This window comes from Rhizobium binxianense, assembly GCF_028994275.1.
GTDB lineage: Bacteria > Pseudomonadota > Alphaproteobacteria > Rhizobiales > Rhizobiaceae > Rhizobium > Rhizobium binxianense.
Genome location: NZ_CP118713.1, coordinates 680,642 through 734,088 on the forward strand (window position 1 = coordinate 680,642; position 53,447 = coordinate 734,088).

The following is a 53,447-nucleotide window of genomic DNA, read 5'->3' on the forward strand; positions in this document are numbered from 1 at the left end:
TGCCGCCTTTCCGCTTGGCCTCGGCGCCCTTGCCGCCGAGCGTTACATGACGCTGCCTGACATTCACGACGTCTCCACCGATCCGGCCTCGGCTCCGGACTGGCTGTCGCCGCCGCACGCCGATCAGATCTGGCTGAAGCGCAACATTGAGGTGACGCCCGAGGATCGCGAAAAACAGATATCAGCCTATCCCGAACTCACCGGCCGGCGTTATGAGGGCGCGCTCGACCGCGTGCTGGAAGCGGTGCGCAAGGTCGCCAAGCAGAGCGGCTTCACGATCGTCAAGACAACAGGCACCACCGAACCGGACCGCGACCCCGAGGACAAACCGGCAAAACCTCAGCCCGGCGATGACGCTGTTGCCGATGCGCCCGGCATCATCCCCGTGCCGACGCCGCGCCCCTATGACGACGATGTCGCCAAGCTGATCCGCGGCGCCAATGGCGTGACGCTGCAGGCGACCAACCGCACGCTGATCCTCGGCCTGCGCTTCGATATATTGATCCGCCTGCGCGAAGAGGCCGAAACCACCTTCGTCGACATCCGCGTCGCCTCCCGCTACGGCCAACACGACCTCGGCTTCAGCGCCGAAATCGCCGGCGATTATCTGAAGGCGCTGGATGCCGAGCTGTTGGGAATTGCGGGTGGGTGAGCAACGGTGGCGCAAAGCGCCAGCAATCGATCCGGCGAATCGATTGCAGTTGCGAACGCCCTGAGCCCAAGCGAAGGGCCGGGATACGGTGCGGCAAACTCGGCGCACTTACACCGCATCAAGAGGAGAGGGGCTACTGTGGGAAGCGATGTCGATTTTCTGAGTGTGTCTGACCAGGAGACCCTTGATGAATTCGGTTTCGTCCAAACTCTTTCAGATGAGACTTATCTAAAATTTGTCGCCGGCTGCCACTTTTTGGATTTTTCTCCGATGGGAAAGATCTTTTCTCTCCATGTTCCGGATGACTTTTTAAAGTTTGATCGGGTTGTGAAATGCGCACTGCAGATTCAGCCCGATGTTAAAAATTCAGTCATTCATACGTTCGCCGTTAGAAAGCGCGGCGGCATAAGTGTAGCTGCCGATAAAAGGCCGGATGATATTTATATCTACGTTCCTGAGAGATGTGAGGTTGATGTTCAGCTATTGCGCAGTTTGACAATCTCAATTCTCTCGATGGAATACACGACCGAGCCCCATCCCTTGAATAAGCTTTATGTTAGTTGACCAGCAGATGTGGCCTCTCACCTCTGATGCCCGGCAGGGCAGAGGGGGTATTACGGCGCGCCGACCCGCCCCTCATCCGCCTGCCGGCACCGACCGGGGTCGAGCCACGGGTCTCGACCCGTCCTTCGGACCCCCGTAAACGGGGCGAAGGGGAATCGCCGCAACCTCTCCGTTCCTCGCTACCTATCGCAGGGCACGTCCCCTCGCCCCGCGAGCGGGGAGAGGGTTAGGGTGAGGGGCAGCCATCCGCGAAGGCAGAGATCCACTCACCCCTCCACCACCAACCACCCCGTATACCGCACCACCAACCCCGTCAGCCGCCCACCGATCTCCACGTGAAAGTGGAACCGCCCATCACGCTCCTCCTCATAGGTATCGCCACCCGGCGCCAGAAACATCGGCAGCGGAATCCCGCAAAACCGCCAGCCGCGCACGACCAGCCGCAATTTCTCCCCATCCGGCACCAGCGCCATCAGCACCCGGAACGGCCCGAAGACCTCGGTGAGCAGATGCCGGTCGCGGCCCTTGCCCTCGACCTGGAAGCTGCGGAAGACCGTGCCGCCGAAATCCCGGGTCCAGATCTCCCTGTCGCCATCGGTTACGAAGCGCACCGTGACCGGCACATCCTCGCCCGCCTTGGGAAAGCCGATCACCCCGGCGACGATCCTGGCCAGCAGCCCGCCGCCGCGCTCGATCCGCGCCCGGCCGGAGGCGACGCGCGCGCCGCCGGCGTGCAGGGCTGATATGGCGGGCGGCAGCCGCTCCCAGGCGCTGCCGAGAATCCCCCGGTAGAGCGGCAGGGGCGCCGCCTCGTGTTCCATCCGGATGCCGGATGTGATCTGAAAACGCCGGAAGGCCGCTTCGAAATCCGCAAGCTGCAATTCCCCCGCCGCCGGCCGCGCGCCATTCTCCGGCCGCGTGCCGATGAGCAGCCGGCGCACCAGCGCGTCGACGCCGATGATGGGAATGAACGGCCCGTCATCCCCTTCGGCAATCAGATGCCAGCCGCAGGACAGCCGCTTTCCCGCGTGATCGACGCCACTGATGCGGACGAACATGCCGCCGCGATGTTCGCCGATCGCGAAAGCATGGCTGGCGCGCTGCAGCGGCCGCGCAAACGGCAGCAGCGATGGCAGCAGCCGGAGGTGGACGAGCCTGGCCACAAGGCTGAGCAAATGCTGCAACGGCTGCGGCTCCGTTCCGACCCCGGTGAAACTGGATTTGAGATCGGCAAAACGGGCCGGCAGCAGCGCCAGATCCGGCGCATCCACCAGCAGGAATTTCCGGCTGCGCAGCGGCTTAACCCCCGGTGGCGCCACCGTCACCCGCATCGAATCGATCAGCCCGCGCCCGGCGGCCGGCTGCCCATCGCGCCGAACGGTGATCTTCTTGCCGGCATAGGTCGCGATCGCTCTCACGACATTCAGCCCGATCCGCACATGCGCCGACGGGGCAATGCCGGCCGCGACCGTTTCGATCCGGGAGAAATGCGGCGCCATCGCATTAAGTGCTGCAAAGGAGAGGGCGGGCAGGCTGCTGAGCCCCGAAAGCGCGAAGGTGCCCTTGGCCTTGGCTGCCGCATCGAGCCCACCGATGCCGGCGACAAAACCGGTGCTGTCGGCAATATCGGCATAATCGATGCTCAGATCGATGCAGGCCTCGGCGACCTTATAGGCATCCTCTCCGAAGGTCTGAAACGGCCCCGAGGCATCGACGACGAGATGAGGCCTCAGCCGCGTCAGCTGTTCGGTGAGATCGCCGTCTCGGTCGAAGCTGACGGCCTGCACCATCGCGCCGAGATTGTTGCTTCCCAGGCCCTCGGCTCCATCTTTCGGCGTCCGCAGATCGGCAACGAAATCGTCAGCCTTTTCAAGCGAGCGCCCGGCAACCAGCAGCCTGAGCCTGGGTTGATCGCCAAGCAGCCGGGCAAGCCGCCCGCCAAACGTGCCGTAACCGCCGATGATGAGCAGGCAAAACCGGTCCTCGCTCATGTGATGAAGCGGCTTCGCTGCTCGGGCGTCGGCACCATGCAGCTTTGCCGCCCGGCAATCTTCAGCCGGTTGCGGGCGATGAATTCATAGAGCGCATCGGCCGCCCGCCGCGGCAGCAGCCGGAAGAGCTTGACCAGCGAATAGGGAAAGCCGAGACCCGCCACCATGCGGATCGAGCCGTCGGACTTGAAGAAGGCGCGGCCGTTTTCGATCAGGATATTGGTCTCGTAGTCGCGCGCGTGCAGCCCGTAATGCCGATAGAGCGCTTCGCCGAGCGGCGTCTGCGCCGCGAGGAAGCGGTATCGCTGCCGCTTGTCATGTTTCAGTGCGAATTTCACCCAGCCGGAGCAGAATACGCATTCGCCATCGAAGACGATCAGCGGCCGGTCATCGGCAAATTCGGGCACATCGGCATCGCTGCGATAGCTGTAATCGGCTTGCGGATTCATCGTCATGTCCCCATCCTCATGACCCCACCCTCATATTCATGCCGCCGGCCGGTAGAGGGCGGCAAGCGAAGGCGGCCCGTCCGCCGCGATCTCGCCGCGCTCCATGAGATGCTCGATATGGGCGAGCACGGAAAGGGCGGCCGCCCCATGCAGCTTCGGATCGGTATCGCGATAGATCACCTTCACCATCTCGGCAATCCGCTGGTCGCCCGCCTGGACGCACGCCAGCACCGCCTGCTCGCGCTTCAGCCGGTGCGCCTTCAGCGCCCTGAGGAAAGTCGAGGGTTCCGTCACCGGCCCGCCGTGGCCGGGCAGCAGCAGCCGATCCTGGCGCTCCATCAGCCGCTCGAGCGAGGCCATGTAATCCGCCATCGAGCCATCCGGCGGCGCGACGATCGAGGTCGACCAGGCCATGACGTGATCGCCTGAGAAGAGGATGTCGCGGCCCGCGAGCGCGAAGGCGGCATGATTGGCCGTATGCCCCGGCGTCAGCACCGCCGTCAGCGACCAGCCGTCGCCCGATAGGGTCTGGCCGTCACTGAGCGCGATATCGGGCACGAAGGATAGATCCGAGCTTTCGGAAAAGGGATTGATCTCGCCCTCGCGCAGCGGCCGCGCCGGCCGGTGCGGCCCTTGCCCCACCGTCACCGCCCCCGTTGCCGCCTGCAGCCGCCTGGCCAGCGGCGAGTGATCGCGATGCGTGTGGCTGACGAAGATATGCGTCACCGCGCGACCGCCAAGCGCTGCCATCAGCGCTTGATAATGCGCCTCGTCCTCCGGGCCGGGATCGATGACCGCGACGGAGGAAGCGCCGACGATATAGCTGTTGGTGCCGAAAAAGGTGAAAGGCCCGGGATTGTTCACTGTAACCCGCTCGACCCCTGAAACAACCGGCACGGCCTGCCCATAGGCCGGCTCGAAAGCGAGGTCGAATGCGGGACTGTCCATGAAGGAATGATCTCGGGCCGATGACGTCGCCACTTCCTAGCACGACTGCCGGCACGGCGCAGCGCATAAATCTGCGCCGGGTTAAACTTAGTCATTGTGACAGGCGAAGAGCTTTGCTAATCAGGCGTCGATTTGAGCAAGCGGTTTCCGCTCAAGCTCTGGTGGGGCGTCGCCAAGCGGTAAGGCAACGGTTTTTGGTACCGTCATCCCTGGTTCGAATCCAGGCGCCCCAGCCACGCTAATTTTTACGCTTTTATTCCTGATCTTTGCGCTCTCATGACCGCATCGTATAATTCGAAGACTACAGTTCCGCCAGACTTGGAGCAGGAGGCCGTGCAGACGGTGCTTGCTCAGGCCGAGCTGCTGCTAAGGGAAATTGCTTTTCATTGAAGTCCGCGGCTACGAGCAACCTAAAACGGCGGCCGCCAATATCTGATGGTGTCCACGCCAAACCAGACTGGTGCCCCATACTGAGGTCGAGGCGCACAAATTGTTATGCAGCTTCAGTTGTTTGACATTCCGCCAATGGCTCCCGCTGTAATAGTTTGCAGTAGCACTTGCTAGCCCGGTCGACACAAGAGCCATGCCGTCATAGCGCTACCCTCATCAATGATGAAGGGCGTAATTTGTCCTAATATCCGTAACGAGAGGCTGTAAATCGGCCATCGTGTAGAAGTGGACTTTGTGCTGCTCCATTTGAGAACTAAGGAGCGATATAAAACTCTCCTCATGGACCTCGGCATCGTCGGCCACTACTACGAGACGTTTCTCTTGCAGCGTCTGACTGAATAGCAAACTCCCCTCAATCATTGCTGGGCTTGCTTTGCTAAGCGCCTTGTCTGGCTCGTCACCCAGCGATAGACCTTGAAGGAGATTGAATGACCCGTTCTGGTAACCGAACGGCGCTTCAATTTTGATCCCTCCTTCTAGGAATACAGGTTCTGGCCTTTCAAGCAGGGCATCGACACCAAACTCTTTCAGTTTGCTAGCGAGCTTGGCGTTAGCGCGCTGCTTGCGAGGCTTAGAAGATATATCGCCTACAAGTTCGGAAAATATCCTGTTCAAGTCAACTCTGGCATCGCTGACGAGAACCGAGCGCAACGGAAAGAGTCTTATTTTGCCAGACCGTTGCGAGATGAACCTCTCGATATCTTCTCTTCTCCAGCCATTTCCAAATTCAGAAAAAAGCCTGCTATACAGCGAGTTCTGAAGAAGCTCGAAATGAACACCGGGGTTTACGTTGAACGCCGATTTGATCCGCTTTGGACGCTCACCGAACTTGCAAAAAACACTCGGTGCCTCTGCCGCGAACAAGACCACACCAATGTTGATGTATTCTGCGCGTTCAGGATGCTCCGAATACTGGATAATTGAGAAGTATCCTTGCTTTTCTTTCATCGCTCAAAATCCCGGCAACGGCGGTTCGTCTATCAGTTTTGGCGCCAAGGTGTCTACAACGAACGTGGCGCGGGCGCAGATGAAGTCGATCAATCCCACACGAGCTAACGGCCCCAACTCCCAAGCTAGTGGCACAGAGTTAACAACTTCAGTCACGAAGTTTCGATCCAACGTCTTCAGCTTGTCGAGCGTTCCCGTAATGCCATCGGCGGTGATAAAGTCATCAAACTCGGGAAACTTGCCATAGACGCCGGCGTCTTCAATCCAATGGTTTGGCGCGGGACCATCGGGAAATGTTGGATCGCCGCCGATAAAGCAGTTCGAATGGTCGATCGGCACCAGATCATACTTATGCACGGAGGCCTGCGAGTACAACAGGTTATCCGAATTTGCATCCTCGCCGTAGTAACGGTCCCAGTTTCTAATCCAAGTATCGAAAACGACGAGTCTTGATACGCTGTCCTTATCTCGAAGACGTCGCAGGAACACGTCAGTTCCATCCCTTGGTGTCCCCTCAACTGCTGAGGAGAAAAACAGCGGGGCGACCATCGGCCTCCCGTTCTTGCGCATAATGATCTCGATATCGCATTGATGAACAACCGCGAATGGAGGTACGGCTAGTCCAAACCAAACTGCCAACTCTGCCGCGACCAACTCCGAGATCAGAGCAGCATTTCCCATAGGGTTTCCCAGCGATTTGATGAACCCATCGCCTACGTCTGTGGCAACACGCGCAGGGCTGGTACTTGAAGTGAAATGTTGTATTTCTCGCGTGATCTCTGTTGGGCAGACTAGATTGCCGCAGGCTAGCACTTAGTACCCCGATTTTCGATCTTTGATTTCGATCACTTTACCGTTGCAAGCGGCGAGTGCAACCGCATGCTGAAGAGAATTGAAAGCTGCCTTCTGCTTGAGCCGCTTCTCGTCCTCGGGACGCCCTTATAGCGGTCATCGGCCTTGGCCACGTAGTTTGTGTTCACTCAGTTGCCAAACATCGAGCGGTTACGCGGCAGCGCCCTCTAATCGCCCGGTCCTACCCGCGCTCATCAAACAGCCGAACGCCAGTCAACCCGGCAAGCTTCCCCCCCAGCGCATCCTGAAACCCAAGATCGCTAACCTCCGCCGCCGCCTCCCGCCGCTGCCGATGATACCAATAACCACCGCTGACCTTCGCCGCTTCTGCATCGCTTGCCGCAAGCCATGTCTGCGTAAGATGCCCCATTTCGAGGTCATCGGGGGCCCCGGCGCCGCCCATCTTGGTCGGCACCCAGCCGGGATCCACCGCGTTGCTGAGAACATCCGGCCAATGGCGGGCGATGGCGGCGGCGAGGGTGGCGATATAGAGCTTGCTTTCCGAATAGGCCTGGCTTGCGTTCCACGGCCGCTTCTTCCAGTCGATATCGTCAAGGGCGCTGCTGCCGCTGCGGTGCATGCCGCTGCTGAGATAGACCAGGCGATCGGGGCGCGTGATCCAGGCGGTGAGAAGGTAGGGGGCAAGCACATTGACCGCCAGCGTCTTGGCGTGACCATCAGGCGTTTCGCCGCGGCTCCGCTCGAGGTAGATGCCGGCATTGTGGATGACGGCGTCCATGCGGCCGATGGCGTTGACCTGCTCGGCGATCGAGCGCGTTTCCGTGGCGCTGGCGAGATCGCCGATGACGATGCCGAGTGCCGCAGCCGAAATCTCGGCGAGGGCGGAGGCGCGCTCGCGGGAGCGGGCATGCAGCACGACGTCGTGGCCCTCCTTCATCAGCGTGCGGGCGGCGGCAAGGCCGAGGCCATCGGTGGAACCGGTGATGAAAATGCGGCTCATGGGGTGTCCTTTCACGGTGGCGTGGAGGGCACAGAGTGCTTGGGTAGGGATGGTCGGGTCAAGGTGGGATCGTGGACAAGTCGGCCAGCGAGTGGGTGCGGTTTTGCAGATTGGTTCCCACCTACTCCGTCATCCTCGGGCTTGACCCGAGGATCCATACGCAGCACTCGACGTACATGAGTTCACGCATAGGATGCCCCCTGCCGCTCCGTCTGTCGACGGCGAGCACAATGCTCGGGGCATGGATCCTCGGGTCAAGCCCGAGGATGACGGAGGAGGTGGTGGGGCTCGGCGAAAAACGGCGGCGCCATGGATCCCAGGCTCAAGGCCTGGGATGACGGAGTGTGTGGTGATGCGGCGGCCAAACCACGGTTTGTTGCCTCCGCCCCTCACTCCACCCAACGCCGCCCCCCATCACCCCCTCCGCCGCTCTGCCCCCGCCGCAATCGTCTGCACCAGCTCATCCACCTCTCGCGCCAGCCGCTCCAGCGGCAAGCCGACGAAGCGGCCTTCGAGGCTGATGCTGACGACGCCGTGCACTGCGCCGAACAGCGTGCGGGCGCGGATGGCGCGGTCTTCGGGGGGCATGTCGGGCTGCAGTTCGGCCAGCGGTTCGGCGATCACGTCCATCAGGAAGAGGTGCTCGTCAAGATGCCATTGCGGCGTCGGGCTCGATTCCGGCGGGAAGTGCTCAAACAGCGCCTTCCAGAGGTTCCGGTGCTCGACGGCGAAGCTTAAGTAACCCTGCGCCAGGTTGCGCAGCCGGTCGGTCGGCGGGCGGTCCTTGGTTTCGGGCAAGGTGAGCCTCGCCTCCAGCGCCTTCAGCGTGGCGGAGTTGACGTGGATGACGAGCTCGGCGAGGTCTGAAAAGACCGTATAGAGGCCGCCAAGCGCGCAGCCGGCATCCTGGGTGATGTCGCGGGCTCTGAGATTGGTGAGCCCGTCCCTGGCGATCCGCTCGCGCGCCGCCTCGATCAGCCGCGCCTTCAGGTCTTCGCGTTTTTCTTCTCGCCTACCGGCCATTAACCATTCCACTTCGATTTTTTGAACGTCGTTCAAAATTTATCTTGAACGACGTTCATGATTCTGGCATAAGTCATCTCGTGAACAACGTTCATAAACCGGAGGAAGGAAATGTTCAAACTGATTTCCATTTTGTTGCGGGGCAGGGCGCATGATGCCGAGCAGGCTTTTGCCGACTGCCACGCGGTGCCGCTGCTTTCCCAGCAGATCCGCGATGCCGCCCAGTCGATCCAGTCGGCGCGCCGCAGTGTCGCGGTCGCCATCGCCCAGAACGAACAGGAGAGGGTGCAGCACGGGGCGATCGTTGCCCGCATCGCCGATCTCGAGAACCGCGCTTCGGCGGCGCTGACCAAGGGCAATGAGGGCCTGGCCCGCGAGGCGGCCGAGGCGATCGCCTATCTCGAAGCCGAGCGCGATGCATCGGAAAAGGCGCAAGCCCAGTTCACCCAGGCGATCGACAAGCTGAAGGGCATCGTCCGCGCCTCCGAAGCGCGGCTGCAGGAGCTGCAGCGCGGCGAGCGGCTGGCGCGTGCCACGCAAGAGGCGCAGAAGCTCGATGTCGCAGTCAGCAGCCCAGGCTTTGCCACGCTCGACGATGCCGAGGAGACCCTGGCGCGCCTTCGCCTGCGCCAGAGCCAGAATGAACTGACGGCCGCCGCCCTGAAGGACATGGAAGGCGCCATCCGCCCGGCCGGCATCATCGAAAAGCTTGCCAATGCCGGCTTCGGCGCGCCGCTGCGCTCATCCGCCGATGATGTGCTGGCGCGGCTGAAGAGCCGCATCACGCCTGCCGCCTGAAATCGCATCCACCCAACCATTCATCCATCGAACATCAAGGATTACTGATATGAACGACAGTTTCCAGAAACATTCCTCAAGCTGGGTCAGCTTCTCCTACATCTCCTTCGGCTCGGCCGCCTTCATGCTGGCGCTTGGCCTCTACATGATGCCGCTCGATCTCTGGGGCAAAGGCTATCTCGCCATGGGCATTCTGATGCTGGTGCAGACCACGGTGAATATCACCAAGACGCTGCGCGACAATGCCGAATCCGAGAAGCTGATCCGCAAGGTCGAGGATGCCCGCACCGAGAAACTCCTGGTCAAGTTCAATCGTAACGATGAAGATTGATCTTGGTTAACCACAGCGCAGAGTTGTTACCGCATTCAACTTTTGCGTAACAACTCTGTGGCCTTCTCTGCCAGTCGAAAGAAGGACGAGCCCGTGCAACACAATCTGATGACCTCCAGGAAATTCGCGCCGCTGTTCTGGACCCAGTTCCTGACGGCCTTCAACGACAATTTCCTCAAGAACACCCTGGTGTTCCTCATTCTCTTCAAGATGTCGGCCAGTGAAGGTGCCGCCCTGGTGACGCTCGCCGGCGTCATCCTCATCGTGCCCTTCCTGCTGCTCTCGGCCCTTGGCGGCGAACTCGCCGACAAGCACGACAAGGCGAAAATTGCCGAGCTGTTGAAACGCTGCGAGATCGCGGTCGCTGCCCTGGCAGTCGTCGGTCTTGCCTTTTCGTCCATCTTTGTGCTGATGGCGGCCCTTTTCGGCTTCGGCGTCGTCTCGGCGCTGTTCGGGCCGATCAAATACGGCATCCTGCCCGATCATCTCGAACGCCGCGATCTGCCGAAGGCCAATGCCTGGATCGAAGGCGGCACCTTCATCGCCATTCTCGGCGGCACGATCATCGCGGCATTCGCCTTTTCCGGCGGGGACAATGTGCTGATCTTCGGCACGATGATGATGGGGCTTTCGGTGCTCTGCTGGCTTTCAGCCCGCATGATCCCGGCCACCGGCTCCAAGGCGCCCGATCTCGAAATCGACCGGAACGTCATCCGCTCCAGCTACAACCTCGTCATGGAAATCCGCGAGGATAAGCGGCTGTGGCGTTCGGCGCTGATGAACTGCTGGTTCTGGCTGGTCGGCGCCTTCGTGCTCTCCATCCTGCCGACCATGGTGACCGAGCTGCTCGGCGGCTCCGAGCTCGTCGTGCCGGCCTATCTCACTGTCTTTGCCATCGCCGTTGCCGTCGGTTCGGCGATTGCCGCCTGGATGTCCTCCGGCCGCATCGTGCTGCTGCCGGCCCCTGTCGGCACGGCGCTGCTTGGCCTCTTCAGCCTCGATCTCGCCTGGAACCTCTGGGGCTTGGCTTCGGTGGGCCATGCAACGACGATCGCCACCTTCTTTGCCGGAGAGAATACCATCCGCGTCGCCATCGATCTCGCCGGCATGGCGATCTCGGGCGCCTTCATCGCCGTGCCCACTTTCGCCGCCCTGCAGACCTGGTCGCATGAGGATCGCCGTGCCCGCGTCATCGGCGCCGCCAATGTGCTGTCGGCGCTGTTCATCACCCTCGGCCTCGGCCTGGTTGCCGCCGTCCAGAAGCTCGGCGCTTCCATTCCTGAGATTCTGATCGGCCTCGGCGTCCTCAATTTTGCCGTCGCCTGGCTGATGCTGAAGACGCTGCCGACCAATCCCTTCCGCGATTTCATCTCGATCCTGTTCCGCGCCTTCATGCGCCTCGAGGTCGAAGGGCTTGAGAATATCAAGAAGGCCGGCCGCGCGCCGATCATTGCGCTCAACCATGTCAGCCTGCTCGATGGCGCCCTGGCGCTTGCCATCACCGAGGAAGAGCCCACCTTTGCCGTCGATTACAAGATCGCCCAGGCCTGGTGGGTGCGACCCTTCCTGAAGATGTGCAAATTCCTGCCGCTCGACCCGACAAAGCCGATGGCGACGCGCTCGCTGATCAAGGTGGTGCAGGACGGCAACCCGATCGGCATCTTCCCCGAGGGCCGCCTGACGGTGACCGGCACGCTGATGAAGGTCTATGATGGTGCCGCCATGGTCGCCGACAAAACAGGCTCGATGGTCGTGCCGGTGAAGATCGACGGGCTGGAGAAGAGCTATCTCTCCTATCTCGACAACGGCAAGATCCGCCGCCGGCTGTTCCCCAAGGTCAAGGTCACCATTCTCGAGCCGGTGAAGCTCGAAGTGCCGCCGGAACTGAAAGGCCGCAAGCGCCGCACCGCGGCGGGTGCCGCCCTTTATCAGGTGATGTCGAACCTGCTGTTCCAGACCGCCGATACCTCGTCCACCGTGCTCGACCGTGTCATTCAGGCAGGTGGCGAATTCGGCATGAGCAAGCTCGCCGTCGAAGATCCGGTCACCGGCCGGCTGACCTATGGCAAGCTGCTCACCGGGGCTGCCGTGCTCGGCGCCAAATTCCGCGCCCGCTTCCCGGAACAGAACCTCGGTGTCATGCTGCCGAATGCCAATGGCGCCGCCGCCACCCTTCTCGGCGTGATGAGCGCGGGCAAGGTGCCGGCGATGCTGAACTTCACCGCCGGTGCCGCCAATATCCTCTCCGCCTGCAAGGCCGCCGAAGTCAAGCATGTGCTGACCTCGCGCGCCTTCGTCACCCAGGCCAAGCTCGGCGCCGTGATCGAGGAGATGGAAAAGCAGGTGACGATCGTCTGGCTCGATGATCTCCGGGCCGAAATCTCACTCAAGGACAAGATTTTCGGGTTTCTCCGCAAGGCGCGGCCGCTGGTCAAGCGTAAGCCGGATGATCCGGCGGTCATCCTCTTCACCTCGGGCTCCGAGGGCACGCCGAAGGGCGTGGTGCTGACCCACCGCAATATCCTGTCGAACGCCGCCCAGGCCGCTGCCCGCATCGATTTCCACAGCGGCGACAAGGTGTTCAACATCCTGCCGGTGTTCCATTCCTTCGGGCTGACGGCCGGCACGGTGCTGCCGCTGATCTCGGGCGTGCCGGTCTATTTCTATCCTTCGCCGCTGCATTACCGCATCGTGCCGGAGCTGATCTATGTCTCCAACGCCACGATCATCTTCGGCACCGACACCTTCCTCAACGGCTATGCGAGGACGGCGCATCCTTACGATTTCCGCTCGATCCGCTATATCTTCTCCGGCGCGGAGCCGGTGAAGGCCTCGACCCGCCAGACCTATATGGAAAAATTCGGCCTGCGCATCCTGGAAGGTTACGGCGTCACCGAGACGGCACCGGTCATTTCCATCAACACGCCGATGTACAACAAGTCGGGCACGGTCGGCAAAATCCTGCCGGGCATGGAATGGAAGCTCGAACCGGTGCCCGGCATCGATGAGGGCGGCAGGCTGCATGTGCGCGGCGCCAATGTCATGGCCGGGTATCTCCGCGCCGAAAAGCCCGGCGTGCTCGAGCCGCTCGTCGACGGCTGGCACGATACCGGCGACATCGTCACCATCGACGAGGACGGCTTCGTCAAGATCCGCGGCCGCGCCAAGCGCTTCGCCAAGATCGGCGGCGAAATGATCTCGCTCGCCGCCGTCGAGACGCTCGCCGCCGAACTCTGGCCGGGCGCGCTGTCGGTCGTCTCCTCGCTGCCCGACGCCAAGAAGGGCGAGCGGCTGGTGCTCCTCACCGACGCCCCCACCGCCACCCGCGCCGAATTCCTCGCCTTCGCCAAATCCAAGGGCGCCATGGACATGATGGTCCCGGCCGAGGTCAATATCGGCAAGGTGCCGGTGCTCGGCTCCGGCAAGGTGGATTTCGTCGCGGCGCGCAAGCTGGCGGAGGGTGCGGTGCAGGCCGGGGAGGCGGCGTAGGCGTGGCTTGGCGGGCGTCAGGCGCAACCGGGGAATTGTTGCCGGCGCGTTGCAAGACGCCGGTGATAGTTCCGAGAGGAAACCGACATGGCCGAAATCGATGTCTTCGACGGGCACAATGACGCGGTGCAATTCATTGCGGAATACACATCCTCCGGCCGGGACTTTCTCTCGCGGTCGGAAAGCGGGCATCTCGATCTGCCGAGGGCGCGCGAGGGCGGCCTGGCCGGCGGGTTGTTTGCGCTGCATGCGGGGCCGGAGCGCCAGCCGGAAAATGATCTGATCATCACCGAGAACGGCTACGAGGTTATCTATGCCGAGACCGTCGATCCGGCCTATGCCCGCCGGCAGATCGAGGCACAGCGCCTGGCGTTGGAAATCTTGATCCGCCGCTCCGACGGTCGGATGCGCATGGCGGTTGATGTCGAGGAGATCGCCGCCGCCAGAGCCGAGGGGGCCTTTGCCGTCGTGCTGCATATGGAAGGGGCCGAAGCGGTGGATGGCGAATTCGACTATCTCCATGGGCTGCATGCGGCGGGCTTGCGGTCGCTGGGGCCGGTCTGGAGCCGCCCGAATATATTCGGCTCCGGTGTTCCCTTCGCCTATCCGCGGTCGCCGGATACCGGTCCCGGACTGACCGAGATCGGCAAGGAGCTGGTCAGGACCTGCAATCGGCTGGGAATCATGATCGATCTCTCGCATCTGAACGAAAAGGGATTCTGGGATGTGGCGGCATTGAGCCACGCCCCGCTCGTCGTCACCCATGGCTGCGCCCATGCCATCTGCCCGTCGACGCGAAATCTCACCGACAGGCAGCTCGACGCCATCCGCGATAGCGACGGCGTCATCGGCTTCAACCTCTCGGTCAACGACGTCAGAGCCGATGGCCACCTGAAGGACGATACCCCGCTCGAGGCCGTCGCCCGCCATATCGACTATCTCGTCAACCGCGTCGGCGAAGACAGGGTCGCCCTCGGATCGGATTTCGACGGCGCGGTCATCCCCCGCGCGATCAAGGACGCCAGCGGCCTGCCGCATCTGTTCGACGCGATGCGCAACCTCGGCTTCGACAAACAGGGCTTGGCGAAATTCGCTTTCGACAACTGGCTGCGCGTGTTCGGCCTGACCTGGAAGAACAGCCCGTCATCGTGAACCAGTGCGGCGCTCCGGATCGGACGTCTTCAGCCTGAGATCGAGCACCAGCGGCACGGCGAGTGCGTAGACGGCAACGACCGAGAGCCAGATGGCGCCCGGCCATTGCTGGCGGACGAGGAAATAGACGCTGGAAAAGCCAAGCGGCGCGACGATGGAGGCGAGGCTGACAGCCGAGGCCAGCACGCCCTGGAACTGGCCTTGGCCTCTCTCGTCGACCTGCCGGGTCGCCAGCGACTGCAGCGCCGGCACGCCGATGCCGCCGAGCGTGAAGACCGGCATGATCGCAAAGATCATCCAGCTCTGGCCGGCAAAGGCCATGACGGTGAGGGCGATGGAGACGCCGGCGACGCCGGTCAGGATCGCTCCGCGTTCGCCGAAGAGCTTGACGGCCGGGCCTGGAAGGAAGGCCTGGGCCAGCGTCTGGCAGATGCCGAAGGCGCCGAGCGAGAGGCCGATCGACAGCCCGCTCCAGTGGAAGGCATCGCTTCCCCAGAGCGCCCAGCAGGTGCCGTAGGCCTCGCCGGTGGCGCTGAAGATGAAGAAGAGGATGATGACGGGCAGCAGGCTTTTGACCTCCAGCACCGCGCGCAGCGGCTTCAGCGGATTGAGCGTCGACAGCGCGATCCTTTCGCGGCTGCCGGGGCGCGATTCCGGCAGGATGAAGACGGCGAGCAGCAGGTTGGCGCCATTCAGCGCCGCGGCGGCGATGAAAGGCAGCCGCAGCCAGTGATCGCCGAGCACGCCGCCGAGAACCGGGCCGATGATGAAGCCGAGGCCGAACATGGCGTTGAAGAGGCCGAAGCGGCGGGCGCGCGTCTCCTCCGGCGAAATGTCGGTGATATAGGCGGTCGCGACCGAGATGTTGGCGCTGGTCAGCCCGGCGATCGCCCGGCCGACGAACAGCAGCAGCAGATTGGGCGCAAAGGCCAGCAACAGGTAGTTGACGGCAGCACCCGCAAGCGAGATCAGCAGCACCGGCCGCCGGCCGAGCCGGTCGGAGAGCGCCCCGAGCACCGGCGCGAAGATGAACTGCATCACCGCGTAAAGGGCGGTCAGCGTGCCGATAGTGGGCGCGACGTTTTCGGCATGGGTGATGTCCTGCAAGAGCTGCGGCAGGATCGGGAAGATGAGGCCGATGCCGACGGCATCGAGGACAATGGCGGTGAAGATGACGATAAGGGATCTGGTCATGGCGCGTTCCGGGTCGACGCGAGCGCGACAGCGCCGTTGACGCGCGCCGATGGCTCACGATGAGGCCTGAGCAGGGTCAGGCGTTTGGTTTCTGGGAGTGCTGGCCGAACCATGGCGGAAAGCGCATGGATGGCGTGTGCTCGACCACCTGGACGACCATTCGTCCACCTGTTTACTCCGCCACTGAGCGGATCAAGGAAGGCAGTCGCTTTTCGCGACGGGCAAGACATACGCCGGCCGGCGGTTTGCGGCAAGCCTGTTTTTGTGGGTGAGCGGCTAGCCAATGGGCCTCGGACCCAAAGGCTGCCCCTCACCCTAACCTTACCGGGGTCGAGCCACTCGTCTCGACCCGTCCTTCGGACCCCCGTAAGAACGGGGAGAGGGGACGTGCCCTGCGAGGGGCTGGTGGGGGACGGCGAGGGTGCGGCACATCCCCTTCGCCCCGTTTACGGGGAGAAGGTGCCGGCAGGCGGATGAGGGGCCGGCTTGGGCGCGTCTCGCCTGCTGCCAAACGCGCGAACATCACCGCAGCCATAGCAATGACGCGTTTCGCCTGTCGTTCGGCGCATATGAGCTTGTCGACGCGGGCCAGTCGCTTCACCATGACGGTAACTTCAGCTCCGGAAACAGACAGGCAGGCAATGACCGATATCGCACAAATGCAGGAACAGCGATTGACCGCCCTTCGGCAGACCGCCTCGGGTGCGCCGAAACTGCCGTCCAACCCGTTCTTCGGCGTCGGGCCGATCACCGATGCCACGACCGACGAGGTGGACAGCCGCCTGCGGCGCATCGCCTTCGACGCCTGGATCGAAAAGACCTATCGCAAGTTCGACGACCGGGGCAACGATATCGGCGGCTTCACCACGGCCGAGATTTCCCGCAGCATGCATCGCGGCTATCCGGCCGATAAGATCCTGACCGACATGATGCGGGCGATCCATCGTTATTTCGGCTTTCCCAAGGTGAACCGCATGGCGGTGGGGCTCGGCGGCGGCCACAGCGGTTTCACCGTCTGCATTCAGCACCTGATGAATGCCAACGACGCCGGCCAGCACGTCTATGTCGATACGCCGCGGCCGGAGAGCGATCCGTCCAAGGCCGCCGGCTTCTTCCGCCAGTCCTGGGCCACACAGCTGATCGAGATGCAGCGCTTTGCCGAAAAGGGTTGCGAGAGCCGCATTCATTTCGCCGCCTCCGAGGGCGTGATCCCGACGGCGGCCGAGCTTGCCGCCCTCGGCGTTTCGATCTTCGTCGGCGTCGGCCACGAGACGACCGGGGCCAATGCCTATACCAGCGGCGAGGTCCGCGAACTCCTGACCTGGCTCGACGGCGATCCGGTCAATCGCCATGCGGTGTTCGACGCCACCTCGATGCTCGGCGCCATGCCCTGGGAGCCTGAACTCGTCAGCGCCGTGATGGCGAAATGCTGCCTGTTCATGCCGTTCCAGAAGGCGATCGGCGGGGTTTCCGGCTATTTCGTCGCCTCCTTCACGCCGCATGCTTTGGCGCTGATCGAAAAGAACCAGCAGGATCCGGCCTGGGCGATCCCGCGCCAGCTGAAGATCGCGCCGCCGATCGATCCCAGGCAGCCGTTTTCGGCCAAGCGCTCCGTCGATGCCGGGCCGTTCTACGATCCGGCCGAAGACCGCATGCTCGGCGGCGTCATCAACACCTACAGCGCACTCGCCTTTGCCGAGACCACCTTCGGCCTGCTGCAGTCGGAGGCGAGGGTCGGCTCCGTCGTCGAGCTCAACCGCCGCTCCGCCGCCAATCGCGCCGTGATCGACGAATGGGTCAAGGCGCATCCGCTGCTGTCGCTTGTAGTCGCCGATGCCGAACGCCGCGGCGCGGCGGTGACGCTTCTGAAGGTCGAGGACGCTGATATCACCGATGCCGGCATCCACGCCCGCATCATCGCCCGCTCGAAGCAGCTGCTCGGCTATGAGGGCATCACCCATCCGAACGGCGAATACAAGCCCGGCCTCGACGCGGCCCGCTACGTCAACGCCTTCCCGGGCACACCCGGCGACTACCGCGCCTGGGTCGGCGGCATCCGCGAGCCCGAAGATGTCGTCGCGCTCTTGGAAAATCTGCAATATGCCTATCTCAGCGCCAAGATCGTCGTTCTCGAAGAGGAACTCGCCAAGCACGGCGTGACCTTCGAGGCGCCTGATAAGGCCGATGGCGCCGTGCGCAAGGACGATCCGAACCACGCCTATACGGTGCTGATCGCCGACCTCGTCGGCCTGCGCTTCGGCGCCGACGGCCAGCCTGACCACAGCGAGGTCAGGGCCTATATCGAGGAAAAAGGCGGCAGCTTCCATCTCGGCCCGCTCAGTGACCGCGCGAGGCTCGAAAAGGGCCGCATCCATTTCTTCTATCAGCCGAACCTCAGCACCGAGGCGGAGATCCTGCCGCAGACCGACAAGGGCCAGTACGACGCGCTGATCGCCGCGGCGACCTTCATCCCGAAGGCCTCGGTCTTCCCGCGCGGCGGCGTGCGCATCGGCGCCGGCACCGGCAATATGGGCTCGGCCTCCTGGGGCGGCGGCAACGGCGAGGGCGGCGACGCGCCGCTGATGAACACGCCCGGGATCAACAGCCGGGCGACCGCCCAGATGGTGCTGAAGGCGATCCTGAAGGTCGTTCCCGACCTGCCGGTCGATAGATTGCACCGGCTGGTCGCCGGCGGCGATTTCGACACCGGCCGTCAGCTCAAGGATTTCCCGACGGCCAAGCTCGAGGGCCGCAAACTTGCCGTTCTCGGCTACGGCAATATCGGCCGTGAAGTCGCCAAGCTCGCCAAGGCCTTCGGCATGACGGTGGCGATCTACGCCCGCGAGCACCACCGGCGCTGGATCGAGGCCGAGGGCTTCGGCTATGCCGCCAGCCCGGTCGAAGCGGCAAGCGGCGCCGACGTGCTCTCCGTCCATATCGGCCTCGGCCGCCTGGACGCATCGACCGGCCTCTATTCCAATGCCGGCACCGTCGATGCGAAAGTGCTCTCCGCCATGAAGGACGGCGCCGTGCTGGTCAATTACGACCGCGGCGAAGTCGTCGATCCCTATGCGCTCGACGCAGCGCTTTCCTCCGGCAAGATCGCCCACGCGGCAATCGACGCCGATCTGTTCAAGGATGCCGCGACCGGCACGCTCAGCGGACCGATGCTGCCCTACCTGCCGCTCGAACAGCGCCACAAGGGCAGACTGGAGCTGCTGCCGCACGCCGCCGCCGACACCGACCACCCCTCGCGGGTGACCGGCGCCAAGCAGGCGGTCGACCAGATCTTCGACGTCATCCGCTTCAAATCCGTCGTCAATCTCAAGGGCGACCTGCCGGAGGGCTATATCTCGGCCGGCAGCCGCACGCCGGCCGGCATCGGCAAGGTGACGAAGCAGGTCGTCACGGAGGCCGCCGGCAAGACAGAGCTTCTGGAAGAATTGCGCCAGGCCTCGGAAAAGATCGCCGCCATATCAGGCGCGCTTTCCGCCGTGTCCGACCCGGCTCATCGCGGCCGGATCGTCGAACGCTACACCGGCCTTCTCGTCGAAAACGCCGACAGGCAGCGCGCGCTTCTCGATCAGCTCGGCCTCTACGGGCCGGCGGGGGGCTGAGCTGCACCGGCAGTGACCCGGTAAAACAAAACAGGCGGCACATCGGCCGCCTGTCTTCGCTTCCTTGGGCAAACCGCCCGTTACTTCTGTTCCGGCGCCAGGAACTCGGCGCAATAGGACGGGCCGTCCACGCCGGGAATGTCGGCGACGGTGCGGATGTCGCGGATCGTGTAATCGGAGCTGGTGGTGATTTCGGCCTGGCAGCGCAGATAGGCGGTGCGGGCGGACGCGATCTGCTTGCCGCGCTTGCCGTCGGCGCCTTCGGCATATTTCGCCGGAATGCGCACGGTCTTATAGCCGCCGCGCCAGGTATAGACGGTGGTCGAGCCTTGCTCGCTGTCGCTGATCGGCGGCCCGTAGGCGGCAAAGAAGATGCCGGCCGATTTGCCGACCCAGCGGGCCTCGATCGGATTGCCGGCGGAAGGAATGGTCGTGCATCCGGCAAGCGCAATTGCAAGCCCGGCCGCGGTCATGGTGCGGAAATTCATCGTGTCGTCCCTGATCTCAAGCGCATTGGCCGCGAAGCCGCCGTCGCAGCGGTTTCGCCTGTCCCGTCTGCCCTTTAGCGCGGAACCCGGCAAAAGAAAATTGCCCCTGTGGTACTTCCCGACGATTTGCTCCGGGTGTGTCTTTTTGCTGCAGCAGCGCACCGCCGGCCCTGTCATCCACCCGTCAAAAATTCCGCCGGATTTTTGGAATTTGGTGCTTGTGCAACCAGATAGGCTGTTCTATAGAAGCGCCGCTGGTCACGGAGTGTAGCGCAGTCTGGTAGCGCACCACGTTCGGGACGTGGGGGTCGAGTGTTCGAATCACTCCACTCCGACCAGCTAGAAACCCCGCTCCGGCGGGGTTTTTCGTGTTCGGGCGCTGTTGGCTCGAAAAGCACGGCAATGCTTGCGGCAATGAATGGTTACGTCTTCCTCCCGGCGCGGCCGGCTGTGGATCCACACCGGCATTTGGCTGATGACCCGGGCGATGCCGGCCATAGGCTTTTCCAACTCTCAAGTGTCATGGCCAGGGGCCGGATGCTTCCCACTCGTCGGTTGCGGCTGGCATCAGCGAGGTGGCCGAGGCGACGTCAGCGGCGTATGTGAGTGAGGAGGTGCCCCTTGTGAGAGGGAAAGCCAAAGGCCGGGCCGATTCGTATCGAGGGAAACGCAAAAGCCCCGCCAACGTGGCGAGGCTTCAGTGCTGCTTCTTGGCAGACAGTTCTTAGAACTTTACGCCGACGCCGAACTTGAGTTCGTGCTGATCCAGGTCAACATCCACACCAAGGATGTCCTTCTCGCCGAAGTCGTTGTACCGGTACTCGCCGCGGGCGAAGATGTTGTTGGTGACGGCAAAGTCGACGCCAGCCCCGACGGTGTAACCGTTGAAGGTCTCCGTTTCCTTGTCGAACCCCGGCACGTCGACGTAACCGCGCGTGGCGGTCCAGCCAGCTGCGCCATAGATCAGCGCCTTGTCAAAGGCGTAGCCGACCCGACCACGAACAGCGCCGGCCCAATCCGTCCCAATTTCGGCCCCCAGCGTGTCCTTCTCATTCCAGTTGTGTTCCAGATTGCCTTCGATACCGACGACAATGCTATCGAACTGGAAGTTATAACCAGCAAATCCGCCGAAGACGCCGCCGTTGAAATCCTCAGAAGCGCTGCCGCCGCCGAAGTCGAAATCACCGTTAAGCCATCCGGCGCCGCCATCAATACCGAAATACGGGCCCGACCAAGTGAACACAGGCGCCGCCGCAACGGGAGCGGCCGGTACGTCCTGAACGACATCGGCTGCCAAAGCAGTGGTTGCGACAAGTGCTAGGAAAGTGGTGGCAATAGTCAACTTCATCTCTGTACCCCATGCGTTACAATGCAACCAAGGGATACAGGGCAACTCAACAAAAAGCTGTAGCAAAAAGAGCACACGCGCGCAATTGTACAGTATTATAAAGGTTGTGCCGGAGGACGTCAGGCCTTCCGCCTGACAAAAAATGATAACCGGGACGCGATTGAACAATTCGTCGGGCGTTGCATGCGCCATGTTCGATTCGCCGCGCTTCAGAATCAACCGGAACGAGTCGCCAAGTGATTCGTTGAGTCGCGTGGCCAGCGTGGGGGCTGTATCATGAGCAAGCGACGAAGGTTCAAGCCGGTGAAGATCACCATCAATGGCAAGGTGAGGACGGTCTATAATGTCGTTCAGGCCGGCAACACTTTGCTGAACGATTGGCCGGAGCAGACGCCGGCGGCCGAGGCGGCCGAACGGCTTGTGCTTGATGTTTTCAACGATGCCGCCGAGCCCGAGCAGGTGCGCCGCGCATTCATCACCGCGGCGAAGGCCAGCGACATCAAGTACAGCTCCTGAGCTGAAGGATCCGGCAAAGCCCTGGCTCACTTCCACGACACCCGCTCCTGGTAGCTGAGATCCTGGTTCTTGAGCTGCGTCTCCATCCAGGCGGCCGTAACGATCGCGACGAGGAAGCCGAAGGTAAGTCAGGCGATCGCCTGGGTCCGCCACGAGACGAAGGTGACCGGCGCCGGGGTGAGGGGCTTTTCCAGGCATTCGCCGGGCGGGCAGGCGCAGCCGGCAAAGGCTTTGATCAGGCAATCGCTCATGCTGCACAGCCCTTCACCGTGTGGATGGCGGCAAGGATCTTCTGGTGAAGCGCGCAGCCGCGATCGTTGCTGCCGTCGAAAAAACGTTCGGCCTCCACCAGCGCGGTCAGGAGATCGGGTGTCCCGGCGGTGAGGCGGGCCTTGGCATGGGTCTCTTCGCTTGTCCCGGCCCATCGGGCGGCAGGACGGCTCTCGGTCGAGGGTTCGGATGTGGGATTGGCCGCAGGCATCTCAGCTCCCCTCAGGCGTAAAGCTGATCGGTATCGGTGATGCCCATGATCTCGCGGGCATAGCGGTAGTGCGCCTCGACGCTGGCGGCAGCGCCGCGCAGCCAGGACGGGCCGCGGATCGAATGTTCGGGACGGCGGAGAAAGGCAAAGCCGAGGGCGCCCATGCGCTGGGCCTCGTTGGCCATATAGGCGCGGCAGTCATGGGCCGTGCGCGCCGCATTCCAGCGGGCATCCCGCCTGCTCTCCTCGGTTTCGATATTGCGGATGTGCTGCATCGCCTGTCCTCTCGCGCCTCTGATCGGCCTGTGAGAAAAAGGTATATATTATACCTGATTGCGTCAATCCTAAAAGGTATTAAAAATACCCTTATGATTGACGAGGTACGAATCGTAGGTGTATCTCTGGATCCAGTGATTGGGCGACCGGGTGCAACTCCCGAGCTGACGAAGCCCAGCGGCGCGGGAAGCGAAAGTCCTTAAGTGCGCTGTCAGAAAATCAGGACGAGGGCGAAGCGAATGGCCCCTCTGGCACGTGTCCCATCCCGGCTCCGGCCTTCAGGACCTGGCCAATGCTCTCCCGGCTTCATGGGCTTTGCTCATGGGGTAGGGGGAAGCTTTGGCCGGAACCCTCCCTCACCAGCCTTCAGGAACCTTCTCCTCCTAAGCCTAAGAGAGAGGATAGAGAACTGAAGTTGGAGTAGATGATGAAAGCAAAAAAAGGAGGTCGGCCATGCGCAGCGAAATCGAAATCGCCGGCAAGTGATCGAAGCGGCCTGGGATCGCCGAATTCTACGATCCGAGGGCGCTGCCGAAGGACGGTGACGAGGGTGTGCGAACGGCAGCCGGACCTTCCGCAATTTGTGGTTTCAGAGGGTGGGCCGCCCGATATGCGTCATGATTCCGGCGGGGGCCGGCGAGCTTCAGAGCGAAATCCTATAGGCCGTACATCTGCCGCGCGGCGCTGAAGGCGAGAAGCAGCACCGCTGTCGTGACGATATAGAACCAGATTTTGCCGGCACGCGCGGAAGGGCGGATCATATTGGTTTCATTGATCATTGCTTCCGAGATTTGAGCTCCATCCCTACATCTCGATGATCGATCGGCGGACGCGGCCGACGATGGTGACGGCGCCCTGGAATTCCGGCGGCGGCACGTCCTCGTAGGAGGCGGGCTGGAAGGGCGGATTGTCGTTCGGGCGGTAGCGCTTGTAGGTGGCGGCGCCCGTCTCGTCGGCGACGACATAGAGCGCGTTCGGCGCCAGGCGCTTGTCGCGCAGATTGACGAAAATGATCGAGCCGGGCGGCGAGATCTTGTTCATCGAGTTGCCTTCGACCTCGAGCGCGATCCATTCGCCATCGGGAAGATCGAGGGCGGCGACGGTCGGGAATTCCGAAAAGTCGGTGATCGGCGCCTGCTCGCTCAACTGGCCGGCGCTGACCCAGGAGATCTTCGGCACGTCGGCGACGGAAACCGGCAGCTCATCCGGATCGAGCGCGTTGCCGGTGCCGAACTGCAGCCAGTTGAGATTGACCTTGAACGCGCGGGCATACTTCTTCGCATCGGCAATGCCGAAGCCGTTGCGGCCGGATTCGTGCGCCTTGTAGACATTGGCGTTCCAGCCGAGCCGATCGACGATCGCCTTCGGCCCGGCAAAGCCGGCATTCTTCCTGGCCATGACAAGCCGCTTTGCGCGTTCTTCGCGCTCAAATTGTTCCTGATCTTTCAACATGATATACATTATACCCTAGAAAAAGGTATATGTAATGCCCTATTGCGCTTGACATAACGGGTATTAATTGTACCCTAATGAGCATGACATACAGCGACATCATCCATGACGGGCCCAGACTTCCCCGCTACAGCGGTTGCCCCCGCTACACCGGGTGCGCGATGTGCGGCAAGGCGCTGTCGATCGCCGAGGTGATCGAGCGCCACTGCGAAAATTGCGGCCGGCCGACGAGCCCGAAAGAGATGCGGGAGATCCTGCCCGGCGCTCCTTTGATCACCCATCCCGACGGCGTCACTCCTCCCTGACGGCGATCGGCGGCCGGCGTCGTCGCCCTCCCTCGGCGACGCCGGCCTCTCAATCCCCGGCGGCAGCCCATGCAGACGAGTGGAGCTTTTTCTCCCGCAACAACGGCGAGCCGCTCTCGAAATCGAAAACAAGGATGAAACGATGAGCATCCAAGCCAAGGCCGCGCCAGCGCAGCACCGAGACGCCGGCATGAGCGCGCTCGAGCTCTTCCGCACCGGCCGGGACTATATCGAAATCGCAGCCATCCTCGGGATGTCGGTGCCTTCGGTCGAAATCGAGATCCACCGGCTGCGAAGCGCCGAGAAGGGCGACACCGCCCAGCAGGATCACGCCGGCGCGGAAACCCGCCGGTTTGCCCGCCGGCCCCTCAAGCCGGGCACGCCGGTCAATTTTGCCGGCGGCCGGATTTGAGGGGGGCGGCGGGTTTGAGGTCGGCCATCTCGGCCGGGAAAGGCAAACAATGGCGAGGGAAACAATGGCGAAGGCAACAATCGACAAGGACATCATGGAGATCCTCAGCCCGGTGCTGGGGCAGGAGCTGGCGGCAGCGATCATCGAATATCGCAAGCGCACGCTGAAGCGGCCGCTGACGGCTTACGCGGCCCGGATCCAGGCCAGGGAATATCTGCTGACCGGCGATCCGGCGGGCGCCGCCGAGATGCAGATCTTCCGCGGCTGGCAGGCGATCAAATGCGACTGGTACCTCAAGGAGAAGGCGAGGGAAGCCCAGTCGATCAACAGCAGCACGAGAAGGACGACAGTCGATGCCGCAAGAGATTTCCTCTCCGGTGAAGATCATAGCGGGCATGCTTTCGGGTTTCCCGGCATCAACAGGCACTGATCCCGACATGCAGATCCGCGCCTATCTCGTCGCCATCGACGGCATCCCGCTGGAGGCTGTCTGGCAGGCCGCCAAACTCTTCATCTCCGGAAAGGTGAAAAACCATAACCGCGCCTTCGCCCCGAGCTGCGCCAGTTTCGCCGAGCAATGCCGCCGTCAGCAGGCGGCGATCGAAGCGCAGAGCCGCCCGCGCCTTAAGCCGCAACCGGAGACGCCGCAGCCGAAAGTCGCCGCCTACAAGATGCAGCTGCTGCGCGACGCGGCGAACGGCAGCCGCAACGCCAGGCGGGAACTGGCGAAGATGTTTCCCGACAACCCGATCATTGCAGGAGCCGCACGGCCCGAGGAGGCATTGAGGTGAGAGGCCTATTCTGGACGGAAGACAAGATCGTCAGGGCGCAGACGCTCTGGCAGGAGGGGCTCTCGGCAAGAGAGATCGCCAACCTGTTCGGGTCGAAGAAAAACACCGTCATCAACATGGCGCGCCGCAACCGCGACAGGTTCCCGGCACGGCAGGACTTCAGGCCTCCGCTGGCCGAAACCCGCCCGGCGCCGGCGCCGATCCGCCATCCCGACCGGGTCACGCGGGTGACGCTGTCGGGTGCGCATGTGACGATGCCGCGCGTGCCCTCTATCGATGGGTATCCAGAGCCATGAGCCCAGTGACCCCACGCGAAACCGAAATCATCGGCTGGATGGCGGCGGGCAAGACCGCCGCCGAGATCGGCACCATTCTCGGCATCTCCCACATCACGGTGAACACGCACATCGCCAACGCCAAGGTGAGACTCGGCGTCTTCAAGGATACGGCGCTGGTCGCCGCCGCACTTCGTAACGGCATCATTCGATAGAAGGACAATCAGCATGGGTGGCAAAGCAGCCAAGGCAAAGACGGGGCGGGCAAACAAGGGCGCCGGCCGGCCGCGCAAGGCAAATGTCGAGCGGTTTCCCTGCGGCAAGATCAAGCCCTTCGAAACCGAGAAGGACAATATCAGCGTGGCGATATCAGCCCGCCGCCGCATCCACGGTTTCGGCCGGACGGTTGATGACGAGACGGTCAAAAGCCCGTTCGCCGGCTATACCCTCGGCCGCATGTTCCTCGACGGCCTGATCACCGCCGAGCAGCGCCAGGCCGGCGACGACTATGCCGAGGCAATCGCCCGCTACCACAAGACCACCGGCATCCCGGCCCCGAGCCCGCGGGCGCAATCGCTTTTCGCCGTCAAAGGCCACGAAGGCGAGGTGACCGAGACCATCGCCGACCGCGCCCGCAAAGCCAGCAACCGCATGATGGCGCTGCAGGGCATCCTGCTGCGCTGCCCTGATGGACCGCAGGTCAGGAGCATGGTCTATAACGTCACGGTGATGGATTATGAACACTTGCGCCAGATGCCGCCGCAGCAGCTGCTGTGGCTGCGCCGGGGGTTGACGGCGTTGCGGGGGGCGAGGGCTGGGTGATGGGGTAGGCAACGGACGCGAAATTCGCCCACATCCCATCCGCCATCGCTGTCCTTGCCGCAGAGTTCACCCCACCCTCCGTCGTCCTCGGGCTTGACCCGAGGATCCACGCTGGCCTCCATCAGCAGCGGCCTGGAGACACGGGCGGGAGCGGGGCGAGGGGGGAATGCGACATCTGTGATTACAGCCGTCTGCCTTCATAGCAAGGCTTCACGAGGCTGAGAATTTCACCATGACACCGCGCTGCCGAAAGTAGGCCTCCATCCGCTTCCTGCCAGAACGGTTATTCTGCACGAGCCTGGCCGGGTCGAATACGGCCTCTTTCAAACCCGCCCGCGTCAACGCTGCCTTGAGGGCCGCGATATGCACGTCGATGTCGGCGTTGTCCGCCTGGAGCGACTCATAAATGCGGTTTGTTGCATCTGCTACGGTCGGTTCGCTCACGATTACACTCCTGTTGTCGTCTGCCTGGCCTGACCGTATTGGGGTGAAACCTGTTCACGTCAATGGGTAACAATGGATTGGAACATTTCCTCCGCTTTCGAAGATGAACCACCAGAAGCAGCCCTGCCGCCCGGTTTGCGTGGAAACATCACGGCCATCCGGAAGCTTCTCGACGACGGGTCATCCGGCAGAGGGGGCATACGGACTAAACCTTGAATCTACTCCGTCGAGATCTCATCTTCAGGAGAGCATTCCTAATCGCTTTCAAGCGAGGCACACTGCAACAGTCGGTACTGATTCCGTCCTGCGTGCGACCGATGCAAATCGCTTCTCGAACCCTACGAGGTGAGTGTTGACGCAGTTCTTCGAAACAACTCAGGGCATCATGCTAGTCGGAGCGATGATTGGGGCTGGCTGTTTCGCCGCCGGCACGATCATACCGAGCGCACTGCGGTGGACGAGTGCTGAACGCGCGCGGAACCCAAAGGCCAAAGCGCGCAGCGCGGCGATGCTGACAGCTCTGGCATTGGACGATTTTGTCGGCGCCGCATACGCTGCCGTTCACGATACGCCTGAGTTCAACCCAGCCAACGAAGGCGAATTCGTCTTCCACACGGCGGATCCGGTTCTTGTCCTTCCACGGGCTGAAGATTTGAGCCTCCTGGGCGACGAGCTCTTCCATGAGGCTTTATGGTTATCGAACCGGGTGACGAACCTTGGGAACGCGTTGGATAACCTTGATCTCTCCAGCCCAGGCTTCGACAGTTTTTTCGAGCGTCGCCAGGAGGGCTATGCGGTGATCGCGGCGAAGGCGATGGACCTCATCGAGCGACTGCTTGCCGATTTTGATCTCAGTCTTCCGGAAAAACCTGACTACTACAGGCAGCGCGATGGATTTGCCTCGGTCGTACAAGCTGCTGGCGAACGCAGCAATGACAGCAAGAAGACCGCAGCGAGGGTTCAGACCCCTGGTTCCAATGTCACTCATCTCTTTCCGAAGACAGGTGAAGAGTAAACGGTGTTCCTTGGCCACGTCTTCGAAGCCTGAGGGCACGCAGGGCGATGTGCCATTGCAGGCTCTCCACCCTCCCTCGGCACGGACCGGTTTCGGCTTGGCTTCCGCGAACCGGGAAGACCGCAAGTGAGGTAGAGCGTGGGGGTGGCTTTGCGATTTGCCCTGTGTGCTTCTTCCTCCGGCTGCCGATCAGGCCGATAACTGAATTCAAAACAAACGATCGACAAATTGCTGGGTCTCCCAGGTCTTGAGGAAATGCGCTTCCCGCGCGATCCAGCCGACGGTCTCGCTTCCCCATTCCTGGGCCCGGCTTGCATACTCGCCCATCAGCCAGATGTGGCGGACAATCACAAAGCGATGGGCGGCTTCGAAGTCGTCTGGGGTTATCGGCCGGACGGCTCGATAACCGTCGACGAAGGCGTCCCACATGGCGGTCGAACTTCGGCCGAAGGAGACTTGCGCCCACAGGAAGACCGACAGGTCGTAGGCAAGGTACCCCGGACCGCCGTCGTCAAAATCGAAAAATACGGCTTCGCCGGCGTCGTTGATGCGCGCATTGAAGCCGTGGCAATCGCCATGGCAATAGGTCCTGGTCAGATCGCCGAAGGCTTCGATCGCCTTTGCGGTTCGTGCCGCGATGGTTTCGAGATCGCTGCGGACCTCCGCGTCCTCCACAATGCCGCTATCGCGTATTCGGGCGAGGGGCCGATGCAGCAGGTGTTCGAGGTCAAGCCGATAACGCGCGCCGTCCGGCGAGAATGTCTCGGCCGCATTGTGCAGCAGAGCAAGAGTCTTGCCGTTGGCCCGGGCATCGCCGGCATCCGTCGTAGACGGCTGGCGGCCGTCGAGCGCCCGGAAGAGCACGCCCTCGCGCCCGCCTTCCGGCGCATTTCCCTGAACGAACAGGCTGCCATCACGTGTCGGGACGGGGGCTGCGACCGGAACGCCCGATTGCGAAAGATGTGTCAGGAATGCCGTTTCGGTCCTGACGTCGGCTGGACCGCGTGCGCGGCGGTGGGAAAGCCGGAAGACATAACGCTCGCTGTGGCTGCCAACGACGAGATACACATCATTCAGGCCACGTTGAAGCAATCGGCAGGAAAGCGGTCCTGCAAGCGGATAGTGATGATTGATGAACTGTTCGACAGCCTCAACCTGAGGCGTTGAATAGAGCGGATCAAAGTCGAGCATAGGGCTGTCCGTAGGGGCTTTGCGAGAGGGTTGTTTCCGGGGTTGCGGGGCCGTGTTTTTGCAACCATATCGGCGCCGTGCTGACCAGGCCAGCGTTTCTCAGCGGCGCGGAGATCGAATTTCCTCATCGAGAGTCTGCATTCGTCTTGGCGCGCGGTCGCCGATCATGCCCGAATGCGTCGCTGTCCTTGCTCCAGACGTCACCCCACGCTCCGTCCTCCCAGGGCTTGACCCGAGGGTCCACTCTCGCCGCCGTCAGCCTGCCAAGGATCATCCGGCGCGGCACGCAGTGGGTCGCTGTCGTCATCGAAGGCTCGCTGGTTGTCGGTTTCGATCGCGGGAAGGGAGGCGTCCACGGCGTGCCGCACGACGCTGGTAGCGCGGGATTCTCACGCGCACTTTGCCGGGATCATACCAATCCGTAAGAAATGCAGCCTCGGCCGTTCGACCGCTGCACTTTACCAAAATGTATAGTCCGGGCGAGGTCCCCGTGAGATTTCGAGCGCAGGCTTGGCGCCGTCATTGTCAAGTCGAGGCCAGCTCTCATGAATATGCGCGCCACACCTGCCGCCCTTATGCCGGCGATCCATCCGGTCAGCCTGCGGGTTAACACTTACCTGATCAATCTCGACCGGGCGCCGTTGCGGCGGTTTCGCATGGAGCGGCTGCTGGCAGATTTCGGCCTTGCCTTCGAACGCGTGGCGGCGGTCGATGGCGCGGTCATCAGCCTGCCGCATCCGGGTTTTGACGAAGCAGCCTATCTCAGCCGGCACGGCCGCCGGCCGAACCCTTTCGAGATCGGCTGCTATCTCAGCCACGTCGAATGCGCCAAACGGTTCCTTGCCGGCAATGCCGAATTCGCGCTCATTCTGGAAGACGATCTCGATTTCGATGACGATCTGGCCGAGCTGCTCGATGCCGCCCTTGAGCACCAAGAGCGCTGGGACATCCTGCGCCTGTCCACAGTCAGTTCCGGGAAAAAGCACAGGGTGGAGGCGCTGACGGCGTCGCGCTCGCTCGCCATCGCGCTCACCCGCGAGAAGGGCTCCGGCGCCTATCTCATCAACCGCCAGGCGGCCGAGTGGATCGCCGGTGCGCTTTTGCCGATGCGCCTGCCTTATGATCTCGCCTTCGATCTGGAGTTCGATGAGGGGCTGAAGGCCTGCTTCGTCGATCCGGCGCCGGTCAGCCAAGGGGCCGATCCCTGCTCGCAGATCCAGGCCGGGCTGTCGGCATACCGGCTCGGCCGCCGCCGGCCGTGGAGTGTCCTGCCCTATCGCACGGCGGCTGAGGTGCGCCGGTTTGCTCGCCGCTTCCGCCGTCTCGCCGCCTGGAGGGTGAGCGGTTAGGGCCGCTCCCCCTGGGGTGAGCGGTTAGGGCCGCTCCCCCGGGGTGAGCGGCTAGGACCGCTCCTCTGGGGTGAGCGGTTAAGACCGTTCACCCGGGATGAGCGGAAAGGCGATCGAGATGGTGAGGCCGGGATGATTGTCGGCCATGGTGATCTCAGCCGCATGCAGGTCGGCGATCGCCTTGACGAGGCTGAGCCCAAGCCCGCTTCCCGGCGTCGTGCGGCTCTTGTCGAGCCGGTAGAGACGCCGGAAGACCCTGTCCCTTTCTCCGGCGGGAATGCCGGGGCCGGTATCGGCGACCGAGACGATGGCCCGGCCGTTCCGGCAGCGGAGCGAAACCGTGATGCCAGTTCCGGCCGGGCAGTGGTTGATCGCGTTTTCCACCAGGTTGGCGATCATCTGCGTCAGCAGATCACGGTCGCCCCGAATGAGCGCCGGACAGCGCTCCGCGATCGTCAACGACATCAACGCGTCTTCCGCGACATCGACATAGACCTCGGAAATCACCGCAAGCACGGCGTCGAGATCGGTCGCCTGGAAACGCTCCTTGCGGGCGCCGGCCTCGATCTGGGAAATGCGCAGCAGCGCCTCGAAGGTGGCGTTGATCCGGTCGCTCTCGTGTCTCGCTTCGTCGAGAAGGGCCGACACATCGGCCTGCCGGTCATTTCCGGCCACCGCGGCATCGAGCGTCAGCCGCAGCCGGTTGAGAGGTGTTTTCAGATCGTGGGCGATATCGGCGCTCACCTGCCGCATGCTGTCGACCAATGTCTGCAGCCGCTCCAGCGCTGCGTTGATCTGGATCGCCACCATATCGAGATCGTCGCCGTTGCCGCTGATCGGAATGCGGGCGTCGAGCGCGCCTTGGGCGACGTCGTTCATGGTCAGCGCCACCCTGTCCAGCCGCGCCTGGGCGCGAACGGCGAGAAAGGCGCCGCCGCCGATCGCGGTCGCGACGACGATCGCCGCCGCCCATTCGAGGCTCACCTGCACGATCCTCAGCATCTCGTCGACATCGTTGAAGTTTTCGGCGACCACCAGGCTGTAGGGGCCGATCGTCGACACCTGCATCCGGTAGCGTTCATGGCCCTTCAGCCCGACATCGCCTGAGGTGACGGTATGGACGCCGTTCGGGATGCGCGGTGCCGCGAAATTGCCGGCGAGTTTCCTGCCGGCCTGGTCGGTCAGCGAATAAAGCCCGTCGGAGGTGGATTGAAAGCTCGCATAATTGTTCAGCGTGTTGATCAGATCCCCGGTGTCGCCGGGTTCGTAGGTCGAGACGATCAGCGAATTCATCTCGGTGAGCGACTGTTCGAGATCGCGGCCGAGGCCGAGGCGCAGCATGTGATAGATGATTGCGCCGCTCAAAATGAAGGTGACGACGAAGAGCACGCCGAAGGTGACGGCAAGCCGGAACGGCGTGCTCCTGCGCAGGCTGGAGCATGATGCCGAAAAGTGTGCGCGGTCTTCGGGCGACATCATGCTCTTACTCTTTAAATTGCGAACAGGATTTGAGGTTTTCAGGCCGACGGGCCTGAAATCATCCTGTTCGAGGCGCATGCAGGCTGTATCCGGTGTTGCGGACCGTGTGCAGAAGCTGGGCCTGGAACGGCTTGTCGACTTTGGCCCTGAGGCGGCTGATATGGGTCTCGACGACGCTGGTCTTCGGATCGAAGTGGAAATCCCAGACCCGCTCCAGCAGCATCGTCTTGGTGATGACCCGGCCTTCGCCGCGCATCAGCACCTCGAGCAGGGTGAATTCGCGCGGCTGCAGCTCGATCGCCTGCCCGGCGCGGCGGGCCTCCCGCCGGATCAGATCGAGCTCGAGATCGGCAACCTTCAGCACCGTCTTCTGCTCCTGCACCGGCGGCCGGCGGCCAAGCGCATTGACGCGCGCCAGAAGCTCGGAGAAGGCAAAGGGTTTGACCAGATAATCGTCGCCGCCCGCCTCCAGCCCCTCGACCCGATCGTCGACACCGCCGATCGACGTCAGGAACAGCGCCGATGTGCCGACCTTGGCAGCCCTCAGTGAACGCACGATCGCCAGCCCATCGAGGCCCGGCAGCATGCGATCGACGACGATGACGTCATAGGCCTCGCGCTGCGCCTGAAACAACCCATCGCGACCGTCGCCGATGACGTCACAGACATGCCCGGCCTCGGAAAAACCCTTGGCGATATAATCGGACGTCTTGGTATCGTCCTCGATAAGCAGGATTCGCATCAGCCCGATCGTTCCCGAATGCCTGAGGGCAAGATCTAGCCGAGAGGACGGCTTGGCTACAACTTACGGATTCGTAAGGTGATGGGCGAGGGCGGCTTCATGCGCAACCATGGGAGCGGGAACCCCCTCCTCGTGCGTCTGCCATCCGTCTTGGCGCGCGAAATTTCCGCGCTACCTCGGCATGCGGCAATGGAGGAAGACGATGAAGATGCGTAAGTTCACGATCGCCGATGCGTCGTTGGAGCGTTCCCCCGGACAGGAGGCAGACATCTCCGTCGGCAATCTGGTCGACGAGCGGCACGGAGGGCCGATTACCATCGGCTATGGACGCTACGCGCCCGGCCAGAGTCTTGCCGAGACGATTGATGTCGACGACGTCATGATCGTGCTGGAAGGCCGGCTTTCGGTCTCGACAGATGCCGGAACAGTCACCGCCGGGCCAGGCGAGATCGTTTACATGCCCAAGGGCGAAGCGGTGACCATCCGCTCGCACGAGGAGGGCGCGCTCACCGCCTATGTCACCTATCCGCATTGGCGGCCGGTGCACGCGTAAATCGCGGTCTGCGGCTCAGCGCCTGTATTCGGGCTCGCTGCGATCAAGCGCGCGCTTCACGGACTCCAGATGGAGCCGGGCCGACTCCGGGTCGCCTTCGCGCATTTGCCGGTACGCCGCTTCCGCGATCTCAGGCGCGACGGCAAGGACTTCGCGTCCGGTCGACAGGGCGAGCGTCTGCACTTCGCAGGCGCGCTCGAGGTAATAGAGGTCGTCCCAGGCCTCGGCGATATTGGGGGCGCAGACCATCACGCCGTGGTGCTTCATGAAGACGATGTCGGCATCGCCGATCGCGGCGGCGATCCGATCGCCCTCGCGCGCGTCGAGCGCCAGGCCGTTATAGTTCCGGTCGACGGCCGTGCGTCCATAGAATTTCAATGCGGTCTGCCCGGCAAAGATCAGGGGATCGCCCTCTGTCATCGAAAGGGCGGTGGCATAGGGCATATGGGTGTGGAATGCCGCCTTGGCGCGCGGAATGTTCTTGTGAATCCTGGCGTGGATGTAAAAAGCGGTGGCCTCGGGCTGCCCGCTGCCCGACACCACGTTGCCGTGAAAGTCGCAGATCAACAGCATCGAGGCCGTCAGTTCGGCGAAGGCGTAGCCATAAGGGTTGACGATGAACAGGTCGTCATAGCCGGGAACGACGGCCGAGAAGTGGTTGCAGATCCCTTCCTCCATGCCGAGCCTTGCCGCCATCCTGAAGCAGGCCGCAAGATCGACGCGGGCCTGCCAGATGTCGTCCGCATCGAGTTTGGGCTGGTTGGGGCCGCCAGCGGGCGAGGGGGTTGTATTGAGGGAGTGCGCCATGGGTTCGTTTCAGATCGGTGTCGAAGGAGAGGGTGGCTATGCTTCTGGATTACGCCCGGTTCAGCTTCGCATCAAGCCGGCTGGAGACAAACATGGTTCGCTTCATTGGCATATTTTACCCACGCCGGTCTTCTATCAGCAATGGGCATGGATCCCAGGCTCGATGCCCTGGAATGACGGAGGGTGGGGAGTCGCTTTCCGCCAAACTACCAACGCAGAGGCGGCCGCCCGATTGCTCAGCGGCGCGGCTTCTGGTCTTGGCAGGGCGGAACCATTGCTGCGGCTGCCGGTTAATCCGTCGAGGTCGCGGCGTGCCAATCGGACGCGACGGAGATGGTGAACGCACCGATTTTTCCGATTTCTCGGTGCGGGCAACGAAACGCCAGGCGAGCACCTTACCCGTTCGCCGCGACCTTATCCCGCACGATCTCGCGATAATCGAACTGCCAACTCTGCTGTGCGCGCCAGCGGCCGCCGGCCCATCCAAGGCGGCGGGAACACTCAGTGCTCCGTATGGATCGCGTTTGCGGAAGAAGCTGTAAGGCGGAGGAGAAGGTGATGAGCAAAATTCATTGGAAGGCCGGACTTCGGGCGAAGTTGGAGAATCTCGTTGACGACTGCGTTGCGGCCGGGGCCAGGCAACAGGAAGTCTTCGACGCGATGATCAAGGAGGTCGGTATTCTGCGCGTTGCCCTTGAACGCGACCCCGCCCCCCGGGCCGACGACACGGCCGCGATAGAGGAGCCTGCAAACGATTGGCCCGCAGCCGACAAGTGACCTCAATCAGATCGCCAGGGTATGCGACCTCTTGGGAGCTTGTGGAACCAACTGGCGTCGCGAAGGTTATGGTCTTGCCGCTTGGCAATCGGCCTAGCTCGATCTGCGAGACGTGATTGCCCGGACCGGCCGCTCATAATTCACAATGGGGAATTGCTATGGAAAATGCAGGTATTGGCTGGATCGCCGCAATCGTCATCGGCGGCATCGCCGGCTGGCTCGCCGAATTGCTCATGAAGAGCAATATGGGCGTGCTCATGAACATCATTCTCGGCATTGTCGGCGCCATCGTCGCCAACTTCATCCTGTCGCTGTTCGGCGTCGCCCTCGGCGGATGGCTGGGTTATTTGATCGCGGGCTTCATCGGAGCCTGCATCCTCATCGCCGTTGCGAGAATGGTCAGACGTCCGGCCTGACGAGACGGGCGGCTGCAATCCGGCCGCCTTTCACACACTCGCGGATCGCGCTCGAGCGTTGCTTGAGGCGACGGCGCTTCCATGCGGCGTCGGATGAGGCTCCGGGGCAGGGCGGCCAGGACGGCACCGGAGCCCTGTCGCCCGATTTCGCCGTCCAGCCACGTAACCGGTCCCCTACCGCGTCGTCGACGACCGAGCCTTCGATATCCGCGCCGCTCGGGACATTGATCAGAGCCAGGAAATGACGGTTGTGGCGATACATCGCCGACTTGAATCTGATTCGCCGCCCCTTGGAAATCCCTCCGATTCAAGACAAACTCATGCCGCTCTAGCTGGGGACTCTGATGGAAAACCACGAGCCGTTTTTACGCGAGGCGATTGCGCTTTCAAGATCCGCGATGGAAGGCGGCGATGAACCGTTTGGCTCGGTGCTGGTGAAGGACGGCGAAGTCATCCTGCGCGCCGAAAACAGCGTCTTCACCGGCCACGATATGACGAACCACGCCGAGATGAACCTGGTAAAACTGGCGGCGCAGCACCACGACTCTGCTTTTCTCGGTGACTGCACGCTCTACACCAGCACGGAGCCGTGCGCGATGTGCTCCGGGGCGATTTACTGGTCGGGCATCGGGCGCATGGTGTTTGCTTGCTCGGAAACACGGCTTGGCGAGATCGCTGGGATCGGGTTGAACGTGCCGAGCCGGGCGGTGTTGCAAACCGGCGCGCGCAACGTCACTGTGATTGGCCCGACGAACCTCGAAGACGACGCGGCCGAAGTCCACCAGGAATTCTGGCCGAAGCATCTGGGCAAGGTTTAGAGCGCCGTGCGTCCCTGCTGACGCACAAAGGACGCTCCAACACTTTCAATCTCGCATCGGCTCAAATCAACAAGTCCTGAGCCTAGCTGGTTATCCGCGGGGCGCTGACGATTTTCCGGAACAGGGCTTCCATGGCCTCTTCAATGCCGTCGGTGGGGCTGACGGCGAAATAGAAGCCGGGGGTTGCGCATTCTTCCATTTTCGTGGCGATTTTGGTCTCGAAAGGCTTGACCCAGTCCTTGTAAAAGCCGTTGTCGGGCAAGGGCAGATAGGTCGTATAGAGGACGGCGACCTTGATGCCGCGGTCTTTGAGCTTCTTGCAATAGGTCGTGTCGATCGGTTCGATGCAGCGTCCGCCGTTTGTGCCTTTCGGGCTGGTGCAGCCGGTCGGCTTATAGCTGTCGCCAACACCGTCAGCGACAAAAAATACGATCTTCTGGCGATCGGCATTGCTGGTGCCCGAGCCGATCTTACCCGTGATCTCGCCTTCGATCCCTTTCAACGCCTCGTCAAAGCTCGTCTGCTGGTCGCTATAATAGTTCTGATAGGGAATGCTCATCAGTTTGATCATGTCCGTCGCGGCGGCCACGGCGTCAAGATCATAGTCGAGGTCGGAGACCTTGAAGAGCTTGGCGGCTTTGGCGTCCTGGGCAGTCTTGCCGAACGTATAGGCCGCGACGCGGAATTGGCTCGGCATGGACTGCGTGTCCTCCGCCTTGGCCATCAAGGCTTTGACGGCGGCGGCGACCACATCGATACGGATGGTCACGCCATTGTTGCGGGCCACATTGTAGTAGCTGTTCTTGTCCTCGACGCCCTTTTCGGAAACGATATGGCATGCGAAGGCGCAGTTTTTATCCTTGCCGCCATCGTGGCCGTTGATCGTCGCTTTTTTCATGGCGGTGATGTCATCAGTGGTGGCGGCAACGCCCATCGATGGGGTGTTATCAAGCAGCATGAAGAAATCCATGTAGGACGGGGTCTCATACTGAGCGGTTGCCGTCCCGGAAACGGCGATCTCATGAAATCCCATCACCTGCATGAAGCTCGTGGGCATCGCCGCGTTAAAGGATACGGTCGAGCTGAGCGTGCCGCCCTTCTTTTGAACGCTGATGTCGACGGTGACGGGCACGTCGCCATGTTTCTTGGACATCTGCGAAAAGAAGATCTTCTGGGCTTCGGATTTTCCGAGCGTCAGCGACCCGTCGCCGGACATGGTGTTTGCCTGCGTTGCCGCATCCGACTTAGGTGTAATGGATCCGACGGCCGCCGCGTCCGCAGCGGCATAGAGTTCGGTGCGAAGCGACAGGGCGCTGCCGAAATCAATGGCTGTACCCGCCGCCCCGAGCAGAGGGACGGCAAGCAGCGCCGTCATGATTCCGAAATTGCCGGATCGATCAAGAATGAAACGACGCAACATACAAAGGCTGCCTTCCCCTAGTGGCTGTCTCACAACCAGATCGCTACGCGGCGATCACTAACAGCGGAACTTAAACCAAAGGCAAAGACGTATGGTTGTGTTCTCATTAATCGCGAGAGAATGCTATCATCAGTGCCGCGGTCGCGTCCGGCAGTGAAATCACCTCGGGCGAGTTTCGGCTCTCAACTTTTCCAAATCGGGCATCTCCGATCCGAGAGCCTTGCCGAGCGCTTCGACACCGTTATGAGGGAGCCTCAGGAGACCATTGCAGATGGCTTCTTTCCATGCATCCCCTCGATCCCACGCTTCCGCCCAGGCATCTGTCAGCTCGGAATCGTGGCGTGTCTCGACAAGGGCTTGGAAAAGCAAGGACGCTTGCGCGAGGTCTTTGTCCGCCTTTACGCGTCCTAGAGTGTCTGTGAGCCTTCTGGAGGATACGATGAGCTTATGGACTGCATATCGCTCGGGAGCGGGAACGAGGATGTTGACACCCTCGCGGAAGAGAAGCACCGTGCGGACAGGCTCGTAGATCAGATAGTCCAGGAAGCGCAGGTTTTCCGCCGACGCACCGCCGAGGGCAGGCATCGGAGAGGGTTTGCCCGTATAGTCATCCGATCCCCGGTTTCCCGTCAGGAATTCCACCCGATAGCCCTTGGCGTTCTGAAAGGCGACAATCTTGGCCTTGTCTGCCGCATGGGGAACGGCCCGGAATTCGGGATCGACCGACTGGAGGACTTCGAGAACTGGAGGCAGGCTGTCCTGGACACTTGCGGAAATAGCAAAGTCCTGCGCGAAGTCCGCGTCGCCGGTCTGCATGGCAGATGAGGGCAGGCGAACGCCGAGCATCCCAGCATAGGTGCTGAATGCCACCGACCCGATCAGGACTGCACGCAGACGGAATAAACCCGCATCCGCGAGGGCTTTCGTGATGTCGCCCGCGAAATTATCCGGACCCGGGAGGCCGGCACGACGGAGCGTGCTTACCATACGCCTTCGCTCCCGGATGTTATCCTTGATCTCCTTGTGGGCCTTCACCCGCGCTGTGATCGCTATGTCGCTCTGCGGACCGACATAGCTTCGCTTGTCCTTGCCTTCGGGAGTGGGGAGATCGAAATACCAGTAATCACGGCCTTTCACGGTGACGGTCACAAACCACCCTTCCAGCGGGAAGTCCGCCAGAAACTGTCCGTCCAACGTCCGCTGCGCCAGTTCCGCGAACATCGTCCTATAGCTGATGTCGATCTCTTTCATCATTGGCAGTTCGTCCTTTTCGTGGGCGGCGTCCCGTCGGCGGCAAGTTCGGACATCGCTTTGTCGAACCGGCCTTTCTCCGCTTGGCGAAGTTCCTCGTCACTCATCTCATAGCGGCGTTATAAGTATCTGCCAAAACCTTATAACTCCCTTTGACCTTGTCAATCATCGCCCGTTATAAGTTTCTGCCAAGACCTTATAACGGGCTGTCCCGAAATGCGTCAGCAAGCCTCGATCAGCCGCGGGCATGGATCCCAGGCTCGAGGCCTGGGATGACGGAGGGTGGGACTGCACGTCGAGTCGCGGAGGATGATGAAATGCCGGCGGCGAAATCAGAAAGCGCAATCTCCCCCGGACTTGGCCCGAGGACCCAGGCGATCTCGATTGAGCATTCTGCTCTGAGGGCCGTCAATCCGTCTTCGGCTCGCCGGGGATCTCTCCGTAAGCTCTGAGAATGGCCTTGATCAGGCCCGGGAAGCGTTCGTCGAGCTCTGTGCAGCGGGTTTGATTGCGCATCTCCACGCCCTGGCGTTCGCTGACGATCAGCCCGGACTCGCGCAGCACCTTGAAATGGTTCGACAGTGATGACTTCGGAATGACGCGGTCGCCGAGTTCGGCAAGCGCAGAACAGGTGTTGCCGCAGGCGGCGCCGGCAAGCCGGGCGTAGATGGCGGCGCGTTCCGGATCGGACAGCGCATAGAGGATCGCCTCGGGCCGGATGTCCTCCAGGGCTGGATGAAAGAGCGGTCTCATGAATTTTATATAGCGTCCCTTGACATTAAGATCAACAGTTCCGAATTTCTGAACTACGGAACAAGGCCGTCAGCTTCGACGGCAGTCCGCCCCAGAAGGAATTGGATATGGCTAAGCTTACGGGAAAGGTCGCAGTGGTCACGGGGGCCTCGAAAGGCATCGGCGCCGCGATTGCCAAGGCTCTTGCGGCGGAAGGCGCGCAAGTGGTGGTGAATTACGCTTCGAGCAAGGCTGGAGCAGACGCGGTGGTCGAGGCGATCAACACGGCCGGCGGCAAGGCCATCGCCGTCCAGGGCGATGTTTCGAAGGCCGAGCAGGCACAGGGTCTGGTCGATGCCGCGGTCAAAGAATTCGGCAAGCTCGACGTGCTGGTCAACAACTCCGGCGTCTATGAATTCACCCCGATCGACGAGGTGACCGAGGAACAATACCGCCGCATGTTCGACGTCAATGTTCTCGGTGTTCTCCTGACCACCCAGGCCGCGGTCAAGCATCTCGGTGAGGGCGGCAGCGTCATCAACATCTCCTCGGTGGTCACCAGCCTGGCTCCGCCGACCTCGGCCGTCTACACCGGCACCAAGGGCGCCGTCGAGGGCATCAACAGCGTGCTCGCCAAGGAGCTCGGCCCGCGCAAGATCCGCGTCAACGCCATCTTGCCCGGGATCGTCGAGACCGAGGGCACCCACACCGCCGGCGTCATCGGCTCGGATTTCGAACAGACGATGGTCGCCCAGACGCCGCTCGGCCGCACCGGCCAGCCGGACGATATCGCCGGCGTCGCGGTCTTCCTCGCTTCCGACGATGCCCGCTGGCTGACCGGCGAACGCTTGGCCGCCAGCGGCGGTTTTCGCTGAGGTCGGTTCGGCTTTCTAAAGCACGACGCTCACCCCGCGCTCCGTCTTCCCAGAGCGGTTCAGCTTTCAACGGAAACGCCGAACCGCTCTGTTCTTTGTTTTTGCGCAATTCCCGGCAAAGGCGCTTCGCGCTTTGCCTGGGAAAACCGCTTCGCACTTTTCCTGGAACTGCTCCAGGGCTTGACCCGAGGATCCACTTGGGTTCGATCGGCTGCGGTCATGGATTCCAGGCTCAAGGCCTGGAATGACGGAGGTTGGAGGTGGCTTTCGCCGAACACGCCGCCGGCGCAGCCGCATGGGGCCAAACACGTCACTCGCCTTGGCGTGCCGATCCCAGGCGTTGCCTCCCAGCACGACCCGGAAACCGCTCCATCCCTGACGGGATTTAGAGCCCGTTTCCTTGCAGCGCTTCCACGAAACGGATCACGTCACCGACCATTCTATCGTTCAAGATATCGTTGTGACCCGCACCGTCATAGATCAACATCGTCTTGGGCTCGGATGCGATGCGGTACAACGCCTGCCCTGAAGAAAGCGGGACGCTATCATCAAGCCGGCCGTGGAGGAACAACTTCGGTTGTCTGACTTTGGTTATGTTGAGGTCCGAGCGAAAGGGATCCTTGAGAAGAATCTCGACCGGGAGGAACGGATAACGCGCCTGCGCAACCGACAGAACTGACAGGTACGGAGACACAAGAATGACGCCCACGGCCGGCCTCTTCCCGGCCGTATTGACAGCAACGCCAGTGCCGAGTGACCGGCCCAGCACGACGATCTCGCTTCTGGCGTGTGCCGAAAGCCAGTCGAACGCGGCGATGCCGTCTGTCAGCAGCCCCCGCTCGCTGGGCGAGCCGGTCGATCCGGGATAGCCGCGATAGGAAATCGCCAGCAATCCAATCCTCCGCGTGGCCAGCGCCTGTGCGAGAAACTCGTAATTGTTGACGCGGTCACCGTTTCCGAAAAAGAGGAGCACGCAGGGCTTGTCGCTGTTGCCCTGGCTGTACAGTCCCTGAAGCATCTCTCCATCGGGCGTCTTGACGTGAACCGTCTCGCCCCAACTCGCGGGCTCCGGAGCAGGCGTGGCGCCGGCTCCGGGATAAAGCAGGGCTCGCTGAGAAAGATAGACCAGACCCACCAGCGCCATGTAGGCGATGACCGCCATCAGCGGCAAGATCAGCAAGTACCTTGTAGCGCTCACGACAGAATGTACCCGCCGGTTTTGAAGTGTCCAGAACTCTTTGCAGCAACCGCGGCCCGCTGCGGCGTTGGTGTGCTCGGCGTAGCGGCAATATATGCCCAAAGCGTTCCTAGAGAGAAGAGGGTCGAGACATGGCGATCGTCCTCAACCTCGGCGGTCCTGCCATACAAGCTGACGCCGTCCTGTCGATCGCCAACACGGCCTGTTCGCCGCATGCGTGACACCGCGGGCTTCAGCATTGGTAGGCACCCCCCCCTCCGGCCTGCGGTCTGCACGCCTCGGGAAGAGGCTCTCTTGGGCCCCTGCAACGGTCATGCCCCGGGCGCCTGCTGGTCTTACCTCCAAGGAACAAAATCCCAATGGCGATGTTGATGTTGCGATAAAGCAAAAAACCATGGGAGGAACTCATGCGGAAATCTCTTCAGTTCATACTGGTCGGCCTGGCCGCCATGACCGGCTTGACGGTCTCGCCGACGATCGCGGCGGCGCAGGATCTGGAATTTCGGATCGGCCCCGGCGGCGTCGGTGTTTACGACCGGGATCGCGACCGGGACCGCTATGACGGATACCGCCGCGGGCCGCGTGGCTGCGATCCGCAAGATGCGCTCGACATCGCCCGCGGCGAAGGACTGCGACGGGTGCAGATCGTCCGCATGTCGCCGCGCCGCATCGTCGTCCAGGGGATGACGCGCCGGGGACCGGAGCAGATGAGCTTTGCCAACCGGCGCGGTTGCCCGGAAATCTGACTGGGTGTGTGGCAGGCTGGCCGGACCTTTGAGAGCCCGGCGCGGAACCTTTGGCCGCTCTGCACATTGCTGCCCATGCAGCACTCTGCTTGGGTCGCCTGCAGTCTTTAACACCATGGGAGGATTTCATCATGATGAGCGGTCAATTGAAGGCGCTTCTCGCCGTTCTCGCCGTTGCCGGCTACCAGAACAGAGACAAGATCGGGGAACTCCTGCGCGGCATCCAGAACCCGCAGCGGGCCGGTCCCGGTGGCGGCCAGCAGCCGGGCGGGCTCGGCGGCATCCTCGGCGGATTGGGCGGCTCGGGCGGTCTTGGCGGGCTTCTCGGCGGATTGACCTCTGGCGGCATCGTCAGCGGTGGTCTCGGCGATCTCTTGAAGACCTTTCAGCAGAATGGCCACGGCGACAAGATCGACTCTTGGGTCAAGCCCGGCCAGAATGCCGAGATCAATGACGGCCAGCTCGCCGAAGCCCTCGGCCCGGATGTTTTGAACGAAATCGCACAAAATACCGGCCTTTCGCGTGAGGAAATCCTGGGGCGACTGAGCCGCGATCTCCCTAAGGCCGTCGACGACCTCACCCCGGAGGGCAAGCTGCCGACCGCCGAAGATGATTTTTTGTCGTCGGCGAGCAATTCCACCACGTCGGCGCGGCCGAGCAGTATCTAGCCGAGAGGCATCTGGACTTGCGATAGGCGCGCGCGACCAGACCGGCGCGCGTCACCACCCCTTCATGGGCCACACGCGGCGGGTTGGCGCCTACGGCTTGCATGGATTCCCACGCTTAAGGCCTGGAATGACGGAGGCTGGGGGTGGTTCTGCCCAAACTTCCCCGCCGGCGCTCCATCCTCCGCAGCTCACCCGGCTTCAGTTCGAGAGGTATTTTCGCAGGAAGAGGCGCACGCTGCGGATCGACTTTTCTGCGGCGTCTGGATTGTATTTTTCGATATGACCCAACACCCTTCTTCCCACCTTGAATTCCGGGGCATCGAAATCGTGGTAAGTGCCCTTGTAGATATTGAGCTCGATCGGCGGGCCGGTGTCGCTCAGGCGGGCAAGCCTCTGCCGGCAACGTTCAGCCTGGCTCCAATTGTCTCGATCGCCACTCAAGATCAGGATCGGCACCGTCGCATCGCCCTGACTTGCCGCGCAGACCGGATAGTAGGCAACCGCTGCCCTGAATTTGTGGTCCATCAGCTGTTCGTTGCCTTCGATTTTCGTTCCCTCCAGCGTCGCGGTGCCGCCCGCCGAAAAGCCCATCAAGGCGACGCGCCTGATATCGACAAAGTTTTGTTTCGATAAAAAATTCAAAGCGCCATAGGCGTCGAAGACGCGATCGGGGAGAGTGGTTTGACACGTGTCCTGGATGTTGCGGGTGGTGAAGCTGTCGACGACGAGCACGGCGTAGCCCCATGCGACCAGCCGTTTCGGCCAAAGCTCCTTGACGCTCAACCGCATGCCCTCGCATCCATGCAGGAGGACGACGGCCGGGAAGGGGCCATCACCCTCCGGGCGGGATAAATATCCGAGCAACGGCGTGCCCTGCGGCTGGGAAAGAATTTCTCCCTGTTCTCTTGCCTTGCTGATTCGAAAGGGGCTGAGCTTGACCGGTGCGCTTTCGAAGTGAACCAGCTCGTCGGCATCGGCCGGGTTTCCGGCGAGCGTGACGGCGAGAAACGCGGCAAGGCAAAGAAAAAGTCCGTAGACGGTGGTTTTCACAGACTCCTCCACCGGTGATCGACAGCCTGTTGACAGTATATTCCTCGTTCACGCTGGATGATATCGCTTGTCGCCTCAATCCAGGCATGAACGCGCTTGGTTTTTCCGATTTCAGGGAAGGGGCGTCGTCTTGCCTTCTCCGGCATAAGTCCTAAGGTGCCGGTGGGTTCGATGGCGATGGTTTGGGGAGGTCAAGTGCGTTTTCTGGCAGCGTTGGTGATTGCGATCCTGATGAGTGGGGATGGGGTGGCCGCGTGCCCTCTCAATGACACCTTGAAGCTTTGCGTGCTGAATGGTCAAAGCCTGGCTGCCCTGCAAAGCGGAATTGATAGAGGCGATTGGACCGTCGACAAGCCTTCTCCCATCGTCAATCCAACTCCTGAGCCTCGAACCGGCGGCGGGACCTACGAGATGCCGAATGGGCTGCAGTTCCACTTCCGTTTTCAGGAATATCGAAGCCTGTTCTCTGCTACCTGCGAGCTCAATTATTTCGGCGTCCTGGCGGACGATCGTTCGGCGGATTTGCGCTGTTCGAGCGCCGAGTTCGAAGCCTTCGAAGCGGGCCTTTCGGCAGCCTCGGTGGGTTCAGTAACGACTGACCGCAAGGAAAGCGGCACGGCCTATCTGATCGAAGGCAAGAACACGTGGATGAAGGTCGTCGTTGTCGGCAAGCGGAACGACCTGTTGAACACCTGGGTCGAGACGTCAGTCCTGACGCGGCCATAGGATAAGCGCGCGGGTCAGCCTTGATCACCCTACCATTGTGATTTGCCACGAACTCACCTCTTGCTCCGTCATCGCCTTCGAATTGCTCGTGTCAGGGGCGTGGATTCCAGGCTCAAGGCCTGGAATGACGGGGGTTGAGGGGAACTTCCGCATATCGCTGCCGGCTCGGAAATCGATCGAAGTTAGCGCTTGATCACCCCCGGGCAGGTCGGTTACCACTGCCGTAAGTCCAAGCTGCGAGATTTGAATCTAAAGGTGATGTCGACGGTCAAGGTCGGCGCCGCCGTTCGAACTTATGCGCTGTTCGCGAAGGCTTGCGAACCGGTCAGCGTCTGAGCCGCCACTGCAGATTGCCACGGAGCTTACCCCTTGCTCCGTCATCCCAGGGCTTGACCCTGGGATCCATGTCCGCTGCTGGTGGAAGCAAGGTGGATCCCAGGCTCAAGGCCTGGGATGACGGAGGGTGGGGTGTGCGTTTTGCCAAATCCCTCGTCGGTGCAGGTAGAGCAATTTGGCGCCATTGCGTCGGCCAGGTTCGATTTCGAACTGGCGCGAGAGCCGAAATCAGCTCTTGATCACCCCCTGGCGGGTCGGTTACGACTACCGTAAATCCAAGTTGCGAGATTTGAATCCAGGGGATGTTGGCCAAGTTGGCGCCGTTCTCAGGTCGTATGCGCCATTCGCTAAGGCTTCCGAGCTGGCCAGCGTCACTGAGCCACCACCGTGGATTTGCCACAGCGCTCACCCCTTGCTCCGTCCTCCTCGGGCTTGACCCGAGGATCCACCTTGGTCTCCAGCAGCAGTAGGCATGGATCCCAGGCTCAAGGCCTGGGATGACGGAGGGTGGGGAGCGTGTTTTGCCAAATCCGTCGTCGGTGCAGGGTAGAGCAATCTGACGCCCAATTTTAAACTGGCGCGAGAGCCAAAATCAGTTCTTGATCACCCCCTGGCAGATCATTTATCACTACCGCAAATCCAAGCTGCGAAATTTGAATCCGTAAGGATGGCGACCACGTCGGCGCCGCCCGGTCGATGCGCCATTCGTCTAGGTTTGTGAACCGGGCAGCGTCGTTGCGCGGCTGCCGTGGATTTGCCACAGCGCTCACCCCTTGCTCCGTCCTCCTCGGGCTTGACCCGAGGATCCACCTTGGCCTCCATCAGCGGCGGCACGGATCCCAGGCTCAAGGCCTGGGATGACGGAGGTTGGAGGGCCGTTTTCCACAAGACGCCCACTGTCAGCGTCATGCGGCCGTGTCGGCAGGACATCCACCCCTCACATGGAGAACTGCAATGGACCCTTCGATTGCTCCGGCCTCGCGGGCCGCCGCGGCGACGCCGAACGATAGCGCCATTGTCGGTGCGTGTGCTCTCCATATCGGCACGACGGGTGATGTGGCCATTGCGCCGCGTCGCGACATGGATCCGGTCGTCTTCAGAAACGTGCCGGCCGGGACGATCCTGCCGGTTCATGCGGCGATCGTGGCGCTGACCGGGACCACGGCATCCAACATCATTGCGCTGTTCTGAGCCTTTCCACCCCATGGGCAGGCCGAGCAAGTTCACCCAGGCGCTGGCGGAGAAAATCTGCGAGCGCATCGCCGACAGGGAAAGCCTGCGGTCGATCTGCCGGGATGAGGAGATGCCGGCGAAATCGACGGTGCTCTCCTGGCTCGCCGATGAAGGCAAGGCGGCGTTTCGGGCGCGTTATGCGCTGGCGCGCGAGATCTTGGCCGACGACCGCAGCAATGACTGGATTGAGAAGAAGAACGCCGCCGGCGAAACCACCGGCTGGCAGGAGAATGGCGAGGCGATAAGGCGGTCGCAGCTGCGCATCGCCACCCGGCAATGGGTCGCCGAGAAGCTGAAACCGAAGAAATACGGCGCCAAGGTCGAGCCCGAACAGAGCGTGACCGGCGAAGTCTCGCAACTGCTGGAAGATATCAATGGTCGGACGCGCGGACTTCCAAACGGCGGTTGACCAGTTTTCCGACTGGCGCTGGCGGCTGAACAATCTCTACTGGATCACCGACAAGGCGGGCAAACGCGTCAGGTTCGAGATGAACTGGACGCAGATGACGTTTTTCGAGCAGATGCATTATTTGAATGTGCTGCTGAAAGCCCGCCAGCTCGGTCTCACCACCTTCATCCAGATCTTCATGCTCGATGCCTGCGTCTTCAACCGGGATATCAGGGCCGGCACCATCGCCCATACGCTGGGCGACGTGCAGACGATCTTCCGGGACAAGATCAAATATCCCTATGACAATCTGCCGGATGCTATCCGCAACGCCGTGCCTGTCGTCAGGGCCAACCAGACCGAACTGCTGCTCGCCAATAATTCCAGCATCCGTGTCGGCACCTCGCTGCGCTCGGGAACGCTGCAATATCTGCAATTTCCGAATACGGGAAGCTTTGCGCCAAATATCCCGAGAAGGCGAGGGAAGTCCGCACCGGTGCCTTGAATACGGTGCAGGCCGGCCAGCTGGTCTTCGTCGAAAGCACGGCGGAAGGCCAGGAAGGGCATTTTTATTCGCTCTGCGAGGATTCGCAGGTCAAGCAGCGCCAGGCGCTGGAGCTGACCGAGCTGGATTTCAAGTTCCATTTCTTCCCCTGGTGGAAGGAGCCGCAATATGCGATCGCGCCTCAAGGCGTCATCATCACCGATGCTTTCGCAAAGTATTTCCGCAATCTGGCCGACCAGGGCATCACGCTCACCGACGGGCAGAAGGCCTGGTACGTCAAGAAGGCCGAAACCCAGCTCGGCGACATGAAGCGCGAATATCCCTCGACGCCGGCCGAAGCGTTCGAGGCGAGCGTCGAGGGCGCCTATTATGCCGATCAGATGGCGGTGGCCGACGCCGAGGAGCGCATCGGGGTTTTCCCGCATGTCGAAGGCTATCCCGTCCACACCATCTCCGACATCGGCATGGACGATACCAACAGCGTCTGGCTGTTTCAGGTGCTGCCCGGCCGGGTCAGGATGATCGGCTATTTCGAGCATACCGGCACCGGCATGGACGGCATGCTCGACGAGCTGGCGCGGCGTGGCGCCGAGCATGGCTATGTCTACGGCGTGCACAACATGCCGCATGACATCAAGGTCAGGGAATGGACGCGCGGCGGCATGACCCGCATCGAAGTGATGCTGAAAGAGGTCAAGGCGCGCGGTCTCGGCACGGTCCGCAAGGTCGAGCGCGCCTATGTCCACGACCGCATCAACGGCACGCGGCGGATTCTGGCAAAGGTCGAATTCGATCAGGCCGGCTGCATCGACGGCATCAAGTGCCTCAGGAACTACCGCAAGGACTGGGACGAGGATCTGAGCGTCTTCCACGACGAGCCGCTGCACAACTGGGCCTCGCACGGCGCCGACGCTTTCGGGGGGCTGGCGATCATCTTCACCGGACTGGCGCCCGAACCGTTGAAGCCCGAGCCCAAGGCGCTGCCGACCTTCCAGACGATGACCTTCAACGAATTTGCCGATTCCACCCCGAGACAGAGTGAGCGTGTTTGATGGAAGACGAAATAACGGCTTCAGAGGGCCGGCAACGCTGGGATCCAGCAAAGGTCGGCGGCCCACTGGCAGCAGGAGCTCGAGCGCGCCCAGCGCTATTTCAAGTCCTGGCATGACCGCTGCGTCAAGATCGAGAAGATCTATCTCGATCAGCAGTCGGACCAGACGAGCGCGGCCAAGCGCCGGTTTCCGATGCTTTGGGCCAATACTTCGGTGCTGCAGCCGGCCGTTTATGCCCGCGTGCCGCAGCCGGTGGTCGAGCGCCGCTTCAAGGATGCGCAGCCGGTGGCGCGCATCGCCTCCGAGCTCGTCGAACGCAACCTCGCCTATACAGGCGACGAAGCCGATATCGACTCCATCATGCGGGCGGTGCGCGACGATTTCCTGCTGTGTGCCCGCGGCACGGTGTGGCTGCGCTACGAGGCCGATTTCGAGCCGCTCGACATGGGCGTCGAGCCTTCCGCCCCGCCGGCAGGCCAGAGCCTTGCCGCGCCCGGCGGCGTCTTGGGCGTCGGGGAAATGGGCGCCATGGGCGGCGCTCTGCCCGAGGTGATCGCCGACGAGCGTGTCTGCATCGATTAAGTCCACTGGTCGGATTTCCTGCATTCGCCGGCGCGGCGCTGGAAGGATGTCACCTGGGTGGCGCGGCGCGTGCCGATGACCGACGAGGAGATGGAGAAACGTTTCGGCCGCGAGGCGATGACATCGCCGGCGGCAGGAGGTGCTTCCGGCAAAAAGGGCGAAAGCCAGGCGGAGCGCGCCGAGAATGAGGGCAAGACCCATATCTGGGAGATCTGGTGCAAAAGCGAGAATTATACCGTCTGGATCGCCGACGGCGCGCCGGTGGCGCTCGAAGTCTCGGAGCCGCCGCTCGATCTCACCCATTTCTGGCCGTGCCCGCGCCCGGCCTATGGCACGATGTCGACGAGCTCGCTGATCCCGGTTCCCGACTATGTCTATTATCAGCAGCAATGCGACGAGATCGACCTGCTGACCAAGCGCATCAACAAGCTGACCGATCAGCTGCGCCAGGCGCTCGACCGCGCCAATGCCCGCCAGCGGCGCAGCGCGCAATTTTATGACGACCTCACCAGCAGATTTGGACCACGGCGATAATGAATGCCATCTCGCTTGCCCTTGTTAATCCGATCGGCGGAACTGATCCAGCGCCGCCGCCATGGGTGGCGGATGCCAACCGCTATATGCCGGCCGCCACCGGCACCCGCTGGCCGGCCGCTTCACGCAGACTTACACGGCCGGCCTCAACTACCAGTGCTCGAAGCCGTTCTTCGGCTCTCCGGACTATCCTACCAATGATTTCCTCATTCCCTTCGTCGGCTTTGGCTGCAGCGAGGGAAATCTCGCGCCGCAAGAGACGATCTTGCCGAACGCCGACATCGCCAGTCCGGCCGCCGCAACGACAACAGCGCCACGGCAAGTGGTCAAACGCCAAGCTAGGCCTGGTCGACCGCGTCAAGACGCGCTATGGGGCCAGCATCCATGTCGTCGGCGCCACCATCATTCCGACCATGACCGGCTCGTCGGACTGTCGCGGGCTATACCGTTCCCGCCTTGTGGACAACCACGTTGACGACGGTGAACAACACCATCGAGGCGAGCTCTCGTTACGCCAAGGTCGTTGAGCAGCTGCTTGCGTTTACGGCGGCCGCCGATCCGACGAAGTCGGCGGCCGCCGAGATGTTTCCCCTTAGGAACGTCATTGGCCATCCCGGCAACCAGGACGGCGTGACCACATGGGACACTTTCAAGCTGCCGGCGTCGGTGCCGGACGGCACCCGTATCATGTTCGAATATCAGCCTGGCCTATGGACGTCGAGAAACACCTATGGCCGCGTCGACAACGGCGACGGGACCGCCGACTACAAAATGCAGGAAATCTTCGCAACCAACGTCCAGGATAATGCCGCGCTGCTTGCCCATGGCATGAATCTCGACAGCACGTCTTATGTCCATCCGACCTTGCAAGGGTGGCTGCGATTTGTCAGCCGCCTGTCGCAAGCCGAGAAGCTGAAATTCTATCCCTAATTCAGAGGCATCAGCATGAACGCATCCGAATTCGACCCGCGCCTGCATCAACAAATGGGGGAACTCCTTGCCGAGGTCCGCAATCTCCGTGACGCCTTCCGGCAGTCAGAGATAAAATCGGATAACAGCCGGTCGCAGATGCACGGCCGGCTGGATTTGCTCGTCGACCGGGTCGCCAAGGTCGAAGGCACCGTCTCGGCCGTGCAAGAGGATATCTCGGAAATGCGGCCGGTGACCGACGACGTGCGCAGATGGAAACTGATGGGGCTTGGTGCTCTCGGGATCGTCGGGGTCGGCGGCACAGCCCTCGGTGTCAGCCTCGCCGGCGTGTTCGACCAGGTGATGAAGTACCTGCACCGGTGAAGAGCTTTTACCGGCATTGACGATCCCGGATGCCGTCGATGACAAGTGAACTCAGAGATTCACAATAGGCAGGGGGCCTCGTCGCCGCGGGATTTCCCTTGCTGCCTGCTCCCAACCGGACCTTCTAAATTTTAGCATTTGCTAACGAACAAATCCCCGCCCTGCTGGTTCTCCTCTCAGGAGGAAACAGTCATGAAGAGCATGAACGATCGCCAAGTTCGCATTCCCGGTCCGCGGGAGCATGATGTTGCAGAACATTGCCGCAAGTTCGGAATCGGTCCGGCGGAGGAGAAGAAGCTGAAGAAACTTCTCGGGTCCCACGCGCCGCTTCATGAGATCCGGGCCAATGCTCCGCCGCGCCAGCCGCGCTGGCGTTAGCGGCGGCGGCGCTTGACTTGGGATCATTCACGCCGCGTTACGGCGATGATTTAAAGATTGAGCGGACGGAGCAAAGACCCGCGAAGGTGAGGGACAGAAATCCTGTTGCCGGACTTGCGAGGTGACCGATCTCCGGCTTACGTCGCTCGTACCAGCAGAAAACCCCGCTCCGGCGGGGTTTTGTCGACACGATGATGGAGGTCTCTCTTTTTTCAGGCGCCGGGGGCATACCAGTCTAACGATTGGAATATAACGGGAACAATTCTTGCTTGTTGCTTCGGCAGAGAGGCCCGAACGCCGGCTCATTTTCAGCCCCGCACCCGCGGGAACTTCCGACAAGGACCGGCGTTGTGGCCGACGGACCGTGCAGCAGGCTTCGTCTCCTGTGCCATTGCTGCTACCCCTGCAGTTGCTGTGCGGTCCACTGGCCATCTGCGATTTCAGATGCGATTGCGCCAGACTGCGCGCCCGCCGCCGCCTCGACGCAATGGGCGAGCCGGAAAGAGAACAGGATGACTTTAGGCCGGCCCGGCCTAAAATCATCCTGCTCTATGAAACAGTGAGAGCACGATCTCGTAGTTCTAATGCCGCTGCCGCGACAGCATGAGAATGTAGTCGTCGGCGATATCGGCAACCACCATGGCGGCTTCCGCAGGCTGATATCCCTTGCAGACCGCGTCACTGACGATTTTCATGACGGCCGATTCAAGCGCTTCCCGGCAGTCGGACAGACTGTCGGCATGCGGGCATTTTGCCCGAAATTCCAACACGTTGTTCATCGCACACCCTCCATTTGATCTTGCTCGGGCCCGATGCCTGGAAGCCGGCCTCTCCGATCGGAGGGCGGGCCAGGGGTTCCCGGCGAGCTGCTTCAGGAACCAGAAATGCTACCCTGGAGACAGGATGGCATAGGGCCCGATGTATTCAAGGGCATGCTGATATTAAGGTAAGCCAGTAGGGTTAATTCGTCCGCCGATGTTGCATCGTGGCATCGCAGCCAGCAGCAGGGGGCATCGGTTGGCGCGCGTCGCATCGAACTGAATTCGTGCGACGCGCTTCCGCTTCCCGTTCAGGCGCTGATGCGGCGGCCCGCCTTGTCTGCCTCTTTGCGATTGGTGCCATATTTTTCGACGATGTCCCTGGCATCCTCGTTGGAAATGCGGTGCTTCTTGGCGAAATAGATGACGTCGTAGGGGCCGTCGGTCGCGCCAGCTTTTTTCGTCTTGTCATTGGTCATGATTTTTCCTTTCACGGAAATCCTGGTCACGGAAATCCTGGCTCGGATTGGCTTCGTTCCGTATTACCGATGAGACCGGGCTATCGTATGTTTTTCCCAGATCTGCGTTGCCTGATCTGCGGTGGCGGTCTTGTGGAAGTGCAGCAGGTGAAATCCTTCCGCCCTTCGCTTTTCATCGAAGGCGCTGTTTTCGTAGTCGGAGCCTTCGACGATGCTCTCGCTGTGAAGAACGGCCTTCAGTTCCTCCACGAAGTGTCCGGTGATGTTGAAAAGCGCTTCGGTCTGAGGTGCCTGGTTCATCGTTTTCCCTATGGGTGGTCGCGTGCGATTAAACGCGCAATGCCGCTTCAGCAGCCGCGTTGGTAAAATGCATCAAGCAATCCGCGCCCCTATGGGAAGGCTGGTATCGGACAGCGCTCAGCCGGGTCTGTCTGGAGTTCCATATATCGTGCAGCAACGCCGCCCTGCGAATCGAAGGTAAGGCGCGGCCAATCTCAAGGCTGCACCTTAAACCACTTGCCTCCCCGACACCATGTCAATTGAGATGCCGAAGAATATGGACGGGCCGGCGTCTTCGCTTTCCGAGTTCAAGGCCAGCGATCCGGGTTCCCACCAAAACGGTTGCTTCTGCAGAAGAGACCAGGCGTGGATACGTTCGTCATGGCGGGACGGCGTATCGGTCAATTCATCGTAGATCCCCTGGACAAGAACGCTCTTCCAGGTGCCGTTCTCGCCGAATTCTTCAACCTGAACACAGGCCGGTGAGTTGGCCCGCATGAGATCGATCTTCAGGCCCGGCATGGAAAACATGAAAAGCCGATCTTTCTCATACGCATACTGGATCGGAACGATATAGGGATATTTGTCGCCCAGGCACGCCAAGTGGCCCCGGCTGTGGCCTGCCAGAAAGGCGAGGCAGTCTCGTTCAGCCATTTCTCGCAGTTGCATCGCGTTATCCAATCCCGTCAGCGTTACAGCCCTTTGATCGGCAGCAAACCGTCTTGGCTCGCCGCAATAACCTTGCAGCGCCTACCAAAAAATATCCTTGAAGATGATGTAGACGATAA

Annotated in this window: 58 protein-coding genes, 2 tRNA genes and 4 pseudogenes (2 of these 64 running past the window's edge); 34 read left to right on the forward strand and 30 right to left on the reverse strand. The window is 61.8% G+C overall.

The annotated features are described in order from the left end of the window. Positions 1-652, forward strand: partial view of a DUF1499 domain-containing protein gene (locus tag PO860_RS03295; RefSeq protein WP_275038130.1) — the 3' portion only. 257 nt of this gene lie to the left of the window's left edge; 652 of the gene's 909 nt are visible here — the last part of the coding sequence; the start codon falls outside the window, past its left edge; the stop codon is at positions 650-652. A gap of 6 nt (positions 653-658) precedes the next feature. Then, entirely contained in the window at positions 659-1,216 is a 558-nt protein-coding gene (locus PO860_RS03300) for a hypothetical protein (RefSeq protein ID WP_275038131.1), read from the forward strand. A 266-nt stretch (positions 1,217-1,482) separates the two neighbouring features. Here the strand turns inward: PO860_RS03300 and PO860_RS03305 are convergent, their stop codons facing one another. Genes PO860_RS03305 through PO860_RS03315 form a run of 3 tightly spaced genes read right to left on the reverse strand, consistent with a single transcriptional unit; the run spans position 1,483 to position 4,604 of the window. Further along, positions 1,483-3,207 carry a saccharopine dehydrogenase family protein gene (locus tag PO860_RS03305; protein ID WP_275038132.1) on the reverse strand — a complete coding sequence of 575 codons (1,725 nt, stop codon included), beginning with the start codon at positions 3,205-3,207 and terminating at the stop codon, positions 1,483-1,485. Continuing rightward, the gene (locus PO860_RS03310) at positions 3,204-3,662 is read right to left on the reverse strand and encodes a thiol-disulfide oxidoreductase DCC family protein (RefSeq protein WP_275038133.1); all 459 of its coding nucleotides are present in this window, start codon (positions 3,660-3,662) and stop codon (positions 3,204-3,206) included. Before PO860_RS03310 ends, PO860_RS03305 begins: the two co-directional genes overlap by 4 nt. A gap of 30 nt (positions 3,663-3,692) precedes the next feature. Continuing rightward, a complete protein-coding gene (locus PO860_RS03315; protein WP_275038134.1) occupies positions 3,693-4,604 on the reverse strand; it encodes an MBL fold metallo-hydrolase in 912 nt (303 codons plus the stop codon). Positions 4,605-4,766: 162 nt separating this feature from the next. On the opposite strand from PO860_RS03315, the gene PO860_RS03320 reads away from it, so the two are divergent. Next, positions 4,767-4,840: transfer RNA gene (locus tag PO860_RS03320), tRNA-Gln, on the forward strand. 370 nt (positions 4,841-5,210) lie between these two features. Here the strand turns inward: PO860_RS03320 and PO860_RS03325 are convergent. From PO860_RS03325 to PO860_RS03340, 4 genes are all read right to left on the reverse strand, one after another. Further along, positions 5,211-6,002, reverse strand: a complete 792-nt coding sequence (locus PO860_RS03325) for a DUF3037 domain-containing protein (RefSeq protein ID WP_275038135.1) — start codon at positions 6,000-6,002, stop codon at positions 5,211-5,213. Between the two features lie 3 nt (positions 6,003-6,005). Continuing rightward, positions 6,006-6,683, reverse strand: a complete 678-nt coding sequence (locus tag PO860_RS03330; RefSeq protein WP_097619303.1) for a HipA family kinase — start codon at positions 6,681-6,683, stop codon at positions 6,006-6,008. 352 nt (positions 6,684-7,035) lie between these two features. Next, positions 7,036-7,815, reverse strand: a complete 780-nt coding sequence (locus PO860_RS03335; protein ID WP_275038136.1) for an SDR family NAD(P)-dependent oxidoreductase — start codon at positions 7,813-7,815, stop codon at positions 7,036-7,038. Positions 7,816-8,229: 414 nt separating this feature from the next. Continuing rightward, entirely contained in the window at positions 8,230-8,838 is a 609-nt protein-coding gene (locus tag PO860_RS03340) for a TetR/AcrR family transcriptional regulator (RefSeq protein WP_275038137.1), read from the reverse strand. Positions 8,839-8,949: 111 nt separating this feature from the next. On the opposite strand from PO860_RS03340, the gene PO860_RS03345 reads away from it, so the two are divergent. The 4 genes from PO860_RS03345 to PO860_RS03360 all read left to right on the forward strand — a co-directional run bounded on the left by PO860_RS03345 (position 8,950) and on the right by PO860_RS03360 (position 14,608). Next, positions 8,950-9,636 carry a PspA/IM30 family protein gene (locus PO860_RS03345; protein WP_275038138.1) on the forward strand — a complete coding sequence of 229 codons (687 nt, stop codon included), beginning with the start codon at positions 8,950-8,952 and terminating at the stop codon, positions 9,634-9,636. A 49-nt stretch (positions 9,637-9,685) separates the two neighbouring features. Beyond that, positions 9,686-9,967 carry a YiaA/YiaB family inner membrane protein gene (locus PO860_RS03350; protein WP_003557239.1) on the forward strand — a complete coding sequence of 94 codons (282 nt, stop codon included), beginning with the start codon at positions 9,686-9,688 and terminating at the stop codon, positions 9,965-9,967. Between the two features lie 93 nt (positions 9,968-10,060). Beyond that, positions 10,061-13,456 carry an acyl-[ACP]--phospholipid O-acyltransferase gene (locus PO860_RS03355; RefSeq protein WP_275038139.1) on the forward strand — a complete coding sequence of 1,132 codons (3,396 nt, stop codon included), beginning with the start codon at positions 10,061-10,063 and terminating at the stop codon, positions 13,454-13,456. Between the two features lie 87 nt (positions 13,457-13,543). Then, the gene (locus tag PO860_RS03360) at positions 13,544-14,608 is read left to right on the forward strand and encodes a dipeptidase (protein WP_275038140.1); all 1,065 of its coding nucleotides are present in this window, start codon (positions 13,544-13,546) and stop codon (positions 14,606-14,608) included. Here PO860_RS03360 and PO860_RS03365 read toward each other — a convergent pair. Further along, positions 14,600-15,802, reverse strand: a complete 1,203-nt coding sequence (locus PO860_RS03365; RefSeq protein WP_275038141.1) for a TCR/Tet family MFS transporter — start codon at positions 15,800-15,802, stop codon at positions 14,600-14,602. The two genes, PO860_RS03360 and PO860_RS03365, sit on opposite strands and share 9 nt — an antisense overlap. Positions 15,803-16,443: 641 nt before the next feature. Between PO860_RS03365 and PO860_RS03370 the strand changes: the two genes are divergently transcribed. Next, positions 16,444-19,419 carry an NAD(P)-dependent oxidoreductase gene (locus PO860_RS03370; protein WP_275038142.1) on the forward strand — a complete coding sequence of 992 codons (2,976 nt, stop codon included), beginning with the start codon at positions 16,444-16,446 and terminating at the stop codon, positions 19,417-19,419. Between the two features lie 80 nt (positions 19,420-19,499). Here the strand turns inward: PO860_RS03370 and PO860_RS03375 are convergent, their stop codons facing one another. Further along, positions 19,500-19,907 carry a hypothetical protein gene (locus tag PO860_RS03375; RefSeq protein ID WP_041935634.1) on the reverse strand — a complete coding sequence of 136 codons (408 nt, stop codon included), beginning with the start codon at positions 19,905-19,907 and terminating at the stop codon, positions 19,500-19,502. Positions 19,908-20,168: 261 nt separating this feature from the next. Here PO860_RS03375 and PO860_RS03380 point away from each other — a divergent pair. Then, positions 20,169-20,245: transfer RNA gene (locus tag PO860_RS03380), tRNA-Pro, on the forward strand. A gap of 386 nt (positions 20,246-20,631) precedes the next feature. Here PO860_RS03380 and PO860_RS03385 read toward each other — a convergent pair. Continuing rightward, the gene (locus tag PO860_RS03385) at positions 20,632-21,255 is read right to left on the reverse strand and encodes an outer membrane protein (RefSeq protein WP_183606648.1); all 624 of its coding nucleotides are present in this window, start codon (positions 21,253-21,255) and stop codon (positions 20,632-20,634) included. A gap of 276 nt (positions 21,256-21,531) precedes the next feature. On the opposite strand from PO860_RS03385, the gene PO860_RS03390 reads away from it, so the two are divergent. Then, on the forward strand, positions 21,532-21,771 hold the full coding sequence (locus PO860_RS03390) for a DUF982 domain-containing protein (protein WP_097619294.1): 240 nt from the start codon (positions 21,532-21,534) through the stop codon (positions 21,769-21,771). 26 nt (positions 21,772-21,797) lie between these two features. Here the strand turns inward: PO860_RS03390 and PO860_RS22235 are convergent. The 4 genes and pseudogenes from PO860_RS22235 to PO860_RS03410 form a co-directional block, all read right to left on the reverse strand. Then, a pseudogene (locus PO860_RS22235) lies at positions 21,798-22,022 on the reverse strand (hypothetical protein). After that, positions 22,019-22,252, reverse strand: a complete 234-nt coding sequence (locus tag PO860_RS03400; protein WP_275038144.1) for a hypothetical protein — start codon at positions 22,250-22,252, stop codon at positions 22,019-22,021. Before PO860_RS03400 ends, PO860_RS22235 begins: the two are co-directional and overlap by 4 nt. An 11-nt stretch (positions 22,253-22,263) precedes the next feature. After that, positions 22,264-22,527, reverse strand: a complete 264-nt coding sequence (locus PO860_RS03405) for a hypothetical protein (RefSeq protein WP_272783122.1) — start codon at positions 22,525-22,527, stop codon at positions 22,264-22,266. Between the two features lie 805 nt (positions 22,528-23,332). Next, positions 23,333-23,980 (reverse strand): S24 family peptidase, encoded by a 648-nt coding sequence (locus PO860_RS03410; protein WP_097619290.1) that lies wholly within the window; start codon positions 23,978-23,980, stop codon positions 23,333-23,335. An 83-nt stretch (positions 23,981-24,063) separates the two neighbouring features. Between PO860_RS03410 and PO860_RS03415 the strand changes: the two genes are divergently transcribed. The 7 genes from PO860_RS03415 (at position 24,064) to PO860_RS03445 (ending at position 26,585) form a co-directional block, all read left to right on the forward strand. Continuing rightward, positions 24,064-24,285: a hypothetical protein gene (locus tag PO860_RS03415; RefSeq protein ID WP_275038355.1), complete on the forward strand. Its 222-nt coding sequence runs from the start codon at positions 24,064-24,066 to the stop codon at positions 24,283-24,285. A 142-nt stretch (positions 24,286-24,427) separates the two neighbouring features. Beyond that, positions 24,428-24,697 carry a sigma-70 family RNA polymerase sigma factor gene (locus PO860_RS03420; RefSeq protein ID WP_275038145.1) on the forward strand — a complete coding sequence of 90 codons (270 nt, stop codon included), beginning with the start codon at positions 24,428-24,430 and terminating at the stop codon, positions 24,695-24,697. Positions 24,698-24,761: 64 nt separating this feature from the next. Then, positions 24,762-25,127 carry a hypothetical protein gene (locus PO860_RS03425; RefSeq protein ID WP_275038146.1) on the forward strand — a complete coding sequence of 122 codons (366 nt, stop codon included), beginning with the start codon at positions 24,762-24,764 and terminating at the stop codon, positions 25,125-25,127. After that, positions 25,093-25,488, forward strand: a complete 396-nt coding sequence (locus PO860_RS03430) for a hypothetical protein (RefSeq protein WP_275038356.1) — start codon at positions 25,093-25,095, stop codon at positions 25,486-25,488. The genes PO860_RS03425 and PO860_RS03430 overlap by 35 nt, the downstream gene beginning before the upstream one ends. Further along, positions 25,485-25,784, forward strand: a complete 300-nt coding sequence (locus PO860_RS03435; RefSeq protein ID WP_275038147.1) for a GcrA cell cycle regulator — start codon at positions 25,485-25,487, stop codon at positions 25,782-25,784. The genes PO860_RS03430 and PO860_RS03435 overlap by 4 nt, the downstream gene beginning before the upstream one ends. Beyond that, on the forward strand, positions 25,781-25,978 hold the full coding sequence (locus PO860_RS03440) for a response regulator transcription factor (RefSeq protein ID WP_272783126.1): 198 nt from the start codon (positions 25,781-25,783) through the stop codon (positions 25,976-25,978). Before PO860_RS03435 ends, PO860_RS03440 begins: the two co-directional genes overlap by 4 nt. A 13-nt stretch (positions 25,979-25,991) precedes the next feature. Beyond that, on the forward strand, positions 25,992-26,585 hold the full coding sequence (locus tag PO860_RS03445; protein ID WP_275038148.1) for a hypothetical protein: 594 nt from the start codon (positions 25,992-25,994) through the stop codon (positions 26,583-26,585). 210 nt (positions 26,586-26,795) lie between these two features. On the opposite strand, the gene PO860_RS03450 is transcribed toward PO860_RS03445, so the two are convergent. After that, complete coding sequence (locus PO860_RS03450; RefSeq protein WP_027685648.1) at positions 26,796-27,032, reverse strand: hypothetical protein; 237 nt, start codon at positions 27,030-27,032, stop codon at positions 26,796-26,798. A 349-nt stretch (positions 27,033-27,381) separates the two neighbouring features. On the opposite strand from PO860_RS03450, the gene PO860_RS03455 reads away from it, so the two are divergent. After that, complete coding sequence (locus tag PO860_RS03455; protein ID WP_183606013.1) at positions 27,382-28,044, forward strand: hypothetical protein; 663 nt, start codon at positions 27,382-27,384, stop codon at positions 28,042-28,044. Between the two features lie 22 nt (positions 28,045-28,066). Here PO860_RS03455 and PO860_RS03460 read toward each other — a convergent pair. Both PO860_RS03460 and PO860_RS03465 read right to left on the reverse strand, forming a co-directional pair. Next, a pseudogene (locus tag PO860_RS03460) lies at positions 28,067-28,187 on the reverse strand (AAA family ATPase); the annotation flags it as partial. Between the two features lie 64 nt (positions 28,188-28,251). Then, positions 28,252-29,235: a phosphotransferase enzyme family protein gene (locus tag PO860_RS03465; protein WP_275038149.1), complete on the reverse strand. Its 984-nt coding sequence runs from the start codon at positions 29,233-29,235 to the stop codon at positions 28,252-28,254. 545 nt (positions 29,236-29,780) lie between these two features. On the opposite strand from PO860_RS03465, the gene PO860_RS03470 reads away from it, so the two are divergent. Beyond that, the gene (locus PO860_RS03470) at positions 29,781-30,584 is read left to right on the forward strand and encodes a glycosyltransferase family 25 protein (protein WP_275038150.1); all 804 of its coding nucleotides are present in this window, start codon (positions 29,781-29,783) and stop codon (positions 30,582-30,584) included. 78 nt (positions 30,585-30,662) lie between these two features. On the opposite strand, the gene PO860_RS03475 is transcribed toward PO860_RS03470, so the two are convergent. Together PO860_RS03475 and PO860_RS03480 are read right to left on the reverse strand one after the other, a co-directional pair. Further along, positions 30,663-32,063 carry a sensor histidine kinase gene (locus PO860_RS03475; RefSeq protein ID WP_275038151.1) on the reverse strand — a complete coding sequence of 467 codons (1,401 nt, stop codon included), beginning with the start codon at positions 32,061-32,063 and terminating at the stop codon, positions 30,663-30,665. A gap of 58 nt (positions 32,064-32,121) precedes the next feature. Beyond that, positions 32,122-32,805, reverse strand: coding sequence for a winged helix-turn-helix domain-containing protein (locus tag PO860_RS03480; protein WP_275038152.1), 684 nt, complete (start codon positions 32,803-32,805; stop codon positions 32,122-32,124). A gap of 202 nt (positions 32,806-33,007) precedes the next feature. Here PO860_RS03480 and PO860_RS03485 point away from each other — a divergent pair, with 202 nt between their 5' ends. Further along, positions 33,008-33,358: an AraC family ligand binding domain-containing protein gene (locus PO860_RS03485; protein WP_183606019.1), complete on the forward strand. Its 351-nt coding sequence runs from the start codon at positions 33,008-33,010 to the stop codon at positions 33,356-33,358. A gap of 15 nt (positions 33,359-33,373) precedes the next feature. Here PO860_RS03485 and PO860_RS03490 read toward each other — a convergent pair whose 3' ends face one another. Then, a complete protein-coding gene (locus tag PO860_RS03490; protein ID WP_183606020.1) occupies positions 33,374-34,165 on the reverse strand; it encodes an aldolase in 792 nt (263 codons plus the stop codon). Between the two features lie 558 nt (positions 34,166-34,723). Here PO860_RS03490 and PO860_RS03495 point away from each other — a divergent pair. The 3 genes from PO860_RS03495 (at position 34,724) to PO860_RS03505 (ending at position 36,176) form a co-directional block, all read left to right on the forward strand. Then, on the forward strand, positions 34,724-34,942 hold the full coding sequence (locus PO860_RS03495; protein ID WP_273880435.1) for a hypothetical protein: 219 nt from the start codon (positions 34,724-34,726) through the stop codon (positions 34,940-34,942). A gap of 158 nt (positions 34,943-35,100) precedes the next feature. Further along, positions 35,101-35,358 (forward strand): GlsB/YeaQ/YmgE family stress response membrane protein, encoded by a 258-nt coding sequence (locus tag PO860_RS03500; RefSeq protein WP_183606022.1) that lies wholly within the window; start codon positions 35,101-35,103, stop codon positions 35,356-35,358. Between the two features lie 344 nt (positions 35,359-35,702). After that, complete coding sequence (locus tag PO860_RS03505; RefSeq protein WP_183606024.1) at positions 35,703-36,176, forward strand: nucleoside deaminase; 474 nt, start codon at positions 35,703-35,705, stop codon at positions 36,174-36,176. 82 nt (positions 36,177-36,258) lie between these two features. On the opposite strand, the gene PO860_RS03510 is transcribed toward PO860_RS03505, so the two are convergent. The 3 genes from PO860_RS03510 to PO860_RS03520 all read right to left on the reverse strand — a co-directional run bounded on the left by PO860_RS03510 (position 36,259) and on the right by PO860_RS03520 (position 39,600). Further along, the gene (locus PO860_RS03510) at positions 36,259-37,596 is read right to left on the reverse strand and encodes a TadE/TadG family type IV pilus assembly protein (RefSeq protein ID WP_183606025.1); all 1,338 of its coding nucleotides are present in this window, start codon (positions 37,594-37,596) and stop codon (positions 36,259-36,261) included. A 159-nt stretch (positions 37,597-37,755) separates the two neighbouring features. Beyond that, the gene (locus tag PO860_RS03515) at positions 37,756-38,850 is read right to left on the reverse strand and encodes a nucleotidyltransferase family protein (protein WP_275035632.1); all 1,095 of its coding nucleotides are present in this window, start codon (positions 38,848-38,850) and stop codon (positions 37,756-37,758) included. A gap of 405 nt (positions 38,851-39,255) precedes the next feature. Then, positions 39,256-39,600, reverse strand: coding sequence for an ArsR/SmtB family transcription factor (locus PO860_RS03520; RefSeq protein ID WP_275038153.1), 345 nt, complete (start codon positions 39,598-39,600; stop codon positions 39,256-39,258). A gap of 107 nt (positions 39,601-39,707) precedes the next feature. On the opposite strand from PO860_RS03520, the gene PO860_RS03525 reads away from it, so the two are divergent. Next, on the forward strand, positions 39,708-40,454 hold the full coding sequence (locus tag PO860_RS03525) for a glucose 1-dehydrogenase (RefSeq protein ID WP_183606027.1): 747 nt from the start codon (positions 39,708-39,710) through the stop codon (positions 40,452-40,454). 385 nt (positions 40,455-40,839) lie between these two features. Here the strand turns inward: PO860_RS03525 and PO860_RS03530 are convergent, their stop codons facing one another. Then, positions 40,840-41,652: an alpha/beta hydrolase gene (locus tag PO860_RS03530; RefSeq protein ID WP_273883351.1), complete on the reverse strand. Its 813-nt coding sequence runs from the start codon at positions 41,650-41,652 to the stop codon at positions 40,840-40,842. 407 nt (positions 41,653-42,059) lie between these two features. Here PO860_RS03530 and PO860_RS03535 point away from each other — a divergent pair, with 407 nt between their 5' ends. Continuing rightward, positions 42,060-42,398, forward strand: a complete 339-nt coding sequence (locus tag PO860_RS03535) for a hypothetical protein (protein ID WP_183606029.1) — start codon at positions 42,060-42,062, stop codon at positions 42,396-42,398. A 131-nt stretch (positions 42,399-42,529) separates the two neighbouring features. Next, positions 42,530-43,066 carry a YidB family protein gene (locus PO860_RS03540; protein ID WP_272783142.1) on the forward strand — a complete coding sequence of 179 codons (537 nt, stop codon included), beginning with the start codon at positions 42,530-42,532 and terminating at the stop codon, positions 43,064-43,066. A 198-nt stretch (positions 43,067-43,264) separates the two neighbouring features. Here PO860_RS03540 and PO860_RS03545 read toward each other — a convergent pair whose 3' ends face one another. Next, positions 43,265-44,116 (reverse strand): dienelactone hydrolase family protein, encoded by an 852-nt coding sequence (locus tag PO860_RS03545; RefSeq protein WP_272783143.1) that lies wholly within the window; start codon positions 44,114-44,116, stop codon positions 43,265-43,267. Between the two features lie 171 nt (positions 44,117-44,287). Here PO860_RS03545 and PO860_RS03550 point away from each other — a divergent pair, with 171 nt between their 5' ends. From PO860_RS03550 to PO860_RS03585, 8 genes and pseudogenes are all read left to right on the forward strand, one after another. Continuing rightward, complete coding sequence (locus tag PO860_RS03550; protein ID WP_246718191.1) at positions 44,288-44,842, forward strand: hypothetical protein; 555 nt, start codon at positions 44,288-44,290, stop codon at positions 44,840-44,842. Positions 44,843-46,132: 1,290 nt separating this feature from the next. Continuing rightward, positions 46,133-46,369 (forward strand): spike base protein, RCAP_Rcc01079 family, encoded by a 237-nt coding sequence (locus PO860_RS03555; protein WP_275034415.1) that lies wholly within the window; start codon positions 46,133-46,135, stop codon positions 46,367-46,369. 13 nt (positions 46,370-46,382) lie between these two features. Continuing rightward, positions 46,383-46,820: a terminase small subunit-like protein gene (locus tag PO860_RS03560; protein WP_275038154.1), complete on the forward strand. Its 438-nt coding sequence runs from the start codon at positions 46,383-46,385 to the stop codon at positions 46,818-46,820. Further along, positions 46,786-48,356: pseudogene (locus PO860_RS03565) on the forward strand (terminase). The gene PO860_RS03560 and the pseudogene PO860_RS03565 overlap by 35 nt, the downstream one beginning before the upstream one ends. After that, a pseudogene (locus PO860_RS03570) lies at positions 48,356-49,385 on the forward strand (hypothetical protein); the annotation flags it as partial. The pseudogenes PO860_RS03565 and PO860_RS03570, both read left to right, overlap by 1 nt. Positions 49,386-49,943: 558 nt before the next feature. Continuing rightward, positions 49,944-50,402, forward strand: coding sequence for a hypothetical protein (locus tag PO860_RS03575; protein WP_275038155.1), 459 nt, complete (start codon positions 49,944-49,946; stop codon positions 50,400-50,402). A gap of 15 nt (positions 50,403-50,417) precedes the next feature. Then, on the forward strand, positions 50,418-50,765 hold the full coding sequence (locus tag PO860_RS03580; protein WP_183606060.1) for a DUF1515 family protein: 348 nt from the start codon (positions 50,418-50,420) through the stop codon (positions 50,763-50,765). Positions 50,766-50,957: 192 nt separating this feature from the next. Beyond that, complete coding sequence (locus tag PO860_RS03585) at positions 50,958-51,143, forward strand: hypothetical protein (protein ID WP_097619236.1); 186 nt, start codon at positions 50,958-50,960, stop codon at positions 51,141-51,143. 581 nt (positions 51,144-51,724) lie between these two features. Here the strand turns inward: PO860_RS03585 and PO860_RS03590 are convergent. The 5 genes from PO860_RS03590 to PO860_RS03610 all read right to left on the reverse strand — a co-directional run. Beyond that, positions 51,725-51,922 carry a hypothetical protein gene (locus PO860_RS03590; protein ID WP_183606061.1) on the reverse strand — a complete coding sequence of 66 codons (198 nt, stop codon included), beginning with the start codon at positions 51,920-51,922 and terminating at the stop codon, positions 51,725-51,727. 290 nt (positions 51,923-52,212) lie between these two features. Further along, positions 52,213-52,380 carry a DUF3606 domain-containing protein gene (locus PO860_RS03595; protein ID WP_183606062.1) on the reverse strand — a complete coding sequence of 56 codons (168 nt, stop codon included), beginning with the start codon at positions 52,378-52,380 and terminating at the stop codon, positions 52,213-52,215. A 63-nt stretch (positions 52,381-52,443) separates the two neighbouring features. Next, positions 52,444-52,680, reverse strand: coding sequence for a hypothetical protein (locus tag PO860_RS03600; RefSeq protein ID WP_275038156.1), 237 nt, complete (start codon positions 52,678-52,680; stop codon positions 52,444-52,446). Positions 52,681-52,887: 207 nt separating this feature from the next. Then, positions 52,888-53,328, reverse strand: coding sequence for a pyridoxamine 5'-phosphate oxidase family protein (locus PO860_RS03605; protein ID WP_273883328.1), 441 nt, complete (start codon positions 53,326-53,328; stop codon positions 52,888-52,890). Between the two features lie 81 nt (positions 53,329-53,409). Beyond that, on the reverse strand, positions 53,410-53,447 hold the 3' end of the coding sequence (locus tag PO860_RS03610; protein ID WP_183606065.1) for a hypothetical protein. 109 nt of this gene lie beyond the right edge of the window; 38 of the gene's 147 nt are visible here — the last part of the coding sequence; its start codon lies off the right edge, out of view — the gene reads right to left on this strand; its stop codon occupies positions 53,410-53,412.

Bases quoted from the DNA above. Each gene is read 5' to 3' on its own strand.
- PO860_RS03325 (WP_275038135.1), bottom strand. From the start codon at position 6,002: ATGAAAGAAAAGCAAGGATACTTCTCAATTATCCAGTATTCGGAGCAT.
- PO860_RS03595 (WP_183606062.1), bottom strand. From the start codon at position 52,380: ATGACCAATGACAAGACGAAAAAAGCTGGCGCGACCGACGGCCCCTAC.
- PO860_RS03445 (WP_275038148.1), top strand. From the start codon at position 25,992: ATGGGTGGCAAAGCAGCCAAGGCAAAGACGGGGCGGGCAAACAAGGGC.
- PO860_RS03540 (WP_272783142.1), top strand. From the start codon at position 42,530: ATGATGAGCGGTCAATTGAAGGCGCTTCTCGCCGTTCTCGCCGTTGCC.
- PO860_RS03465 (WP_275038149.1), bottom strand. From the start codon at position 29,235: ATGCTCGACTTTGATCCGCTCTATTCAACGCCTCAGGTTGAGGCTGTC.
- PO860_RS03475 (WP_275038151.1), bottom strand. From the start codon at position 32,063: ATGATGTCGCCCGAAGACCGCGCACACTTTTCGGCATCATGCTCCAGC.
- PO860_RS03400 (WP_275038144.1), bottom strand. From the start codon at position 22,252: ATGCCTGCGGCCAATCCCACATCCGAACCCTCGACCGAGAGCCGTCCT.
- PO860_RS03555 (WP_275034415.1), top strand. From the start codon at position 46,133: ATGGACCCTTCGATTGCTCCGGCCTCGCGGGCCGCCGCGGCGACGCCG.
- PO860_RS03350 (WP_003557239.1), top strand. From the start codon at position 9,686: ATGAACGACAGTTTCCAGAAACATTCCTCAAGCTGGGTCAGCTTCTCC.
- PO860_RS03525 (WP_183606027.1), top strand. From the start codon at position 39,708: ATGGCTAAGCTTACGGGAAAGGTCGCAGTGGTCACGGGGGCCTCGAAA.
- PO860_RS03490 (WP_183606020.1), bottom strand. From the start codon at position 34,165: ATGGCGCACTCCCTCAATACAACCCCCTCGCCCGCTGGCGGCCCCAAC.
- PO860_RS03365 (WP_275038141.1), bottom strand. From the start codon at position 15,802: ATGACCAGATCCCTTATCGTCATCTTCACCGCCATTGTCCTCGATGCC.
- PO860_RS03535 (WP_183606029.1), top strand. From the start codon at position 42,060: ATGCGGAAATCTCTTCAGTTCATACTGGTCGGCCTGGCCGCCATGACC.
- PO860_RS03470 (WP_275038150.1), top strand. From the start codon at position 29,781: ATGAATATGCGCGCCACACCTGCCGCCCTTATGCCGGCGATCCATCCG.
- PO860_RS03375 (WP_041935634.1), bottom strand. From the start codon at position 19,907: ATGAATTTCCGCACCATGACCGCGGCCGGGCTTGCAATTGCGCTTGCC.
- PO860_RS03360 (WP_275038140.1), top strand. From the start codon at position 13,544: ATGGCCGAAATCGATGTCTTCGACGGGCACAATGACGCGGTGCAATTC.
- PO860_RS03310 (WP_275038133.1), bottom strand. From the start codon at position 3,662: ATGACGATGAATCCGCAAGCCGATTACAGCTATCGCAGCGATGCCGAT.
- PO860_RS03500 (WP_183606022.1), top strand. From the start codon at position 35,101: ATGGAAAATGCAGGTATTGGCTGGATCGCCGCAATCGTCATCGGCGGC.
- PO860_RS03420 (WP_275038145.1), top strand. From the start codon at position 24,428: ATGAGCATCCAAGCCAAGGCCGCGCCAGCGCAGCACCGAGACGCCGGC.
- PO860_RS03550 (WP_246718191.1), top strand. From the start codon at position 44,288: ATGGCGATGGTTTGGGGAGGTCAAGTGCGTTTTCTGGCAGCGTTGGTG.
- PO860_RS03505 (WP_183606024.1), top strand. From the start codon at position 35,703: ATGGAAAACCACGAGCCGTTTTTACGCGAGGCGATTGCGCTTTCAAGA.
- PO860_RS03480 (WP_275038152.1), bottom strand. From the start codon at position 32,805: ATGCGAATCCTGCTTATCGAGGACGATACCAAGACGTCCGATTATATC.
- PO860_RS03585 (WP_097619236.1), top strand. From the start codon at position 50,958: ATGAAGAGCATGAACGATCGCCAAGTTCGCATTCCCGGTCCGCGGGAG.
- PO860_RS03370 (WP_275038142.1), top strand. From the start codon at position 16,444: ATGACCGATATCGCACAAATGCAGGAACAGCGATTGACCGCCCTTCGG.
- PO860_RS03600 (WP_275038156.1), bottom strand. From the start codon at position 52,680: ATGAACCAGGCACCTCAGACCGAAGCGCTTTTCAACATCACCGGACAC.
- PO860_RS03405 (WP_272783122.1), bottom strand. From the start codon at position 22,527: ATGCAGCACATCCGCAATATCGAAACCGAGGAGAGCAGGCGGGATGCC.
- PO860_RS03340 (WP_275038137.1), bottom strand. From the start codon at position 8,838: ATGGCCGGTAGGCGAGAAGAAAAACGCGAAGACCTGAAGGCGCGGCTG.
- PO860_RS03305 (WP_275038132.1), bottom strand. From the start codon at position 3,207: ATGAGCGAGGACCGGTTTTGCCTGCTCATCATCGGCGGTTACGGCACG.
- PO860_RS03410 (WP_097619290.1), bottom strand. From the start codon at position 23,980: ATGTTGAAAGATCAGGAACAATTTGAGCGCGAAGAACGCGCAAAGCGG.
- PO860_RS03485 (WP_183606019.1), top strand. From the start codon at position 33,008: ATGAAGATGCGTAAGTTCACGATCGCCGATGCGTCGTTGGAGCGTTCC.
- PO860_RS03385 (WP_183606648.1), bottom strand. From the start codon at position 21,255: ATGAAGTTGACTATTGCCACCACTTTCCTAGCACTTGTCGCAACCACT.
- PO860_RS03515 (WP_275035632.1), bottom strand. From the start codon at position 38,850: ATGATGAAAGAGATCGACATCAGCTATAGGACGATGTTCGCGGAACTG.
- PO860_RS03335 (WP_275038136.1), bottom strand. From the start codon at position 7,815: ATGAGCCGCATTTTCATCACCGGTTCCACCGATGGCCTCGGCCTTGCC.
- PO860_RS03520 (WP_275038153.1), bottom strand. From the start codon at position 39,600: ATGAGACCGCTCTTTCATCCAGCCCTGGAGGACATCCGGCCCGAGGCG.
- PO860_RS03605 (WP_273883328.1), bottom strand. From the start codon at position 53,328: ATGCAACTGCGAGAAATGGCTGAACGAGACTGCCTCGCCTTTCTGGCA.
- PO860_RS03440 (WP_272783126.1), top strand. From the start codon at position 25,781: ATGAGCCCAGTGACCCCACGCGAAACCGAAATCATCGGCTGGATGGCG.
- PO860_RS03425 (WP_275038146.1), top strand. From the start codon at position 24,762: ATGGCGAAGGCAACAATCGACAAGGACATCATGGAGATCCTCAGCCCG.
- PO860_RS03415 (WP_275038355.1), top strand. From the start codon at position 24,064: ATGACATACAGCGACATCATCCATGACGGGCCCAGACTTCCCCGCTAC.
- PO860_RS03315 (WP_275038134.1), bottom strand. From the start codon at position 4,604: ATGGACAGTCCCGCATTCGACCTCGCTTTCGAGCCGGCCTATGGGCAG.
- PO860_RS03590 (WP_183606061.1), bottom strand. From the start codon at position 51,922: ATGAACAACGTGTTGGAATTTCGGGCAAAATGCCCGCATGCCGACAGT.
- PO860_RS03580 (WP_183606060.1), top strand. From the start codon at position 50,418: ATGAACGCATCCGAATTCGACCCGCGCCTGCATCAACAAATGGGGGAA.
- PO860_RS03560 (WP_275038154.1), top strand. From the start codon at position 46,383: ATGGGCAGGCCGAGCAAGTTCACCCAGGCGCTGGCGGAGAAAATCTGC.
- PO860_RS03345 (WP_275038138.1), top strand. From the start codon at position 8,950: ATGTTCAAACTGATTTCCATTTTGTTGCGGGGCAGGGCGCATGATGCC.
- PO860_RS03390 (WP_097619294.1), top strand. From the start codon at position 21,532: ATGAGCAAGCGACGAAGGTTCAAGCCGGTGAAGATCACCATCAATGGC.
- PO860_RS03430 (WP_275038356.1), top strand. From the start codon at position 25,093: ATGCTTTCGGGTTTCCCGGCATCAACAGGCACTGATCCCGACATGCAG.
- PO860_RS03330 (WP_097619303.1), bottom strand. From the start codon at position 6,683: ATGGGAAATGCTGCTCTGATCTCGGAGTTGGTCGCGGCAGAGTTGGCA.
- PO860_RS03495 (WP_273880435.1), top strand. From the start codon at position 34,724: ATGAGCAAAATTCATTGGAAGGCCGGACTTCGGGCGAAGTTGGAGAAT.
- PO860_RS03510 (WP_183606025.1), bottom strand. From the start codon at position 37,596: ATGTTGCGTCGTTTCATTCTTGATCGATCCGGCAATTTCGGAATCATG.